Source organism: Anaeromassilibacillus sp. An250 (assembly GCF_002159845.1).
Taxonomy (GTDB): domain Bacteria; phylum Bacillota; class Clostridia; order Oscillospirales; family Acutalibacteraceae; genus Anaeromassilibacillus; species Anaeromassilibacillus stercoravium.
On sequence record NZ_NFJK01000010.1, the window covers coordinates 56,825 to 113,951 of the forward strand.

At 48.6% G+C, this 57,127-nt stretch carries 60 protein-coding genes and 3 pseudogenes (2 of these 63 cut by a window edge); 39 read left to right on the plus strand and 24 right to left on the minus strand.

The window, feature by feature from the left end; translation table 11 throughout:
• The 15 genes and pseudogenes from B5F54_RS10255 to B5F54_RS10325 form a co-directional block, all read left to right on the plus strand.
• On the plus strand, positions 1-140 hold the 3' end of the coding sequence (locus tag B5F54_RS10255; protein ID WP_002304315.1) for a hypothetical protein. The gene continues 388 nt to the left of window position 1, outside the view; 140 of the gene's 528 nt are visible here — the last part of the coding sequence; its start codon lies beyond the left edge, outside the window; it ends in the stop codon at positions 138-140.
• A 54-nt stretch (positions 141-194) separates the two neighbouring features.
• A complete protein-coding gene (locus B5F54_RS10260) occupies positions 195-836 on the plus strand; it encodes a DUF3846 domain-containing protein (RefSeq protein ID WP_002588969.1) in 642 nt (213 codons plus the stop codon).
• A gap of 10 nt (positions 837-846) precedes the next feature.
• Positions 847-1,158, plus strand: a complete 312-nt coding sequence (locus B5F54_RS10265; protein ID WP_002304317.1) for a DUF5720 family protein — start codon at positions 847-849, stop codon at positions 1,156-1,158.
• A gap of 36 nt (positions 1,159-1,194) precedes the next feature.
• Complete coding sequence (locus B5F54_RS10270; RefSeq protein WP_330396776.1) at positions 1,195-1,593, plus strand: PcfB family protein; 399 nt, start codon at positions 1,195-1,197, stop codon at positions 1,591-1,593.
• The gene (locus B5F54_RS10275; protein ID WP_172749686.1) at positions 1,535-2,890 is read left to right on the plus strand and encodes a C40 family peptidase; all 1,356 of its coding nucleotides are present in this window, start codon (positions 1,535-1,537) and stop codon (positions 2,888-2,890) included. The genes B5F54_RS10270 and B5F54_RS10275 overlap by 59 nt, the downstream gene beginning before the upstream one ends.
• 14 nt (positions 2,891-2,904) lie before the next feature.
• The gene (locus tag B5F54_RS10280; RefSeq protein WP_002304378.1) at positions 2,905-3,162 is read left to right on the plus strand and encodes a DUF4315 family protein; all 258 of its coding nucleotides are present in this window, start codon (positions 2,905-2,907) and stop codon (positions 3,160-3,162) included.
• Positions 3,152-3,835, plus strand: coding sequence for a DUF4366 domain-containing protein (locus B5F54_RS10285; protein WP_002578950.1), 684 nt, complete (start codon positions 3,152-3,154; stop codon positions 3,833-3,835). Before B5F54_RS10280 ends, B5F54_RS10285 begins: the two co-directional genes overlap by 11 nt.
• A 151-nt stretch (positions 3,836-3,986) precedes the next feature.
• Positions 3,987-5,219 carry an ATP-binding protein gene (locus B5F54_RS10290; RefSeq protein WP_002304383.1) on the plus strand — a complete coding sequence of 411 codons (1,233 nt, stop codon included), beginning with the start codon at positions 3,987-3,989 and terminating at the stop codon, positions 5,217-5,219.
• A 177-nt stretch (positions 5,220-5,396) separates the two neighbouring features.
• On the plus strand, positions 5,397-7,472 hold the full coding sequence (locus tag B5F54_RS10295; RefSeq protein WP_002578949.1) for a DNA topoisomerase 3: 2,076 nt from the start codon (positions 5,397-5,399) through the stop codon (positions 7,470-7,472).
• Positions 7,469-8,314: an LPD16 domain-containing protein gene (locus B5F54_RS10300; RefSeq protein ID WP_002304387.1), complete on the plus strand. Its 846-nt coding sequence runs from the start codon at positions 7,469-7,471 to the stop codon at positions 8,312-8,314. Before B5F54_RS10295 ends, B5F54_RS10300 begins: the two co-directional genes overlap by 4 nt.
• A gap of 13 nt (positions 8,315-8,327) precedes the next feature.
• A complete protein-coding gene (locus B5F54_RS10305) occupies positions 8,328-8,525 on the plus strand; it encodes a hypothetical protein (protein ID WP_087233936.1) in 198 nt (65 codons plus the stop codon).
• 143 nt (positions 8,526-8,668) lie between these two features.
• Positions 8,669-13,870 (plus strand): annotated as a pseudogene (locus tag B5F54_RS10310) (SNF2-related protein); the annotation flags it as partial.
• Positions 13,870-14,202 (plus strand): plasmid mobilization protein, encoded by a 333-nt coding sequence (locus B5F54_RS10315; protein ID WP_002578947.1) that lies wholly within the window; start codon positions 13,870-13,872, stop codon positions 14,200-14,202. The pseudogene B5F54_RS10310 and the gene B5F54_RS10315, both read left to right, overlap by 1 nt.
• Before the next feature lie 116 nt (positions 14,203-14,318).
• Positions 14,319-14,603, plus strand: a complete 285-nt coding sequence (locus B5F54_RS10320) for a hypothetical protein (RefSeq protein ID WP_002578946.1) — start codon at positions 14,319-14,321, stop codon at positions 14,601-14,603.
• A 62-nt stretch (positions 14,604-14,665) separates the two neighbouring features.
• On the plus strand, positions 14,666-16,078 hold the full coding sequence (locus B5F54_RS10325; RefSeq protein WP_002578945.1) for a relaxase/mobilization nuclease domain-containing protein: 1,413 nt from the start codon (positions 14,666-14,668) through the stop codon (positions 16,076-16,078).
• A gap of 392 nt (positions 16,079-16,470) precedes the next feature.
• Here the strand turns inward: B5F54_RS10325 and B5F54_RS10330 are convergent, their stop codons facing one another.
• The 12 genes and pseudogenes from B5F54_RS10330 to B5F54_RS10390 all read right to left on the minus strand — a co-directional run bounded on the left by B5F54_RS10330 (position 16,471) and on the right by B5F54_RS10390 (position 26,682).
• Positions 16,471-17,340: a hypothetical protein gene (locus B5F54_RS10330; protein WP_002578944.1), complete on the minus strand. Its 870-nt coding sequence runs from the start codon at positions 17,338-17,340 to the stop codon at positions 16,471-16,473.
• 144 nt (positions 17,341-17,484) lie between these two features.
• Entirely contained in the window at positions 17,485-18,078 is a 594-nt protein-coding gene (locus B5F54_RS10335; RefSeq protein WP_002578943.1) for a sigma-70 family RNA polymerase sigma factor, read from the minus strand.
• Between the two features lie 650 nt (positions 18,079-18,728).
• Positions 18,729-19,004, minus strand: a complete 276-nt coding sequence (locus tag B5F54_RS10340; RefSeq protein WP_002578942.1) for a CD3324 family protein — start codon at positions 19,002-19,004, stop codon at positions 18,729-18,731.
• 161 nt (positions 19,005-19,165) lie between these two features.
• The gene (locus B5F54_RS10345; protein WP_002578941.1) at positions 19,166-20,341 is read right to left on the minus strand and encodes an MFS transporter; all 1,176 of its coding nucleotides are present in this window, start codon (positions 20,339-20,341) and stop codon (positions 19,166-19,168) included.
• A 427-nt stretch (positions 20,342-20,768) separates the two neighbouring features.
• Complete coding sequence (locus B5F54_RS10350; RefSeq protein ID WP_002578778.1) at positions 20,769-21,038, minus strand: hypothetical protein; 270 nt, start codon at positions 21,036-21,038, stop codon at positions 20,769-20,771.
• Complete coding sequence (locus B5F54_RS10355; RefSeq protein ID WP_002578779.1) at positions 21,035-21,274, minus strand: hypothetical protein; 240 nt, start codon at positions 21,272-21,274, stop codon at positions 21,035-21,037. Before B5F54_RS10355 ends, B5F54_RS10350 begins: the two co-directional genes overlap by 4 nt.
• Positions 21,274-22,602, minus strand: a pseudogene (locus B5F54_RS10360) (IS1634 family transposase); the annotation flags it as partial. The pseudogene B5F54_RS10360 and the gene B5F54_RS10355, both read right to left, overlap by 1 nt.
• A gap of 43 nt (positions 22,603-22,645) precedes the next feature.
• Positions 22,646-24,268 (minus strand): recombinase family protein, encoded by a 1,623-nt coding sequence (locus B5F54_RS10365; protein ID WP_087233938.1) that lies wholly within the window; start codon positions 24,266-24,268, stop codon positions 22,646-22,648.
• 99 nt (positions 24,269-24,367) lie between these two features.
• A complete protein-coding gene (locus B5F54_RS10370) occupies positions 24,368-24,562 on the minus strand; it encodes a hypothetical protein (RefSeq protein WP_002334813.1) in 195 nt (64 codons plus the stop codon).
• Positions 24,563-24,634: 72 nt separating this feature from the next.
• A complete protein-coding gene (gene mobV, locus B5F54_RS10375; protein ID WP_002334814.1) occupies positions 24,635-25,579 on the minus strand; it encodes a MobV family relaxase in 945 nt (314 codons plus the stop codon).
• 182 nt (positions 25,580-25,761) lie between these two features.
• Positions 25,762-26,157: a replication initiator protein A gene (locus B5F54_RS10385; protein WP_087233940.1), complete on the minus strand. Its 396-nt coding sequence runs from the start codon at positions 26,155-26,157 to the stop codon at positions 25,762-25,764.
• Between the two features lie 111 nt (positions 26,158-26,268).
• Positions 26,269-26,682, minus strand: coding sequence for a cysteine-rich VLP domain-containing protein (locus B5F54_RS10390; RefSeq protein ID WP_087233942.1), 414 nt, complete (start codon positions 26,680-26,682; stop codon positions 26,269-26,271).
• A 335-nt stretch (positions 26,683-27,017) separates the two neighbouring features.
• On the opposite strand from B5F54_RS10390, the gene B5F54_RS10395 reads away from it, so the two are divergent.
• The 4 genes from B5F54_RS10395 to B5F54_RS10410 all read left to right on the plus strand — a co-directional run bounded on the left by B5F54_RS10395 (position 27,018) and on the right by B5F54_RS10410 (position 30,156).
• Positions 27,018-27,815: a helix-turn-helix domain-containing protein gene (locus tag B5F54_RS10395; RefSeq protein ID WP_002578724.1), complete on the plus strand. Its 798-nt coding sequence runs from the start codon at positions 27,018-27,020 to the stop codon at positions 27,813-27,815.
• Positions 27,816-27,839: 24 nt separating this feature from the next.
• Complete coding sequence (locus B5F54_RS10400) at positions 27,840-28,610, plus strand: nucleoside phosphorylase (protein WP_002578723.1); 771 nt, start codon at positions 27,840-27,842, stop codon at positions 28,608-28,610.
• A 24-nt stretch (positions 28,611-28,634) separates the two neighbouring features.
• Complete coding sequence (locus B5F54_RS10405) at positions 28,635-29,411, plus strand: ANT(9) family aminoglycoside nucleotidyltransferase (RefSeq protein WP_002578722.1); 777 nt, start codon at positions 28,635-28,637, stop codon at positions 29,409-29,411.
• Between the two features lie 199 nt (positions 29,412-29,610).
• Positions 29,611-30,156 carry an AAA family ATPase gene (locus B5F54_RS10410; RefSeq protein ID WP_002578721.1) on the plus strand — a complete coding sequence of 182 codons (546 nt, stop codon included), beginning with the start codon at positions 29,611-29,613 and terminating at the stop codon, positions 30,154-30,156.
• 739 nt (positions 30,157-30,895) lie between these two features.
• On the opposite strand, the pseudogene B5F54_RS10425 reads toward B5F54_RS10410, so the two are convergent.
• Positions 30,896-31,306: pseudogene (locus tag B5F54_RS10425) on the minus strand (IS1634 family transposase); the annotation flags it as partial.
• A 274-nt stretch (positions 31,307-31,580) separates the two neighbouring features.
• Between B5F54_RS10425 and B5F54_RS10430 the strand changes: the two are divergent.
• Positions 31,581-31,958 carry a helix-turn-helix domain-containing protein gene (locus B5F54_RS10430; protein ID WP_002578940.1) on the plus strand — a complete coding sequence of 126 codons (378 nt, stop codon included), beginning with the start codon at positions 31,581-31,583 and terminating at the stop codon, positions 31,956-31,958.
• Positions 31,959-32,120: 162 nt separating this feature from the next.
• Here the strand turns inward: B5F54_RS10430 and B5F54_RS10435 are convergent, their stop codons facing one another.
• The gene (locus tag B5F54_RS10435) at positions 32,121-32,675 is read right to left on the minus strand and encodes an ImmA/IrrE family metallo-endopeptidase (protein WP_002304410.1); all 555 of its coding nucleotides are present in this window, start codon (positions 32,673-32,675) and stop codon (positions 32,121-32,123) included.
• 51 nt (positions 32,676-32,726) lie between these two features.
• The gene (locus B5F54_RS10440; RefSeq protein ID WP_002304411.1) at positions 32,727-33,176 is read right to left on the minus strand and encodes a helix-turn-helix domain-containing protein; all 450 of its coding nucleotides are present in this window, start codon (positions 33,174-33,176) and stop codon (positions 32,727-32,729) included.
• Between the two features lie 286 nt (positions 33,177-33,462).
• Here B5F54_RS10440 and B5F54_RS10445 point away from each other — a divergent pair, with 286 nt between their 5' ends.
• The 7 genes from B5F54_RS10445 (at position 33,463) to B5F54_RS10475 (ending at position 38,269) form a co-directional block, all read left to right on the plus strand.
• Positions 33,463-34,026: a hypothetical protein gene (locus tag B5F54_RS10445; protein ID WP_002304412.1), complete on the plus strand. Its 564-nt coding sequence runs from the start codon at positions 33,463-33,465 to the stop codon at positions 34,024-34,026.
• A gap of 262 nt (positions 34,027-34,288) precedes the next feature.
• Complete coding sequence (locus B5F54_RS10450) at positions 34,289-34,594, plus strand: helix-turn-helix transcriptional regulator (protein ID WP_002304413.1); 306 nt, start codon at positions 34,289-34,291, stop codon at positions 34,592-34,594.
• Between the two features lie 517 nt (positions 34,595-35,111).
• The gene (locus tag B5F54_RS10455; protein WP_002304415.1) at positions 35,112-35,516 is read left to right on the plus strand and encodes a type II toxin-antitoxin system PemK/MazF family toxin; all 405 of its coding nucleotides are present in this window, start codon (positions 35,112-35,114) and stop codon (positions 35,514-35,516) included.
• A gap of 6 nt (positions 35,517-35,522) precedes the next feature.
• A complete protein-coding gene (locus B5F54_RS10460; RefSeq protein ID WP_002304418.1) occupies positions 35,523-35,759 on the plus strand; it encodes a helix-turn-helix domain-containing protein in 237 nt (78 codons plus the stop codon).
• 117 nt (positions 35,760-35,876) lie between these two features.
• A complete protein-coding gene (locus B5F54_RS10465; RefSeq protein ID WP_002304420.1) occupies positions 35,877-36,500 on the plus strand; it encodes a helix-turn-helix domain-containing protein in 624 nt (207 codons plus the stop codon).
• A gap of 4 nt (positions 36,501-36,504) precedes the next feature.
• Positions 36,505-37,878, plus strand: coding sequence for a site-specific integrase (locus B5F54_RS10470; protein WP_002304423.1), 1,374 nt, complete (start codon positions 36,505-36,507; stop codon positions 37,876-37,878).
• A gap of 85 nt (positions 37,879-37,963) precedes the next feature.
• Positions 37,964-38,269 carry a hypothetical protein gene (locus tag B5F54_RS10475; protein ID WP_002304425.1) on the plus strand — a complete coding sequence of 102 codons (306 nt, stop codon included), beginning with the start codon at positions 37,964-37,966 and terminating at the stop codon, positions 38,267-38,269.
• A 661-nt stretch (positions 38,270-38,930) separates the two neighbouring features.
• Here B5F54_RS10475 and ytaF read toward each other — a convergent pair.
• Positions 38,931-39,575 (minus strand): sporulation membrane protein YtaF, encoded by a 645-nt coding sequence (ytaF, locus tag B5F54_RS10480; RefSeq protein WP_242969679.1) that lies wholly within the window; start codon positions 39,573-39,575, stop codon positions 38,931-38,933.
• Positions 39,576-39,839: 264 nt separating this feature from the next.
• On the opposite strand from ytaF, the gene B5F54_RS10485 reads away from it, so the two are divergent.
• Positions 39,840-40,352: a ferritin gene (locus B5F54_RS10485; RefSeq protein WP_087233947.1), complete on the plus strand. Its 513-nt coding sequence runs from the start codon at positions 39,840-39,842 to the stop codon at positions 40,350-40,352.
• Between the two features lie 82 nt (positions 40,353-40,434).
• On the opposite strand, the gene B5F54_RS10490 is transcribed toward B5F54_RS10485, so the two are convergent.
• A complete protein-coding gene (locus tag B5F54_RS10490) occupies positions 40,435-41,223 on the minus strand; it encodes an HAD family hydrolase (RefSeq protein ID WP_237966672.1) in 789 nt (262 codons plus the stop codon).
• Positions 41,224-41,461: 238 nt separating this feature from the next.
• Between B5F54_RS10490 and B5F54_RS10495 the strand changes: the two genes are divergently transcribed.
• Positions 41,462-42,508 (plus strand): CPBP family intramembrane glutamic endopeptidase, encoded by a 1,047-nt coding sequence (locus tag B5F54_RS10495; RefSeq protein WP_087233951.1) that lies wholly within the window; start codon positions 41,462-41,464, stop codon positions 42,506-42,508.
• 19 nt (positions 42,509-42,527) lie between these two features.
• Complete coding sequence (gene tadA / locus B5F54_RS10500) at positions 42,528-43,007, plus strand: tRNA adenosine(34) deaminase TadA (protein WP_275532235.1); 480 nt, start codon at positions 42,528-42,530, stop codon at positions 43,005-43,007.
• A gap of 174 nt (positions 43,008-43,181) precedes the next feature.
• On the opposite strand, the gene B5F54_RS10505 is transcribed toward tadA, so the two are convergent.
• The 6 genes from B5F54_RS10505 to gpr all read right to left on the minus strand — a co-directional run bounded on the left by B5F54_RS10505 (position 43,182) and on the right by gpr (position 47,696).
• The gene (locus B5F54_RS10505) at positions 43,182-43,973 is read right to left on the minus strand and encodes a Cof-type HAD-IIB family hydrolase (RefSeq protein ID WP_087233955.1); all 792 of its coding nucleotides are present in this window, start codon (positions 43,971-43,973) and stop codon (positions 43,182-43,184) included.
• Positions 43,966-44,184: a helix-turn-helix domain-containing protein gene (locus B5F54_RS10510; RefSeq protein ID WP_087233957.1), complete on the minus strand. Its 219-nt coding sequence runs from the start codon at positions 44,182-44,184 to the stop codon at positions 43,966-43,968. The genes B5F54_RS10505 and B5F54_RS10510 overlap by 8 nt, the downstream gene beginning before the upstream one ends.
• A gap of 231 nt (positions 44,185-44,415) precedes the next feature.
• A complete protein-coding gene (locus B5F54_RS18275; RefSeq protein WP_087233959.1) occupies positions 44,416-45,225 on the minus strand; it encodes a hypothetical protein in 810 nt (269 codons plus the stop codon).
• A gap of 216 nt (positions 45,226-45,441) precedes the next feature.
• Positions 45,442-45,612, minus strand: coding sequence for a hypothetical protein (locus tag B5F54_RS17640; RefSeq protein ID WP_172749687.1), 171 nt, complete (start codon positions 45,610-45,612; stop codon positions 45,442-45,444).
• A 24-nt stretch (positions 45,613-45,636) separates the two neighbouring features.
• Entirely contained in the window at positions 45,637-46,695 is a 1,059-nt protein-coding gene (gene spoIIP / locus B5F54_RS10520; RefSeq protein ID WP_242969680.1) for a stage II sporulation protein P, read from the minus strand.
• A gap of 185 nt (positions 46,696-46,880) precedes the next feature.
• Entirely contained in the window at positions 46,881-47,696 is an 816-nt protein-coding gene (gpr, locus tag B5F54_RS10525) for a GPR endopeptidase (protein WP_087233963.1), read from the minus strand.
• 119 nt (positions 47,697-47,815) lie between these two features.
• Here gpr and rpsT point away from each other — a divergent pair, with 119 nt between their 5' ends.
• Entirely contained in the window at positions 47,816-48,079 is a 264-nt protein-coding gene (gene rpsT, locus B5F54_RS10530; RefSeq protein ID WP_087233965.1) for a 30S ribosomal protein S20, read from the plus strand.
• 209 nt (positions 48,080-48,288) lie between these two features.
• Positions 48,289-48,441 (plus strand): hypothetical protein, encoded by a 153-nt coding sequence (locus B5F54_RS17645; RefSeq protein WP_162838196.1) that lies wholly within the window; start codon positions 48,289-48,291, stop codon positions 48,439-48,441.
• 224 nt (positions 48,442-48,665) lie between these two features.
• Here the strand turns inward: B5F54_RS17645 and spoVAE are convergent, their stop codons facing one another.
• A complete protein-coding gene (gene spoVAE / locus B5F54_RS10535; RefSeq protein ID WP_087233967.1) occupies positions 48,666-49,022 on the minus strand; it encodes a stage V sporulation protein AE in 357 nt (118 codons plus the stop codon).
• 231 nt (positions 49,023-49,253) lie between these two features.
• Here spoVAE and B5F54_RS10540 point away from each other — a divergent pair, with 231 nt between their 5' ends.
• From B5F54_RS10540 to dnaJ, 7 genes are all read left to right on the plus strand, one after another.
• Positions 49,254-49,754 (plus strand): immunoglobulin-like domain-containing protein, encoded by a 501-nt coding sequence (locus B5F54_RS10540; RefSeq protein WP_087233969.1) that lies wholly within the window; start codon positions 49,254-49,256, stop codon positions 49,752-49,754.
• Between the two features lie 205 nt (positions 49,755-49,959).
• Positions 49,960-51,768, plus strand: coding sequence for a translation elongation factor 4 (lepA, locus tag B5F54_RS10545; protein ID WP_087233971.1), 1,809 nt, complete (start codon positions 49,960-49,962; stop codon positions 51,766-51,768).
• Positions 51,761-52,879: a radical SAM family heme chaperone HemW gene (hemW, locus tag B5F54_RS10550; RefSeq protein ID WP_087233973.1), complete on the plus strand. Its 1,119-nt coding sequence runs from the start codon at positions 51,761-51,763 to the stop codon at positions 52,877-52,879. Before lepA ends, hemW begins: the two co-directional genes overlap by 8 nt.
• A 295-nt stretch (positions 52,880-53,174) precedes the next feature.
• On the plus strand, positions 53,175-54,206 hold the full coding sequence (hrcA, locus tag B5F54_RS10555; RefSeq protein WP_087233975.1) for a heat-inducible transcriptional repressor HrcA: 1,032 nt from the start codon (positions 53,175-53,177) through the stop codon (positions 54,204-54,206).
• Between the two features lie 52 nt (positions 54,207-54,258).
• On the plus strand, positions 54,259-54,855 hold the full coding sequence (grpE, locus tag B5F54_RS10560; protein ID WP_087233977.1) for a nucleotide exchange factor GrpE: 597 nt from the start codon (positions 54,259-54,261) through the stop codon (positions 54,853-54,855).
• A 78-nt stretch (positions 54,856-54,933) separates the two neighbouring features.
• Positions 54,934-56,781, plus strand: coding sequence for a molecular chaperone DnaK (dnaK, locus tag B5F54_RS10565; protein ID WP_087233979.1), 1,848 nt, complete (start codon positions 54,934-54,936; stop codon positions 56,779-56,781).
• Positions 56,782-57,034: 253 nt separating this feature from the next.
• Positions 57,035-57,127: the beginning of a molecular chaperone DnaJ gene (gene dnaJ, locus B5F54_RS10570; RefSeq protein ID WP_087233981.1), read on the plus strand. It continues 1,062 nt past the right edge of the window; 93 of the gene's 1,155 nt are visible here — the first part of the coding sequence; the start codon lies at positions 57,035-57,037; its stop codon lies beyond the right edge, outside the window.

The window sequence follows — 57,127 nt, forward strand, 5'->3', positions numbered from 1 at the left end:
ACGAACACCGCAGCGTGGTTACTACGGTGGAATGCGAGGACGATATTTTCTTCGACATGGGTTCCCTGATTTGCGAACTGGACGATATTTGCTTGTTCGAGCTTTTAGCCGATGTGGATGCGACTATTTATGAACTGTAACAGGTTCATGGATGGTCGCTTTTCTTATTTCCAAAGAAACGGAGGTATCGAAACTTGAAAGAATACGATGTGAAGATCACCGAAACCTTGGAGAAAACGGTTACGGTGCAAGCAGAATCTCACGATGCGGCAGAGGAACAGGTTAGAGCCGCTTATTACAATTCGGAGTACATTCTGGACTCCGAAAACTTTACCGGTGTTGCGTTCGGCACGACCGAGGAACGGGAGGTTCAGAAAGAACAGGCAGATACCATGAATGTGTTGCTGGTAAAGCCGTTCATGTATCCGCAGGCTGTGCAGATCGGCTGTGAGCTGGAGGATTTGCAGAAAGCCGTAGGTGGCGATATTGAGGCAACTTATCCGTTCAATGAGCCGGTTGCACTGGTGATGCACGACGAAGGTAAACTCGTAGGCAAAGAACTGAACCGTGCGCTGCGTGATGATGACGGCGATATTTATGACATTATCGCCGGTGATTTTCTGGTTGTGGGATTGGGCGAGGATGATTTTTGTTCTCTGTCCCCGGAACTGATGAAGCAGTTTGAGGAACACTTTCATCAGCCTGAGACTTTTGTACGCATGGGGCGCAGCATTATGGCGCTTCCCCTGCCGGATGACATGGTGAAGAAAGAAGATGCACCTGTCAAAGCTGATTCGGTTCCCCACAAAAGTAACCCTGACCGAGATGTTCTGTAAGGAGGTTCTTATGCAAAGAAATTCGACGATTGGAGAGCTGATGGAGCGAAAGCGGATTCAGGATGGTGCCAAGGAGTACCAGGGACATACCTATATGGACTTGGCACGATTTGATGACGCCACCAAGCACATGATTATTTTCGATGTGCTGACCGATGAATCGCCTGTCGGTTGGAAAGGCGAAAGAAATCGCCTGTATTTGAGCGATGTGGGTTATCAGAAGGCTCTGGATAACCAGAAAGCTGGCAATATCAAGATTATCAGCCATGCCGCAGTTGCCAAGGGCAATCTGTATTACGACCACAGAGATATGGCACGATAATCTGTTCACTCTACTGCTTGCAGGAGGTGATGAATCATGCAGGAAGAAGTTGAAAACAGAACAGTAAACCTGGCGATCAGCACAACCAAGCTGACGGGGCGCACTATCATTGCCGGTATCCGCAAGTATTTGCAGCACCGGGAAAAAGTGAAGATGAAAAAGGCACGAGACCCTGCCGTTCATGGAAAGCAATCCGTGAAACAGCTTTTGGGACAGAATCAGGGTGCTACGAATGTTGAGATCGACAAAGAGAGTATCCGTGATTTTGAAAAGCTCGCCAAGAAGTATGGCGTGGACTTTGCCGTAAGAAAAGATAAGTCCGTTGATCCTCCCCGGTTTCTTGTTTTTGTCCGTTCTAAAGATGCAGATGCTTTGGATGCAATCTGCAAGGAACATCAGGCAAGGGCATTACGACAAGGCGGAAAAGCTGGTTGAGAAGTCAGATAAAGCAAATGTAAATGCCCTGTATGAGAAGTTCAAAAAGGACAACCCCGATGCCGGTTCCAATCCCTTTTCCCGTTGGCAACAGAAAAGGGCAATCAAGAAAGAATATGCTGCCGCCAAAGCCGGTAAGAATACCGCTTCGACAACGGCTTCTGCATCTAAGGGTGCAGGCAAGGCAACGGGCAAAGCAGCTCAGGGAGCCAAGAACATCACAGAAAGAGTAACGGAGTTCTGCACCACACACTCTAAAACGATTCTGTTTGTTTTGATTGCCGGACTGCTTTTTATGATACTCTCAGGGATGTTCTCGTCTTGTTCGGCTATGTTCCAAGGCGGCACACAGATCATTCTGGGAACTTCTTTTACTGCAAAAGAGGAAGATATTATTGGTGCGGACAATGATTACAAGGCTTTGGAAGCTGCGCTCCGCAATAAAATCAATAATATCGAGCGTACTCATAGCGGATATGACGAGTACCGGTATGACCTTGATGAAATCAACCACAATCCTTATGAGCTGGCGGCGTATTTGACGGTGAAGTTTGAGGATTACACCAGAGATGAGGTGCAGGCTACCCTGCAATGGCTATTTGAGCAACAATATGAGCTGACCCTGACGGAAGTAGTAGAGATTCGTACACGAACAACATCTTCTACTGATCCCGAAACGGGAGAGACAACAACAGAGGAAGAAGATTACGAATATTATATTCTGAATGTGAAGCTCAGAAATAAGGGCTTGAACAGTGTGATTTCAAATTCCGGCTTGTCGGAAGATGATATGGAGCGATATAGAATTTTGCTTCAGACAAGGGGCAACAGACCGGATATTTTCGGAAATGACATTTACGCCACCCCTGGCGGCGAGTACACCGATTATGATATTCCGGGCGAAGCGCTGACAGACACAAGATTTGCCAATATGATTCGGGAAGCTGAAAAATATCTGGGATACCCGTATGTGTGGGGCGGCAGCAGCCCGTCTACCTCCTTTGACTGCTCCGGATTTGTTTCCTATGTAATCAATCACTGCGGAAACGGTTGGAGTGTTGGTCGTTTGACCGCAAACGGTTTGATGGGCGTATGCGACATTATCCCGAAAAGCTCTGCCAAACCGGGAGATTTGATTTTCTTCCAAGGCACTTATGATACCTCCGGTGCATCACACGTTGGTATCTATGTTGGCAATGGTATGATGATCCACTGCGGAAACCCCATTTCCTACGCTTCTATCGAATCGAATTACTGGCAACAGCATTTTTACTGCTTCGGCAGAATCAGAAACTAAAGGAGGGATGGCGATTGAGTGCCAAGTTAGACAGAATAGGTGCAGACCTTGAAAAAGCCCGTAAGAAACGGGCAGAATGGGATGCTAAGGTGAAAGACCTGGAACGCAGATACCGTGAGGAGGAAAATTCCGAAATCCATGAGATGGTTCATGCTGCGAACCTGAATCCCGAACAGCTTTCCGAGCTGCTCCGTATGTTTGCTGCGGATATGGCTCCGAAGCCTGATACGATCAATACTATGAATGAGGAGGAAACGCAGAATGAGATTTAAGAAAATTGGAGCCGCATTGCTGGCGTGTGCAATGTGTTTTGGCGTGTTTTCTACAACGGCATTTGCCTATGTAGATGAAAGCGTAGCGACTGAAGAACCTGCGGTCGAAGAAAAAGTTCCCGAAACAGAGCCGGAGGAGCCGATGCTACCGCTTACTCCCGACGGCAATCTGACTTTGGTTGATGACGCTGGCTCGCCTACGAAAAGCGGAAAGCAGTTCATTACCGCTGTAACCAAAAACGGAAACTACTTCTATATCATCATTGACCGTGATGATAAGGGCGAGGAAACCGTGCATTTTCTGAATCAGGTGGATGAAGCCGACCTGCTCAAGCTGATGGACGAGGAAGAAGTTGCAGAGTTCACCAAGCCGGTTGAGGAAACAAAGCCGGAAGTAGTTGAAACAGTTCCTGAAATTACAGAACCGACACCGGAGGAAAAGCCGAAATCCACAAATATGCTCCCGGCGATTCTTACTCTGATTGTGCTTGCCTGTGGTGGTGGATTCTTCGTATTTAAGAAAGTCCAGGAAAAGAAGAAGGCACAGGAAGCGGCAAAGCCTGACCCAGATGCTGATTATGTGGACGATGACGAGGACTATGGGTACGATCCGGAGTTTGAGGACGACGATGAAGATAGCTCCGTCGATGAAGATGATAATGAACCTGTGTAAACAGGATAGGCTTGATGCCTGGGGCAGCCTTCGGGTTGCCTTTACATAGTTTCCGCTTTCAAAAAATAAAAAAATTTGCGTTTTTGAAAGTGACATCTTGCATATACTATTAGCAGACAGTATAATAAGTACAGCGAAGCGGTTTCGAGAAATGAAAAAACTTCAATTTTTGAAAGCGGGTGACTATATGAAAACAATCACGAGAGCAAAATATCTCGATAGAATCATTGAACTGAATGGTACTCCTGACATCAAGATCATCACGGGCATTCGTCGATCTGGTAAGTCCAAATTGATGCAGGCGTATATTGCGTATCTGAAAAGCAATTTTGAAAACATCAATATTATCTTCATCGACTTCATGGATTTGGCGTATGAAGAAATCAAGGAATACCATGCCTTACACGCCTATGTGGAAGAACATTATCAGGAAGGAAAAACGAACTACCTGTTTGTAGACGAGGTTCAGATGTGTCCCAAGTTTGAGTTGGCAATCAATAGCCTGTACTCTAAGGGAAAATACGACATCTATGTAACAGGCTCTAATGCTTTCCTGTTGAGTGCAGATCTGGCAACTCTGTTTACCGGACGCTATATTGAAATTCATGTGTTTCCTTTCAGCTTCCAGGAATATTGCCAGTATTATGATGATATTAGTGACAAAGATAAGCTCTTTGATGAGTACGCTATCAAGGGCGGTTTAGCAGGTTCCTATGCTTATAGAACCGAAAAAGACAGAACAAACTATATCAAAGAGGTCTACGAAACGATTGTTACAAGGGATTTGGTACAGAAATATACTCTCCCGGACACTTTGGTTTTACAACGTCTGAGCGAGTTCCTTATGGATAATATCAGCAACCTGACTTCTCCGAATAAGGTCAGTCAGCTACTGACAGCAAATGAGACTCCAACCAATCATGTAACCGTCGGCAAGTACATTAAGTATTTGTGCAATGCTTTTGTATTTTATGATATTAAGAGATATGACATCCGAGGTAAGAAATACCTTGAAAGCTCTGAAAAGTTCTATTTGTGTGACAGCGGTATTCGATATGCAATACTGGGAAGCAGAAATATAGACTATGGCAGAGTATATGAAAACGTTGTTTGTATCGAGCTTCTTCGCCGTGGATATGATGTCTATGTCGGCAAGCTCTATCAAAAGGAAATCGACTTTGTTGCTCAGAGAGGTAGCGAAAAGATTTATATTCAGGTCAGCGACAACATTTCCGGGCAGGAAACATTTGAGAGAGAATGCTCTCCTCTGCTTCAGATTCGAGACGCTTATCCGAAAATGATTATTGCCAGAACCAAACATCCCCAATATAGCTATGAAGGAATCGAAATTCACGATATAGCCGATTGGTTGCTACAAGAATAAGCAAGGTGAAATATCTCCGTCATTCTCTTTTGAAATGATGGAGATATTTTTATTATGACGGAGATTGTAGAACAGAAAATTGTATCAGGTTGCAAAAATCCTTTCCGAACTTTTTACATAGCAGTCATGCACTACGGTGTGTGGCTGCTTATTTTTTTGTGAAAGGAGCAGATGCAAATGAAATTAGTTTTGGCTGAAAAGCCTTCGGTTGCACAGAGTATTGCCAAAGTGTTAGGTGCTGCCAAGCGTGAGGATGGCTACTTAGAGGGAAACGGATATGTGGTCAGCTGGTGTGTAGGGCATTTGGTGGAGCTGGCACAGCCGGAAGTCTATGATGCGAAGTACAGCAAATGGGCTTATGCAGACCTTCCTATCTTCCCGATGGACTGGCAGTATGAGGTTTCTGCCGGTACGAAAAAACAGTTTGGGATTCTGAAAAAGCTCATGGCCAGAGAAGATGTTGCGAGTCTTGTGTGTGCAACAGATGCCGGTCGTGAGGGCGAGCTGATCTTTCGGTTGGTGTACCACAAAGCCGGGTGCAGAAAGCCGTTTGAGCGGCTTTGGATTTCCTCGATGGAAGATGTAGCAATCAAGGAGGGCTTTGAAAATCTCAGGTCTGGAACGGAATATGATGCTTTGTATGAAGCAGCACTGTGTCGAGAACGAGCCGACTGGATTGTTGGTATTAACGCTACTCGACTTTTTTCGACCCTTTACGGGCAGACCCTGAATGTTGGTCGTGTTATGACCCCTACCCTTGCTATGGCTGTTATGCGAGAAGCTGCCATTTCCGCATTCAAGCCTGAACTGTTCTACACAGTTCAGATTGGATTGGATGGTTTTACGGCTGCAAGCGAACGCTTCAAAACCAAGGCAGCAGCCGAAGCTGTCAAACAAAGCTGTTCGGTGGCAATCGTTCAGAAAGCTGAATGTAAGGAGAAAACAGAAAAGCCGCCTGCGCTCTATGACCTGACCAGTTTACAGAGAGAAGCCAACCGTGTGCTTGGCTACACGGCACAGCAGACCTTGGACTACACGCAGAACCTCTATGAAAAGAAACTGGTCACTTATCCCCGTACCGACAGCAGGTTTCTGACGGAAGATATGGCACATAGCCTGACCGACCTCGTAAAGCTGGCTTTCCACACATTCCCCGTGGAGGATGTGGATAACATACCAGTTCATGCAGAGCAGGTTGTGAATAACAAAAAGGTCACAGATCACCATGCCATCATTCCGACCAGAGAATTGCAGAAATGCAATCTGAGCGAACTTCCCAAGGGTGAACTTGCAATTTTGCAACTGATCTCGAATCGGTTGTGCGTAGCTGTTGGCGATCCGCACCGATACGCAGAGACAGTTATTGAGCTGGACTGTGGCGGTACCGTGTTTTCCACCAAAGGCAAAACTGTTGTGCAGGATGGATGGAAAGCTCTGGTTCAGAAAAATGATTCGACAAAATCCGACGAAAACGTGCAGACACTCCCTTCTGTTTCCGTTGGTGACGAAATGACCGTCAGCGGCACGGAAATCAAGGAAGGGAAAACATCTCCCCCTAAACACTTTACCGAGGATACTCTGCTTTCTGCTATGGAAACTGCCGGTGCGGACGAAATGCCTGATGAGGTGGAGCGCAAAGGTTTGGGAACGCCTGCGACCCGTGCCGGTATCATTGAGAAGCTGGTTCGCATCGGTTTTCTGGAGCGTAAGGGTGATAAGAAAACCAAACACCTGATTCCGACCCACAAGGGTACGGCTCTGGTAACAGTCATGCCGGAACAGATTCAGTCCCCATCCATGACGGCGGATTGGGAAGAAAAATTGTTGCTCATTGAGAAAGGCGAATATGCCAGCGAGGACTTTATGGACGAGATCAAAGATGTGATTGCCGGTCTGATTCAGAACTATGAAGTAATCCGTGATTCCGAGGTTATGATGTCGAAAGAAGCCAATTCTATCGGCAAATGCCCGCTCTGCGGCAGTGCTGTAGAGGACAAAGCCAAGGCATTTTTCTGTTCCAACAGAGCTTGCAAATTTGCCCTCTGGAAAAACAATCGCTACTTTGCGAGCATCGGCAAGAGCATGACTTCTGCCACGGCGCAGAAATTGCTTGGTTCCGGCAAGGTAAAGCTCAAGAATTGCAAGTCCGAAAGAACGGGCAACACCTTTGATGCCACCGTCTTTATGGAGGTATCAGATGATGGCAAAACGAAGTTCAGTATGGAATTTGAAAATGGAGGAAAGCGCAAATGACAAATGAGTACAACCCGGATGGTAAGGAAATCCGATTTATCGACAGCCATTATAAGGATTTGTTTCATATCCCCGATGGCAGCTGTGTGCAGATTCACTACCCGGATGAAATGGTTGTGAAGCCCTGCACCTTCATTGACGAGTATCATACGCAGATCGGATACAATGTGTTTCATATCTGCCAGTTTGCAGAAATTATGGAGCGCAACGGCGCAAGCTATATGCCGGAGCCTGAGATTATGGGCGATGAAGCCGCATGGAAGGTCGGAAAGGATAGAATCCTTGCGGTGCAGACCTGCGAAGATGGTTACGACTACACCCTGTTGGATGAAAACTACAACGAGATTGATGGCGGTCAGGTTGATAACCCTGAACTGTCCATGCTCGAAGTCCGCCGGGATATTCTGGAATCCTTCGGGCTGGAGCGCCGGGAACTGCGGGCAATGTTCTATGAGGATGTCATGGAGCAGGCTTTTGAAGTCGGCAGACAGGCGGTGGTGGTCAATGACCCTATCGCTGAGCTTGCTTTTAAGCTCGACCGTTTTGCAGAGAACTTCGACCCCTATGAATATATGGATCAGGTCGATGATGTGCAGGCGCATATCCAAGAAATCAAGGCAGATCTTGCCGCTGGTAATACGGCTCCGTATCGTGAGTTCCTGAATACAGCCATTGAAGAAGCCCGTGAGGAAACTGCGGTTGAGGTTGCCAAAGTGCTGAAAAGTCAGCTGGATAAGCTCGACTCTCCGAAGCGTGAGTCGGTCATGGAAAAACTGGCACAGGCCGCAGAAAAAGCTGCGCCTGCCAGTCCCTCTCCCAAACGCAAAGAGCCTGAACGATAAGGAGGACACGGATATGAAAAACGAAAAATGGGATGATGTTCACGGAAATACCACCCCGGATGACAGAATGGTTGCTTTTCTGGAAAGCCCCACGGATTCCTATGCGATTCTTCAGCTGCGGGAAGATGTAGACGATATGCTCAGCGCCCCAATGCGACCTTTTGCAAGCCCTATGAGGACTGGAACGCTGAAAATTACCGCAGATATGTAAAGCGTGGCTCTACCGGCATTGCTCTGTTTGTGATGAACAGGGATAAACCGTATCTGCGCTATGTGTTTGATGTGGCGGATACCGGCGTTCGCCGTTCTTCCCCGGAACTGAAACCGTGGGAGGTGACGCCTGAAAACCGCTCCTACCCTGACGAAAAGGCACACGCACAGGTCAGAGCCAGTGCGGAACCCGAACAGCAGGAACCGGAACACTTCATCGATCATTTTTATGTTGCCGAGGACATTCAGAAGCGGGGTGCGCTGGACATCAAGGAATACAGTTCCTTTGATGATGCCCTGCGAGCCTACTATGCACTTCCTGACACGCAGAGAAAAGCCCTGGGTGCAATGAATACCAGAGATCTGCCGGGTAGTCTGGACTTCGTACAGTGCGTAGATGGAAAGGACACCATCATTCAGGATTATGCCCAGGTGGACGGATGGCAGAATGCCGAAGTCATGGACATTATCGCTCAGCTTGAGCAGTCCATCACCACCAGAGAAATCCCACCTGTTCCTGCGGTGAACTTCCACATCACGGATGACAACATCGGTGAAGGTGGACCGAAGCAGAAATTCGCAAGAAACATCGCAGCCATTGAAACTCTGTTCAAACTGGAAAGCGAGAACAGGAACGCCACTACCGAAGAACAGGAGATTTTGTCGAATTATGTCGGTTGGGGCGGTCTGGCAGATGCCTTTGACCCGGACAAGGGAAATTGGGCGAAGGAGTATCAGACACTGAAAAACCTGCTTTCCGAAGATGAATATGCTGCGGCAAGAGCTTCCACCCTGAACGCACATTACACCAGCCCTACGGTCATTCGCTCCATCTACGATGCGGTCGGACAGATGGGCTTTGAAACAGGAAATATTCTGGAGCCTGCTATGGGTATCGGCAACTTCTTTGGTATGCTCCCTCCTGAAATGCAGAGCAGCCGTTTGTATGGTGTGGAACTGGATTCCATCACCGGCAGAATTGCTCAGAAGCTCTATCCCAACGCAGAAATCAAAGTAGCCGGTTTTGAAACGACAGACCGCCGAGACTTTTACGATCTGGCTGTGGGTAATGTCCCTTTCGGCAACTACAAAGTGTCCGACAAGCCGTATGACAAGCTGGGATTCTCCATTCACAACTATTTCTTTGCCAAGGCTTTGGATCAGGTTCGTCCCGGTGGTGTGGTCGCTTTTGTGACAAGCCGTTACACCATGGATTCCAAGAACTCTGACGCAAGGCGATATATGGCGCAGAGGGCGGAACTGCTTGGTGCAATCCGTCTGCCAAACGATGCCTTTAAGAAAAACGCAGGCACGGAAGTCGTGTCCGACATCCTGTTCCTGCAAAAGCGTGACCATCCGATTGACATTGTACCGGAATGGGTAAACCTTGACCGCACCGAAGAAGGACACACCATGAACAGCTACTTTGTCGCTCATCCTGAAATGGTTCTGGGCGATACGGTGGAAGAAAGTACCGCCTACGGCATGGACATTACAGTGCGTCCCATTGAGGGCATGGAACTGTCCGAACTTCTGAAAGAAGCAGTTTCCCACATCCAAGGAACCTATCAGGCTGTGGAGCTTCCCGAAGCTGACAAGGGTAAGGAAATCGAAACCATTCCTGCAACCCCGGATGTAAAGAATTTCTCTTATACCGTGGTGGATGGCAATGTGTACTTCCGTGAAAACTCCCTGATGCGCCGTGTAGACCTGAATGAGAAAGCAAAAGACCGTGTGATGGGCATGGTGGAACTTCGTGGTATCGTCAACGAGCTGATCGAATATCAGCTTGAGGATTACCCGGATGAAATGATTACTCAGAAACAGGCAGAACTGAATGATGCCTACGATGCGTTTGCCGCAAAGAACGGGCTTATCAATAATCGAGCCAATGGTCAGGCATTTGCTGACGATTCCTCCTACTATCTCCTGTGTTCTCTGGAAAATGTGGATGAGGACGGCAATCTGAAAAGCAAGGCGGATATGTTCACCAAGCGAACCATCAAGCCGGAACGCAGAGTGACGAGCGTGGATACGCCGTCCGAAGCTCTGGCAATCTCTATCGGTGAGCGTGGCAAGGTGGATTTGCCGTTTATGGCACAGCTGCTTGGAACACCTGGAGAATACGATGCGATTCAGGCAGAGCTTCGAGGGGTGATCTTCAAAGACCCGATGGCTCCCGATGCTGTGGAAGTTGGATGGCAGACTGCCGATGATTACCTTTCCGGTGATGTAAGAAGCAAGCTGCGTGTCGCACAGATGGCGGCAGACAGGGATTCTTCCTTCCACATCAATGTGGAAGCCTTGCAGAAAGCACAGCCGAAGGACTTGGATGCGTCCGAGATTGATGTGCGTTTGGGTGCAACATGGATTGATGCCGATTATATTCAGCAGTTCATGGAGGAAACCTTTGAAACGCCGTATTACTTGCGCCGTTCCATTGAGGTCAAGTTCTCCGAGCTGACCGCAGAGTGGCGCATCAACGGTAAGAGTTCTCCCAACTACAACGATGTGGCGGCGTATGTCACCTACGGTACAGAGCGAGCCAACGCATATCGGATTCTGGAGGAAACGCTGAATCTGAAGGATATTCGTATCTATGATACGATTGAAGATGCAGATGGTAAGCAGAAGCGTGTCCTCAATAAAAAAGAAACTACCCTGGCACAGCAGAAACAGCAGGCAATCAAGGATGCGTTCCGAGATTGGATTTGGAGAGATCCGCACAGACGAGAAACCCTTTCCACCAAGTACAACGAACTTTTTAACTCCACCAGACCTCGTGAGTATGATGGCTCTCATATCCGTTTCGGCGGCATGAACCCGGATATTACCCTCCGTGAACACCAGAGAAATGCTATCGCTCATGTGCTATATGGTGGAAATACGCTGCTTGCACACGAAGTTGGTGCGGGCAAGACCTTCGAGATGGCTGCATCGGCTATGGAGAGTAAACGGCTTGGATTGAGCCAGAAATCCCTGTTCGTTGTGCCGAATCACTTGACCTTACAGTGGGCAAACGAGTTCCTGCACCTCTATCCGAGTGCCAAGCTCCTTGTTGCCACCAAGAAGGATTTTGAAACAGCAAACCGTAAGAAGTTCTGCGCTCGTATCGCAACGGGTGACTATGATGCAGTCATCATCGGTCACAGCCAGTTTGAAAAAATCCCGCTTTCTGCCGAACGACAGGAACGGCAGCTGCGGGAGCAGATTGATGAGATCGAGGGTGCGATTGCGGAGCTGAAATGGCAGCGTGGCGAAAACTTCACGATCAAGCAGATGGAGAAAACACGAAAATCATTGGAAGCCAGACTGGACAAGCTCCTTGCCGCTGACAAGAAAGATGATGTCATTACCTTTGAGCAGTTGGGTGTAGACCGGCTGTTTGTGGACGAAAGCCATGCGTTCAAGAATTTGTTCCTCTACACAAAAATGCGAAATGTGGCAGGTCTGTCCACCTCCGAAGCCCAGAAATCTTCGGATATGTTTATGAAGTGCCGCTATATGGATGAGCTGACCGGCGGGCGTGGTGTGATCTTTGCAACCGGTACTCCAGTAAGTAACTCGATGACCGAGCTTTATACGGTCATGCGCTATCTCCAGTACAGTACGCTCCAGCAAAAGAACCTGACCCATTTTGATTCCTGGGCATCGACCTTCGGAGAAACAACAACTGCGATTGAGCTTGCACCGGAGGGAACCGGCTATCGTGCCAGAACCCGATTTGCGAAGTTCTTCAACCTGCCTGAACTGATGAATATGTTCAAGGAGGTTGCCGACATCAAGACCTCTGACCAGTTGCATCTCCCTGTTCCCGAAGCAAAGTTTGAAACGGTTGTGGTTCAGCCCTCTGAGTACCAGAAGGATATGGTGGCTTCCCTTTCAGAGAGAGCAGCAGATGTTCATGCCGGTATTGTAGACCCGTCCGTCGATAATATGCTCAAGATTACCAGCGACGGACGAAAATTGGGACTGGATCAGCGGCTAATGAACACCCTGTTACCCGATGACCCTGACAGCAAGCTCAATGCCTGCGTGGGAAATATCCTGCGTATCTGGCAGGACGGTCAGGCTGACAAATTGACCCAGTTGGTGTTCTGCGACCTTAGCACACCGAAAAATGATGGAACCTTCAATGTCTATGATGATGTCAAAACCAAGCTGATTGCAAACGGTGTGCCTGCGGAAGAAGTTGCCTTTATCCATGATGCAGATACCGAGGCAAAGAAAAAAGACCTCTTTGCCAAGGTTCGTACCGGGCAGGTGCGAGTGCTTCTTGGCAGTACGCAAAAGATGGGTGCAGGAACCAACGTCCAGGACAAATTGGTGGCAGTTCACCACTTGGATGTGGGTTGGCGTCCGTCTGATATGACCCAGAGAAACGGTCGTATCATCCGTCAGGGCAACCGGAACAAAGAGGTTCAGGTGTATCAGTATGTGACCGAGGGAACCTTCGATGCCTACCTGTATCAGACCTTGGAAAACAAGCAGAAGTTTATTTCTCAGATTATGACCTCCAAATCACCGGTTCGCTCCTGTGACGATGTGGATGAGCAGGCGCTGTCCTATGCGGAGATCAAGGCGCTGTGTGCCGGCAATCCGCTTATCAAGGAAAAGATGGACTTGGACATTGATGTGGCAAGGCTGAAGGTGCTGAAAGCTGACCACCAGAGCCAGCAGTACCGTATGGAAGATAAGCTTCTGAAATACTTCCCGGCTGAGATTGAAAAGCAGACAGGCTATATTCATGGCTTTGAAGCTGATATTAAAACCGTGGAAGCACACCCGCAGATTGCCGATGGCTTTTGCGGCATGGAAATCATGGGCAAAGCCTACACCGAAAAGGCAGATGCCGGTGAAATCCTCCTTGCGGCTTGTAAGGACACGAAAAGTGCCGATCCGGTTCCTCTTGGCAGTTACCGTGGCTTTCAGATGGAGCTTTCGTTTGACAGTTTCCGGAACGAGTTCGATGTGACCCTGAAGGGCGCTGTGAGCCACAGAGTAGCCCTTGGAACGGACGCACGAGGAAATATCACCCGACTGGACAATGCCCTTGCAGGCATCCTTGAGCGCTTAGAACGAGCCAATGAGCAGTTGAATAATCTCTACAATCAGCAGGAAGCAGCCAAGGCGGAGGTTGGAAAACCGTTCCCGCAGGAAGCAGAGCTGACAGCCAAAAGTCAGCGACTGGCAGAACTGGATGCAGCCCTGAATATGGAGGACTCTGTGGAAAATCGTGACGAAAGAAGCGAGTCAGAGCGTCCTTCTGTGTTGGCTGATCTGAAATCCAAAGCGGAGCATATCCCGCCTGCAAAATACTCTGAAACCCGTGAGGAGGTGTTGTAATGGCAAAGCGAGATCAGGATGTTCATTTCCTTGCATCCAAGGAGGAGGTCGAGCGAATCCATGAGAAGATGGACGAGCTTGGCATCCGCAGCATGGGAGCCTATCTGCGGAAAATGGCTCTGGATGGTTACTGTATCAGACTGGATTTGCAGGATGTGAAAGCCCTGGTTTCGCTCCTGCGAATCTGCTCCAACAACCTGAACCAGTACGCAAAGCGAGCGAACGAAACAGGCAGCATCTATCGTGCTGACATTGAGGATTTGCAAAAACGGCTGGAGGAGATCTGGACGGACATGAGAGAAGTTCTTGTTCGCCTGTCCTCAATCCAGTAATCCGACAACTTGTTGGGAAGTCGCAGTTTCGGCTGCGGCTTTTACATAAGGGTTGACATCATTGCGTTATGGCAGATACCCTTGTACAATATAATTAAAAGAAAGGGGTTGAGCCTATGAAGCTGGTATTGAAGATATTGGCACTGCCGGTGCTGTTCGTTGTAAAAGTGATTTGCATTCTTGGAAATCTGCTTACAAATGTTGTGTCCTATGTAATTGGTTTATTGCTCTTGGTCATTGGCGGATCTGCGATTTACTGCATTGTAAAGGCTTTGTGGCAGTCCCTGCTTATTCTTGTGGTTCTTGGAATTGCGACAATAGCAGCGGTGTTCTTGCTCGTCTGGGCTGTTATGAAAGTCGAGAATATTGGAGAAAGTCTGGGAGCATTTATCAGGTCATAAGATAATATCAGAGAAAAGTCACCGACCGGTGGCTTTTTCTTTTTGGGAAGGAAGTGATGGGAATGGCAGCGACAAGATTGATTGCACTCCATGTGAATAAGGGAAAGACGGTCGCTCAATGTTTGGCAGACAGAACCGACTACTCACAAAATGCCGCAAAAACCAATGATGGCGAATTTATCAGTTCCTATGAGTGTGATCCAAAGACAGCAGATGAGGAATTTCTGCTTTCCAAACGGCAGTATCAGCATATTACCGGCAGACAGCAGAAGAACAATATCATCGCATACCAGATACGCCAGTCCTTTAAGCCGGGAGAAATCACCCCGGAAGAAGCGAACCAAGTCGGCTATGAAACAGCGATGCGATGGACAAAGGGAAAACACGCTTTCATCGTTGCGACCCACATCGACAAATCCCACATTCACAATCATATCATTTATAATTCGACCTCGCTGGATGCCACACGGAAATTCAAAAACTTCTTTCTTTCCGGTCTGGCGGTGCAAAGACTCAGTGATATGGTTTGCCTGGAACACGGGCTGTCCATTATTACACCGAAGCCGTATCGGGAGCGCCAGAAAAGAACTGTTTATCCCAAGAAGCGTACCCAGCGTGACGAATTATGTGATGCGATTGATGCGGTGCTGAAGCAGAAACCAAAGAGCTTTGATGGCTTTGTTCAGGCTCTGGCTGACATGGGATTTGAGTTCAAGGATGGAAAGCAGCCTGCGTTCAAGGGCGAGAATCAGAAGCGTTTCATTCGGCTGCGTTCCCTGGGCGAAGGATATAGCAAAGAGGAAATTCAAGCGGTTATCTCCGGCAAGAACCTGCACAAATCAAAAGGCGGCTCTGCCAAGGCTCCTGCCCCGAAGCAGTTCCAGATGCTGATTGATATTCAGGCAAAGATGGCCGAGGGCAAGACGGTCGGTTATGAAAAGTGGGCGAAGAAGTTCAACCGAAAAGAAGCTGCCCGAACGGTAATCCTACTGAAAGAAAAAGGCTTGGGCAACTACGACGATCTGACTGCTCATATTGAAAATCTGTCTGCCCGGTTCGATGCGCTTTCTGATTCTATCAAGGTCGCAGAGAAACGTATGGTTGAGGTTCAGGCGTTGCAGCAGCACATCAAAAATTATCGCAACACAAGGCAAATTTATATCGAGTACCGCAAGTCTGGATATAGCAAAAAATTCTTTGAAGAACACCGTCAGGAAATCACAATTCATAAAGCGGCGAAGCAAGCCTTTGATGAATTGCAGATTACAAAGCTCCCGTCCATGCAATCATTGTATGAGGAGTTTCATCAGCTGGCAGTCCAGAAAAAGCAGGACTACGCTGAGTACCGTCAGATCAGAAAAGAGAAAGAAGAACTGCTGATTGCCAAACGGACGGTTGAAACGATTTTGAATATCGACAGGCAGAAAGAGCAGGAAAAAGAGAAAGAGAAAGAGGAAAAGAAGAACTTCCGTTAAAGCAAAAAGCCACGGTCTGCACTCCCCAAAGGGTGCGGATCGTGGCTGCTTTTTTGCTTTTCGATTTCGGTGCTTTCAACCATGGGCAAATTTTTATTCTACTGTTCTTTGAGAAACGATTGAAAATCGTGTAGCCATCATCGGCAGATGATGTTCAAAGGGGATTGGGGATGCTTCCCCAACAAGCAAATTTGCGAAGATTGCACCGAAGGGAAAATCGAGAAAATGAGTGAACCTGTACAGGTTTACACTGCTTGCCAATTTGTGAGATTATGAATTTAGTATCGAGAATAGTTTCGATAGAAGAAATGGAGGTCCGCATATTTTTCAGTATTGTCAGTAATTGAGTTGCATCAGCATTTACGTTGCTCAAACACTCACCTCCTCATTTGTTAATCATTTCGAGTGTAGCTACCTGTTACTAAAACCGGGATATATGTATCAAGCGATTGAGCTGCAAGTGTTCGATGTCGCCCATCACTCTGAAATACATAATAAGAACCTACCTGCGCAACCTGGACAGGATTATTGTAATAGCTACGAATGGTATCATCTAACACTGGGTTTTGTGAAAGCTCATCCAAAGACATTCCTGACTCAGTATTTTGACGAACATCTTGGATGTGCGAAGCTCGCCTTAGAATGTTTTCTCTCGACCATCCCTCTCGACCATTCCGTGTCCAAAATCCTTCCGGGTTCCCAAGTTCTCGGTCACTGAGATAAACTCCTTCAATATCCCTTGCTCTAACGTATACGAGTTCTGGATTTTCATTTCGAGAAAAGGTATAGTTCCCGTTCTCCCAATAATCTCGATATTCTTCATAGTGATTTCCACGGGAAAAATATCGTTCAGCTGATAGTCTGTCTTGAACAAATGCAAGATTAGAACCAAAGGTATTTGACTCAAAGGTGGTTGTATCTGCACTTGATGGTGTAACAGCAAAACTACTGGTCTGAGGTGTGCTTGCAGATATTCCATTTGTAGATCCTAGTTGAACACTTTCGTATTCACTAAGGCTCTTGGCGAGTAAAGCCACATATTTTTCTGCTTGAAGCATAATTACCAATATGTCATTGAGAGCCTTGTTGCAGTCTCTTACAACCACGCCCAACTCGTTGTATTTTTTATCTTGCCATCCAGCACCTAACTGTTCATATTTCATCTTTACAGATTTTTTGGTAGTTTCGATGGAGGAAATGGAATCCTGCATTTTTTTCAGCATTGCGAATAGCTGAACGGAGTCAGCATTTACCATACTCATTTCATCACCTCCTGGCAGCGGATTTTGTGAAGTGCAAAGCGGCGATGTGTCAGGAAAGTCTGACACATCACTGCTTCGGCAAGATTTAATTTAGAGAGGAAAGAAATTGTTCCAACTCAGCAGCGGTCGGTGCAATGTACGGTTTCATCTGGTAAGTATCCTTAACACCGTCTGTGAAGTATACGCTCCTTTCTTTTTTCGTTTTGTTGGTTCATTTTCGCCAGTGTGTTCGTGTCGTTTGCTGTGACGAGAACGCAACATAGACACAAAGAAAACACAAGGGCGAGCTTGCTCGTTTATATACCCTTGTGTTTTCGACTGGATATCTCCCTTCATAAAATTTTTTAGCTGTTGCAACGTGCTTGTTCTTTGGTACTGGACAGTAGAACGCAGCATATTCAGCTTGTCTCCGATTTCTCGGTCAGACAACTCAAGGAAATAGGAAAGCAAGATAATATCACGCTTGCGTTCCGGCAAACTTTGTAATGCCTCTGCAATCACATCATCAGTAACGATGACATTAAGACCTAAAACATTGAAAATCTGCTCGCTAACAAAGTATTTATCCTCTGTATAAAGCTGAGCCAATTCTTTTTCAGACAAATCGGAAAAGGACACTTCTCTATCACGCTGGCGTTTCAGCTCATCGTAATAATCCCTTGCCTCATGTTTCAGTACCTTTTTACAAAAACTATCAAAGGTGTGCCGCTTACTTTGCTCATGGCTGTTAGGTTTCACATTCTCACCCCCTCTCGGGCGGTGACTCCGCTGTTTCCCTTTCGCCACTACTACGGTGGGAATTGCAAAACTGCCAAACTTATAAGTGAATTTCGGAAAAAACTTTAAATAAAACCCAAAAATGCCCGACTGAAAGCACAGTCGGGCATAACATGAAATATTTACATTTATATAATGATGTGTATATTCATACTGATAGCCATAATATCCCGTTGGAGGATATAGACTTTTTTTAACAAGTTATAAATTATCAAGTTTTGTCGAAAAAAAATGAACACAGCGATACCTCCTTGATACCGCCGTGTCCTCAAAAAAAAGGGTGAATTTAATACACCCTCCGCTTATCTAATTTTTCAACAGGAAAACGGCAGCTTTGATTGTCAAGTCAAAACCGCCATTTGGCTCATTACAAAAATATTGCCATAACTACAGTTTTTATATAACCGTTGATATGTATACTTGACTCCATTTAATAACTACTTATATTTTACCAAGTTTTGTTTTATCATAGGGTTACACGTTTCTTTTATGATTAAAGATGTTCCAAAATATCTAAATGTGCTTTTAAAAATATATCAAAAATAGTGTAAATCTAACTTTTCTTTATAATAAAAATGCGCCATGATAACATGACGCATTTGGGGTGGAACTTATCTATTATTTTTTTCATATCTAATAATTCGTTGAATGCTTTTTTCAGCCAAAAAATATTTCTGAGCTAGTTGCTGTACAGATATGCCATCACAATAGTCATAATATATTTTTTTATTACGGAGTGACAGTATTTCTTTTGTATCTGTACAATCTCCCCAAGATTTTTTATTCTCACTGCGTTTGGGAATATATATTACTTCTCCTTCAATGTAATCTTGAATTTGCAGTATAATGTCTTTTGGTAAAACCTCATATATTTTTGGATAGCTCATCCTGCACCTCCTAAAAAATAAATCTTAGGATTAGCAAAAGCTGTTACAAAATAGTTTCTAAATATTTAGAGTGCAATAGCTTTTGCTATGCACCCAAAAAGTACCTGCCATACTACAATGCCCTCCTTTTTGTCATTTTATATCAATTTATTTTCTTAGCGTTATCTGCCATACAGCACACCGCAAATAACTAATAAAACACCGGATACAAACAACATAGATTGCACACTAACAATGTCTGCCAATGGTCCCAGAAATAGAATAGCTATTGGCAAAGCACTTGTTGATGCTATTTGAATAATTGAAAAAACTCGCCCTAATACATCTGGCTCTGTAATTTCCTGAACATATACGGTTTGTACAGTAGTGAGTATAGGCATAAAGAATCCTGCTATTAAGATAAATACGAGATACAATGCAAAATTTGTCGCAATACTCATAAACCCAAATGCTATTCCAAATGCAATAAAAACAGCAGCAATTGCAAATACCTTATTTTTAATTTGCTTTCTTAAAGCAATAAAAACGCCTCCAATAAGAGAACCAACAGTCCAAAGAATTTCATTTGCAGTCAATCGCCATACTTCATTTCCAAATGTACGTTCAATCATTAACGGCGATAATACCATTGCCGGGGTCAGCAAAATAAAGGCAATAGCATAGAAAGCAATTAGTTTCTTTAACTCGGAATGTTCAAATACATAATCTATTCCTGCACGAATATCTGAAATCATTGAGTTTGTATTTACTGTTGAATTTTGTTTTCCAACCTTGATCATGCTCATTATGGTAATAGCAATAACTGCTGTAACAACATCGACCATGAAAGCCCAAACAAGACCGATGGAACCAAGCAAAACTCCACCAATAGCAGGAGCAAGTAATAAACAAATTGCATTTACTGTTTGATTAATACCCTGAATTTTAGTCAAATTTTCTTTTGGCACTATTTGCGGATAAATAGCATTGACTGCCGGAGATTGAATGCCTGCCCCCGTCGAACGAATTGCTAAAACAACCAACAATAGAATTTTATCTTGAAAACCTGCCCAATACGATATTGCTAAACCCAATGTTGCCAACGCTATAAAACCGTCTGCCGCCATAATCATATATTTACGATTAAACCTATCTGCTAAGGCACCTCCCCATAAGGAGATTATTATTTGGGGCAGATTGCTAAATATAGTTGCCATCATCATCCAAAAGCCTGATGATGTTTCAAGGGTTATATGCCAGATTACAGCATAGCCAACAATTGACGAACCAAAAAGAGATATATTTTGGCTTAATAAAAATAATACAGCGGAAACTTTCCAGTTTTTATTTGATTTCATATATAGTATCCTTTCTTCTTCATAAACACAAGGACAACAAAAAAGCGACACGCTAAAACGCAACTGTCGCTTATATATCTATATATAAAATAGTTGTGTCTATGTGTTTTTAATTAAATTTATTTTGTTTATCCAAGATAATAAAATAATTAATAATAATTCCTGACATAAGAACGATGCTCCTTTCATATTTCATGATCGTTGAAATTGTATCTTAATGAGCCATGTAAGTTAAGCATCATGTAAATTCGGCCTAACAAAACTCCATACAATTAAGCAATATTATAATTCATTTTAACTCAGCAGTCAACATATAAAACGCAATAATTAGAGTTATTTTTATCAGCACTATGATTCTTAACTTCCAGAAATTTTTCCACTCAAATGTAAAGATTGGAGCCTACTTGTTGCAGCACTCCAATCTTCATTATTTTACGCCAGTATTCGTTTCAAAGATATCAATAAGAAATGGCAACATTGCTTCCTGTTCCCTAACATATGATTGATAGCTAAATATTGCACCTGGTGCATCCAAATCATTTGCATTGCCAACGCATACAAAACCGTTACCTTCAATCCCTATGTAAGTAGTTATATGGTGCATCTTACCGCTGTCATTTTTTTCAATTAAATTCATAAGCGTCAGACCATCACCGATATCATATAGGTCGATTCGTTTCTTTGATTCCTTTTTCATTCTGTCAGACCTTCCCCTTTCACAAATGCAAGAATCTCTTCATAGGATCTGCTGCTATTTATAACCGCATCCATTAATTCTTCCTTACGCAGTTCATTACGCATTTTTACAAGCTCTGCAAGAGCATCCTTTTCTGCTTCATATCTGGCTTTGGCCTTTTCCAATGTCTCTTTCTGCTGTTCGATTTTTGCATCAAGCTTTTCTGTAGTTACTCTGGATTTATATTTTCTTGCCACTATGATTTCCTCCCGTTAATCTTAACCTTAAGAACTTTTGGATTCAGTTCATTGCTGATTTGTTCCGCTTTTCTTTTGATATAATTCGCATCAATACCAAATGCTTTGAGTATTATTTTCTGGTTTGCTGTTACAGCATGATCCAGGCGATAAACGCCATCCGCCTGCCGTATCATCTCTATTTTCTCAAGTTCCCTGATTGCTGCAGGTACATTCATAAAGTTTGGAGAACTGAGCAGTTTTTCTTCTTCATCCTTGAGCTTTGTATACATGCGATTTCTGATAATCAGGGCAACAAATGCAATCAACATTTTCCCTTCCAGCGCATCACCGGTATACACCCTCATACTTCTGTTGCCTAAAAATGTCTTATCCGCTTTGAATAACTTTTCAGAAACATCCCTGCTCTTATACAGTTCAAGAGCCTCTTTCGCCTTCATATTTTCCGAAGTAATAATACAGAAATAACCACACATTTTCAGTTCTTCTTCAATAACAGAGCTCTTTTCTATAGCACACACAAAGCACTGGTCTTCCTGACCCTCGTGGTAGTATTCCAGGCTGAAATACTTTTCATATGATTTATCAAGTACTACAGGTTGCCCCTCCAGTTTCTTAAAATAAGCAGCGAGCTTGTCTATTTTTTGTTCCAGTTGTTCCCTTTCAGCAGCTGCCTTGCTATAGCTGTAATAAATGTGCAGATATCTGTTTCTTTCATCCGATGGAAAGACAGTTCTTTCCACAGTAGTTCCATTTACACCAAAGCGTCTTATTGTATACTGCCTGCTATCTTCAAATGTACCCTTAACTTCTTTGACAGCATCGTTAACAAGGGCTTTCATGCCTTTTATCATGATTACAAAATCATAACCACATTTATCCATATATTTGATATTTTCACGGCTGAAATAACCGCGGTCGAGAATAAATCCTGCGTTCTTATATCCGTAAGCCTTGGCTTTATCAAGCATGCACTGAAGCTGTGATACATCCACAATACTTCCGGGATAATCCTCATAGAAGAGAGGCTCTCTGTTATTACAGTCATAAGCAATGGAATAATTAAAAATTGGCAGTCCCTTATCGTCCTTAGCATGACCGTATTCAACAAGTTCAATATCTCCAGCCTGACAATTCTTATTGGTAGAATCGTAAGATATATATATCTTGTCCTTATTCTTCTTTAATGCATTCCATTCATTCTGAAATTCTACAGAATCATCAATAGAAATCTGCCCGATAAACTCAGATACCGTTGAATCACTGTATATTTTATAGCCTGGTGTAAAAAGCGGATGATTATAAGCATAATCCGGATAATACTGTCCCGTTTCCCTTAGTTAAAGATATTGTTGGGTATCTCAAGATGTGTCATTCGATTTTGCCGATAAAGCGGTAGAAGATTTCCACTTCCTGTTCCCGGCTTCCGTCCTCACTTTTGACCGCTTCATGGACAAGGATTTTTTCAATCAGCGTATTCAGAAGTTCAGCCGTCAATTCTGTGGGATTGACATACTGTTTCATCAGACCTATCCACTTTTCAGCGTCAACCGCTGTCTGGGCGGCGACCTCCATCGCTTCGTGAAGCCGTTCAATTTTTGCGTCCAATTCTCGCTGTTCGCCCTGATACTTTTCGGACAGCATATTGAAATTGTATTCTGTAATGCGTCCGGCAGACCAGTCCTCATACATTTTTGCAAACAGGGTGTCTACTTCTGCTTTGCGCTTTTCCGCCTTTTTCAGTTCGGCTGTCTGCCGCTTCCTTGCAGTATTGTGTTCCTTGTCGCTGGCGTTAAGTAGCCGTTTCAGAAGTTTGTCCCCATCCTGCTGTGCCAGCACAGACCAGTATTGCAGACGGGAAAGGACATAGGCGTAAAGCACATCATAGCGGATATAGTGCATGGAACACTGGTGCAATCCTTGCCCGTACTTGCTACAATGGTAGTGGGCATAGGGATTTTTGTTCTGGCTGTTCATACCATAGGCCAGCGACCAGCCGCAGTCCGCACATTTTACCAGCCCGGAAAATATCTGTGTTGTGCCGTTCTTCTGCCGTCTGCGCCTGTTGCAAATCTGCTCCTGTACTTGACGGAACACATCTTCGGAAATAATCGCTTCGTGGGTGTTCTCCACACGATACCATTCCTCTTTTGGCTTGCGTACTTTCTTCTTGTTTTTGAATGAAATGTTGGTCTGCTTATTGTGGACGCTGTGTCCGATATAGGTTTCCTCTTTCAGAATACTTTTCACCTGCGCTATCGTCCACGCATAGGCTTTTTCCTCCGGCGCTCCGGCATAGATATTTGCGAAAGTGCCGTATCTCTGGAAATTCAGCCAGCCGGGAGTAGGTACTTTTTCTTCGACCAAAATCCGTGTAATGCTGGCGGCTCCCCGGCCATGAACGGCAAGGTCAAAAATCTTTTCAATAATCCACCTTGTTTCCGGGTCAATCAGAAGATGGCCTTTCTTATCTGGGTCTTTGACATAGCCAAGCGGAGCATAGGCTCCATAGTGTGCGCCATTTGCGAACCGTGTCCGCATGGCCGCCTTTACCTTTTTGCTGGTCTGGCGGGCGTGCATTTCATTCAGAATGTTGAGGAATGGGGCAAGCTCATTCTCTCCGTTGATGGTGTCCACATTGTCATTGACAGCGATATAGCGGACGCCTTTGCTGGGAAAGTAGATTTCTGTGTACTGGCCGGTCAGAATGTAGTTTCTGCCTAAGCGGGATAAATCCTTCGTAACAACGCAGTTGATTTTCCCGTCCTCAATGTCATCAATCATTCTCTGAAAATCCGGCCTGTCAAAGTTCGTTCCAGACCATCCATCGTCGATATATTCATCTATGACATTCAGGCCATGCTCGGCGGCATATTGCCGGAGCATCATGCGTTGTGTCTGAATACTCCCGCTTTCTCCTTGCAGTTCATCGTCCCGGCTCAATCTCATATAAAGCGCCGTGTTGTAAATCGTAGTATTGTAAGGTTGTTTCACCGTAAAAATCCTCCTTCTAAAGAAACAACCCACGCTTACAATACTTTTGCTCTATGGCAATTATATCATAAGCGTGGGCGTGTTATCAATGATGGGCTATCAGGTTGAAGCGGCTTTTTCTGCGGTATGCCGCACCACATCTACAATCAGATCACCGAGGGGCTTCCCGCCTGCGGCGAAGTGTTCGGAGATTTTTATACGGTTGTTCCCACATACAAAATACTGCGTGCCGTTCTCTGCTTGTATAACCTGCCCTGTTCGGGGTGTAAAAATATCGCTTTCACTTTTTGCCATCCAGTGTCCTCCATATTCAGTTTTCAAGGTACAATGCCGCACAAAGGCGGCGAAAATTTCTGCTTATATCTATCACCTTTCCTTTACCGTGTGCCGCTGCTGACGTTTCAGTTCCGCCAGTATATCCGGCGGGATACGGTCAACCAGCCGCTGTAAATTGTCCAGTTCGCTTTTCAGCTTTGCCCGTTCCATCGTATCTTTCATCTTTCCTTTTTCGCTGGCCTTTGCCCTTGCTTCCAACTTCTCATTCTCCGCCAGCAGGTCATTGATTGTGACCTTGTACTTTTTCAACTGCCCGGAGAAATTCTCCATCTGCGGGAACCACTTTTTCAGCATGGAGAGGGCTTCCTCTTTTTTCTTTCCGGCGTTCAGCGGGTTAATGCCGTCCAGTGTGGCTTCAATGGCTCTTGCCTGCCGGGAGAGGGAAACCGCCTGTTTGAAAAGCCGGGTGGGGATATGCTTCCGGCCTGTCCTGCTGGCGCTCTCCCCACGCTCCAAGTCAGGATATTTCTCCACCATATAGGCGTGAAAATCGTCCTGCCACTTCGTCAGGTTTGCCCGGTTGCCGATAATCTCCTTTGCACACAGGCGGTTGTCCTTTGTCAGCGGAACAAAGGTCAAATGCAGGTGGGGCGTTTTCTCGTCCATGTGTACCACCGCCGACACGATATTTTCCCGTCCTACCCGGCCAATGAGGAAGTCCGCCGCCCTCTGGAAAAACGCCTGTATCTCCTTTGGGGATTTCCCCTTGAAAAACTCCGGGCTGGCAGTTACCAGCGTATCGACAAACCGTGTGCTGTCCTTGCGGGTTCGGCACCCGGCCTGTTCAATGCGGTTTTGAATGAAATGATAGTACCTGCCCTCCGGCTTGACGATATGGAAGTTGTACTTGCTCCGGCTTGTGTCAATGTCGGGGTTGCTGGCGTATTGTTCTTTCTGTCTTTCGTGATGGGCTTCCAGCGGCCTTGCCGGGTTGCCCTTGTGCTTCTCAAACCGCAAAATTGCGTGTTGTGCCATTCTGCTCCTTTCCCCATTCCTTTCCGACCCGGGGTTTTCCACAGGGAAAATCCCGCCGGAAATAGCTCGGATAGGATTGGAATGGATAGAATATAAATCAATCTTTTTATCTTTGTATTTCTATATACCGTCCGGTTTTCGTACTTCTCAGGAGTGATTTCCGTACTTCATGGGTACGGTTTTCAGCCCTCCGGCGTACCAGAACGGGATTTCTTGAAGTCGGTGTTTGGAACCGCTTCATAGGATTTTGGGAAAATGCGGTTGGGTTTTCCACAGCCCTGTTTCTGGATTTCCACCAGTCCGGCATATTGCAGTTCCCGCAGGGTGTTTACCGCTTTCTGCCGCCCACAGTGGAGTAGGTCAACCACCTCGCAGATGGGATAGTACAGATAAATCCGCCCGTACTCGTCCGCCCACCCATTCTTGCGGGATAACTCTGTCCGGCGCAGGATAAAGGCGTACAGAACCTTTGCCTCGCTGGACAGGGGCTTGAATGTAGGGGCTTCAAAGAGGAAATTCGGGAGCCGGGTGAAGCTGAACGCCTGTTCCGGCTGGTGAATGTAAATCGTATTTGTCATAGTTCGTTTTGTGGACGGTTAGAAGCCCGTTTTCCAGGGCGGGCGATATTTTATACCACCTGCCCCGGTTTGGGGCTTGCGAAGCCTGATAAATCAAGGCTTTTTCCGCTCCTAACTGTCCACAGCAGACCTCCTTTTCCGTTCACTTTCTGTTTTCTGCCGCCTGTGAACTCTGGCGGTGCAGTCCGGGCAGTATTTCCCCCGGTTGGAGCGTGGGACGAAAGCAGCCCCGCAGACCGCACAGCGTTTCATGTCCTTATCCCGGAAAATCTCCGCTTCCAGCGTCCCGTCCAGCGGCAAGACCGCCCAGCGGAACCACTTACAGCAGACCGAGAAAGAAACTGTCTGCGGGCAGGTGCAGGTGTCCCCATCGTCAAGGGCGATACAGTTACCACCCTCACAGTTGCAGCATTCCCGGCGAATGAGGGCAGTTGCCCGTTTCCTCTGCGCCGGGGTCATGCGGTAAAGGGAACCGTCCGGTCTGCGTTCCAGCGGCGGCAAGCGTTTGTATGGATTTTCTATCATGCGTCCCTCCATTTTTCGCTTTTGCCGTTCTTCCCGAAAAGGCTTCCTGCCCCATTTCTGCGGCGTGTTCCGGCATTGGCACGCTCCCCACAACTTCGGGACATTTTGTCCCGAAGTCCGGCTCCTTGCGGTGCTTCCCCGGCCGGGGTATTCCTTTTCGGACGGTCATTCTGTTTTCAAGGTGCTGTCCATCGATGAACTACCCTAAGTCTACACGAAAAAAATGCAATCCCCGGAATTTTGCGAGAATTGCATTTTGATGAAGTTTACACTTTGGAAATTGCATTTTTGTAATCATCCTGTATAATGGAAGTATGCGGAGGAGGTGCGTGTCTATGGCTTTACCCGGAACACCCGGACAGCGGATTTCCGATTTATGCAACGGAAACCATATCACACAAAAGGAACTTGCGGAGAAGATAGGCGTTTCCGCTTCCCAGTTGAGCCGCATTGTCAGCGGCGAAACGAGAACGGTCAGCAGTGATATTCTCATAGGTGTGGCAAAGGAATTTAAGGTATCGACAGACTACATACTGGGCTTGTCTACCGTGAGCGTCCGCAAAAGCTACGATATTTCTGAATTAGGCTTGTCCGAGGGAGCCGTGAGGGGGCTCGTGACGGGTGCTGTTGATGTGCAAATCCTCAACCGCCTGTTGGAACACAGGAATTTTCCTAAGCTGATAGATTTGATACGGATTTATTTTCAGGACACAGCGGCAAAAGGCATAACAGCAAGAAACCAGCTTATCGAGATAGCAACGGCTTCCCTGTCCGACCTGATGAAAGAACACCCGGAACACCGGGCGGAAGCAAAGCAGGATTTACAGCTTTTGAACGCCCAGAAGATGGGGGAACATGAGGCGGAGATTGAGAAAATCAAAAATGTGTTCCTTGCTATCCTGCGGGATATTAAGAAAGACATTGACAACGGGGAACAGCCGGGAGAAGCTGTGACCGCCGCGATGTTCCAAGCCATGCGGGACGCATTGGCGGAACAGAAGCAAAACCCGCTTTCCATTGACGATGTAGCGGCGATGGTTGCCGGACAGATCGGACAGCTTACGCCGATGGATGAAGAAACTGCCGACCTGTTCAAGCAGTTGGCAAAAAAGATGATGAAAGGAATAGAATAATAGCCTGTTATTCGAGATAATAATATGCCATTAGTAAAGCATGACTACCCTGTTTTAGAGTACGATACCGCATCAAAAGCTGTTTTTCAGCCGGGAAATGGGAAAAAATGTTTTCCTGCAAAAGCAGTGTTTGCTTTTTTAGGAGACGAGGTTGAAAATTATGCACATACCCATGATGGAATACAGATAGATGAATTTGAAAGTGCAACAAGACGATATCCTATTTATGAATGTCTTTATAATCAGGAGAAAATATGTCTATGTCCGGCTCCTGTGGGAAGTGCTGCTGCCGTCCAAGTTTTAGAATATTTAATTGCAGGGGGTGTAACAAAGATTATTTCCGTCGGCTCCTGCGGCGTATTGGAAGACATCCCGGAAAATAGATTTTTGATACCTGTTTCTGCATTGAGAGATGAGGGAACATCTTACCATTATCTTCCTCCCTCCCGAGAAGTAGAGATTTCAAAGGCTGGTATAAATGCGATTGAATCTGCTTTAAGCCAAAAGAATATACCATATTGGGAAGTTAAAACATGGACAACAGACGGTTTTTATCGAGAAACAGTAGAAATGGTTCAGTATCGGAAAGAAGAGGGATGTCAAGTAGTAGAAATGGAATGTTCCGCATTGGCGGCGTGTGCAAAATTTAGAAAAGTTACATGGGCTATGCTGCTTTTTTCAGCCGATACTCTTGCAGACCCTCATAAATACCAAGAAAGAGAATGGGGAAAAACAAGTATATCCATAGCCTTAGAATTAGCCTTAGACGCTGTTTTATCAGTTGTTGAGGAGTAAAAATAAATACATATAGGAGTTACAATGAATATAAATGAATTTCCACAACAAGTAAATCAAGTTATTTCAATAGCAGAAACCATATTACAAGGTCAAATATTGGGGATATATTTATATGGTTCAGCAACAATGAATGGGCTGCGTCCAGATAGTGATATAGATATACTGATAATTACTAAACAAGAATTGAGTAATTCAATCAGAGCAGATCTAACAAAGCAATTATTGAAAATTTCTGGCTCCGTAGGCTGTATTGAAAAAAGACCTTTAGAGGTAACTATTATCAATCAATCTGATATTGTTCCGTTGCAATTTCCGCCAAAATGTCAGTATATGTATGGTGAATGGCTAAGGGGAGAGATGGAAGCAGGAGAATATCCGCAAGCCTGCAATGACCCAGATATAATGATTTTATTATGGCAAGCAAGAAAAAATAGCATAACTTTGAAGGGGGCGGAAAGCAAAGAGCTTATTCCCGCTATCCCATTTCACGAAATTAAAAAAGCAATTCGGTTTTCTTTACCTGGTTTGATTTCCAGCTTTAAGGGTGATGAAAGAAATGTGTTATTAACCTTATCACGAATGTGGTTTACTTTAGTAACAGAAGAAATCACGACAAAAGATGTTGCCGCAAAATGGGTAATTTTAAAATTGCCGGAGAGATTTCCCCCCCTGCTAACAACGGCAAAGGAAGCTTATTTGGGAAATTTGTCTGATGAATGGGAGACAGTAGAAAAGGAAGCGATGGCACTTGTAGAATATATGAAAAAACAAATTGAGGAATTACTTAGAACAGAGTAGCAAAGTTAGCGGGGCCAATCAACGGTCAAGATGAACGGCGCATAAATGCGCCGCCGTTGACAGTCCCGCCCGTCTTTGCTGATGGGCAATCAAGGCGGGAAAGCCCTAAAATGGCTTCCCGCCCATTTCAATCTTGAGAGAAGAAACGCTCCAAAATCAGAAAGAGAGCGGTAAATCTGAATTGCGAGGGAGAATGTAGATGAATCAAGGAAGAATTATTGTGATTACAGGTTCGCCGGGAACAGGAAAGACAACAACTGCGTCGATTGTCGCAAAAGAATCGAACATGGATAAATCTGTGCATATGCACACAGACGACTTTTTTCATTATTTAAGCAAAGGAGCAATACCGCCGCATTTACCAGAGTCCAACGAACAAAATTTAGTTGTCATTGAAGCCTTTTTAGAAGCTGCAAAGCGCTATGCCCGCGGCGGATATGATGTAATTGTAGATGGAATTGTCGGGCCGTGGTTTTTAGAACCATGGAGAGCCCTTGTTCGAGAAGATTATGAAGTACACTATATTGTTTTAAGAGCCAGTAAAGAAGAAACTATGAAACGAGCTGTGGAACGTTCAAAATTAGACAGAAAAACAAATGTTGAATTAGTAGAAACAATGTGGGAGCAATTTTGTAATTTGGGGATATATGAATCGAATGTTATAGAAACGACAACCTATTCTATCCAAGAGGCTGTTTTTGCAGTAAAAGAAAAAATTTCAAGTGGAGCCGCATTGCTATCTTAAACGATTTCTAAAAATCGAAATTTCATTTATCAGAGAAATAGCAAAGCCAGTCAACGGTCAAGATGAACGGCGCATTTCATGCGCCGCCGTTGACCGTCCCGTCTGGCTTTGCTGATGGGCAATCAAGGCGGGAAAGCCCTAAAATGGCTTCCCGCCCATTTCAATTATGAGAAAAGAAACACTCCAAAATCAGAAAGAGAGCGGCCAAGCACTTTGAGGGATTGGTCGCCTTGTTCACCCATTCAGTGGGACGGCGGGTGGCGGTCAAGGCCGGGTGTAAGCCCGTTCATTTCAGCCTTGACGGTTGCCCGCTGTCCTGTTACTTTTCCGGGAGTGTAGCCACAACTTCGGGACACTTTGTCCACAAGTCGGAGCATAGGACGAGGGACGGGGGCTTTCATATACGCCCAGTCTGCTGTTGAAACCAGACCTGTGCTTACGGCTCTACGCCACGCAAGCACAGCCCTGTTTTCCTGCCGCTCCAAATGCCCTTGCCCTCCCCGGCGGCAACGGCATTTTCACGGCAACGCCGACAGAGCGTATAACACACTACACTTTGCTTCGCAAAGTCGTGTGCCAAATGGGGGCGTTGCCCCCTTTGGAAACCCCCACAAGAAAAGGCGGTACGCTACCCCTCCACGGGGCGCATACCGCCTTTTCTTGTTATCCAGCCCTCCGGCTGTATCGGTTGAGCAAAAGTCAGCGTGGGATTGATGTGGTATCTTTATCTAAGTGAACCCCCGGCATTATTCTCTGTTGTCAGATAGTAGCTTGCCAGGTCAAGAAATAAACCTGTCCCTTTGTCATTGTTATAAATGGAGGACACGATGTTTTCCACCATGCTTTCCATCATCAGTTTTTCTATAACCATAAAGGTTCCAATTCTTAGGCAGCTGCTCCGCTCATCCCGTCCCTCATCCGCAGGAAGCTGTGCGTCAGGAAAATATTTCATAAAGTTCGGATTAGGATACATCATGGTATCATCATCTTCACACTTTTTTCCTATCGTGGTTCTCTTGGGAATGTTATATTTCTTGTCCGGCTTATATACCCTGTCATACTCATAGTTAATGTATGTTACACCCTTTATGGTACGCTCAAAAATCTTTCCTTTTTTCGCAGGAATTTTAACCAAAAAATCATAATACATAATCGTTTCTCACTCAAATATTGAGTATGTATACCTACTCAATTATTATAACAAGAAATGGGCAGGAAATCAAGAAATTTCTTGATTTCCTGCCCGTTTTGAGCATTTATTTTTCGATTGAGTGTCAACTTCTACTGGAAGTTAAGATTCTATCATTTAATGCAATCTGCCTATAAAATTTTATCATATTGCATTTATAAATGCAACTTGCACCCGATGTTGGTTGTTGAGATTTTTGGTACATTTTATAATGTATAGCAGAATCATACACAGCATGGAGGTGATTGAAACGCAACCGGAAATTGATTACGTTAAGATTGGTCAGCGCATTAGAGCTGCCCGACTGGAAAAGGGTTATAGTCAGGCTGATTTGGGTGCGTTGGTTGGTTGCTCGAACAATCATATGAGCCATGTTGAAGTTGGACAGACGAAAGTTTCTTTGGCAATGCTTCTAAAACTGGCATTCGTCTTGGAAAAGAACTTTGACTATTTTTTACTGGATACCCCATATGCAAAATGCGACAGCATCATTGATAATGAGATTGCTGCAAAACTGAAAAAGTGTAATGTAACAACATTGATAACCGTAGGAAAGTTGATTGATGTCTTGATTGACCAGCAAGAGATGATAAAAAAAGCGGAGCTTGATTGATATAATGAAAAAGAAGCCCATTGACGGTACAGAGTGAACTGCTATGGGGTTCTTTTTTGCAGCACAATATACTGATTCTTTAAGAAGCAAAAAGTCCACCAGTCATGATGCACTACGCATCGTACTGGTGGACTTTTTCTGTAAAGATATAAAAATAGATATTCATATATCGCCATAACCAATGTCGTTATCGTAGGCATGAAGATCTTCTTTCAGGAAATCTGCTTTACGAATATACATCGAATTTACCAGCTCTCCTTTTTCGTGGAGCAGGCTGAATTTGTAGTCTAATAATGCTGCCGGTACATAGAGCATTTTAGCCGTTTCAAAAAATGTGTGTTCCGAAAGGCATTCCAGGACTTTCCCATCTTCTAACAGAAGCTCCGCCGCAAAGAAGTTTGCTTCATTTTCTTCGATTGATCTATCATCAAAAACTTCCATTTCTTGAAAGCCGTGCATCATAGCGATTTTTGTATGCAGGACAGCGTGTCCTAATTCATGTGCGACTAATATACGCTCCAGGATACCGTTCACATTGTGATCTATCACGATATTCTTTTGTCTGGACTGGTAATAGAAGAAGCCCTTCAATTTCTTCTGTAAATCGTAATAGTGGATTTTGATACCTAACAGCTGACATAGCTCGTAAGGGTCTCTGGTGTGATATTTTCGCACAAGCTTATCGACAGTTTCAATGATATGCTCTGCCGTTTTCATTTGCTTCACCTCCGAATCGCACACAGAAAACATATTCTGTGCTTGAGGATTTTACTCTTTATCTTTATGCTTTCTGTATTTCTTCGGAGTGTACTTTTCCCGTGCTGTTTTCTTAGAGTCCATATAAACTGACATAATCGCCTGGAAGAATACATCTTTTGCGTCCTCGTCCAATTCTCCACCGGCAAACAGAGAATTTACACGACCCAACACTTCCTGAGCTTCTTTTGCTCCTTTTGAACCGAAGTTTTCCTTTGCCTCTAAAATAAACATATCCTGATCTATATGGCTCTGGCTATCCGTTTCAGATTCGTCCAAAAGATAGGACACAGAGATATGCAGTGCTTCAGCAAGTTTTCTGATGTTGCTTTTTCTGGGGAGTGTTCCGAGCTGCTCATAGGTGTAAAGGGATCTTTCGGAAATGCCGGTCATCTGGGCAAGCTCCGTTTGAGATAGGTTCATAGCCAAACGAGCTTCTTTAATTTTTTCTCCAAATGTCATGGTAGTATCCTTCCTTTCAAAAAATATTTATTCGTAACTTCCGATTATTTGTTGACAAACTTCTGGAAAATGCTATAATAAGAATCATAACAGAAGTTTTAATTCCACTTAATTATATATCGGAACTTTTATAAAGTCAAGAACTTCCGATTTCACTTCTGTTATTTTAATCAAATATCGGAAGTTATAGTCATTCTTGTCCCATGGTATTTGTTTCCCTTTAGCCAAGTGACAGGAGTTAGAAAGGAATTCTTATTTTATGGATTAGGCTGAAAGGAGATTCTGAATGAGCAGATATAATACACAGGTATTAAGCAGTATTCGAATGCTTTGCCGGATGCAGAACATTGACGAGAAGGTTCTGTATGAAAGAGCAAAGCTGATTTTATCCATATATCGAGAGGTGTGCTGGTCTACCATTGATCGTGCGAATGATGTATGTGATACCCTTATTTGTACTTACGGTGACAGCTTAGATGGTGCATTGATTTATCTGGAGAACTTTGCTCCGGATGAAGCGAGAGAACGATTTGAAGAACGCATTCGCAGCTTATTTGAGACAAAGTGGATCATTGAACTGGTAGATATGGCTATGTTGAAAATCAGAGAATATCCAGATAAAGGCGCTCTGTACTGTGAGATTATCTCAAAGGCATATCTCAACCGCTTCAAGTACAGGGAATCAGAAATGCTGGAGGTTTTGAATATGGAACGCAGCACCTACTATGACCGAAAGAAAGAAGCGATACTGTTATTTGGTCTGTCACTTTGGGGAACAGCCATTCCTAAATTGAAAGATTTCCTGGAAAGTGCCCGGGAGGAAGAAGCATTGTGTTATTGTGAATGCTAAGACAGGATTTTAGTCCGACTAAAATCCGATGAAAATACGACGGTTCCCCTACTGAAAGTCCGACTTGTCCAGTGTTAAAATGGCTATGCTGGGAGATAGCGGCATAAAATTGAATAGAGAGAGTTACGCCTCGTGCCTGTAATGGGTACGGGGCTTTTTTTATACCTGCCTATTTTCCCCCATAATTAACACAAAGGCATGAACGAGAGCTTGGAGTAATTTACTCCGGCTCTTTTTTTATGCCTGCAAGGAGGACAGGCAGATGGCAAAGGGTATTGAGAATCGGGCACGATCTCCTCCCGCTGTTTTTGATTTTGCAACTTCACAAATTCAAAAACACGGAGGAACGAAAATGTATTACGACTTGGTTGAAAGCGGAAAAAGAATTAAAGCCTTGAGAAAGGAACATGGGCTTACACAGGAACAGCTTGCGGAGCAGTTAGGTGTTGCCGCAAACACCATTGCACGAATTGAAACCGGCAACAGAGGTATCTCTATTGATTTGGCAATCGAACTGGTTGTGCGCTTTGAGACAACCCTTGATTACATATTTTTAGGTCGTGAATAACCTCAAAACTATACCTACGAGGCAATAAAAACTTGCATGAGGAACAGGTACAATTTAGATACAGCCAAAGAAAATCGGCTGCTTGATCCTTGAAAACTGAATACACAGTCATCGAATACGTTCCTGTTGCCGGTGCGAGAGCATCAGCCACATCAGCGGTACGCCGAGACGTATCGGATAGAGAAACAGAACGACTTTCTTCTATAAATTAAGCGCTTGTCTCTCTCCCGATGCCAGCGATCAATACTGGCTTGTAAATATTGGGTTGCTCCCAATACGGCCATGAAAGCAACAGGATTAAAGATACTTCTCTACGGAGCTGGCGGAGAACCCGGCAGAGGTTAGATTCCTATGGAACTGATTCGCAATCAGTCGTTCGGTGATTCCCTGAGGGCGTAAGCCCTCTTTCCCAGGGGTGCGTGGCAAATATGGGACACATAGACTTTTGGACTGACTGCCTGATTCCTTTCTGGCAGTCAGTTATTACATAGCCAACGAAAGGAGGTCATGGCACATGATGAAAGAAAATTGGGTATATTGCCGTGGTGATATTTATTGCGCCAAGCTGGACCCGGTAGTTGGGTCGGAACAAGGCGGCATCCGTCCGGTTATCGTCATTCAGAACGATACCGGTAATAAACACGCTCCCACATTGATTGTGGCAACGGTCACCACCAGAATCCATAAGAAAGCGAATATGCCGACGCACTTTGTTATTTACGACAATCCTGCATTCAAAGAAGCGTCCGTTGTTCAGCTGGAACAGATTCGTACCATTGATAAAAGCAGGATTGATAATTACTTAGGTAAGGTAACGCCCCGTGAAATGGTAGCGATTGAGAAAGCCTTATCTGTCAGCCTGGCAATGGAACAGCTGAAAAAGCGTTCCCCAAAACATAAAGCAAAGAGAGCGAAGGAGTGAACATAAATGTTTGAAGAAAGAATCGCTGCCATGAATCAGCGCACCGAAGAAGCGATGGCTGCTAACGCAGTTCAGTTTGATAAGAGAACCTATACGGTTGATGAGATTCAGGATATTCTGGGCATCAGCAGAACCAGCGCATACAACCTTGTGAAAAAGAAAGTTTTCCATAGCGTCCGCATCGGTGGCAGTATCAGAATCTCCAAAAAGAGTTTTGATGAGTGGTTGGATCATCAAATGTAAGATTTGTCAAGGGCGTCGTACAACCCGGCGACAAACTTCAAAACATATTGAGAGTTCGATAAAATGTAGCCATGACAAGAAACACATGGCTACATTTTTTACATAGGAGGTTGTACGATGGCGGAAATGAGAAAACGCACGAGTATGTCTGTTCTGGAAATGGGCAGGATGCTCGGTCTTGGTAAAACGGAGTCATACTGGCTCATTAAGAAGAATTACTTCAAAACCATTCTTGTCGGCAACACCATGAGGGTGATGATCGACAGCTTTGAAGAATGGTATGCCAATCAGTTCAAATACCAGAAGGTCGATGGAACCCCTCCCGGCGAGGAATTGAAGAAAACTACATATTCAATGGAGGAGCTTGGACAGCGCCTTGGGCTGAAAGAAGCGACTGCTTACGAACTGGTTGCCAAAGGGCATTTTGATGTGGTCGATGTCCTGGGCAAGCGCAGAGTGACAAAGGAGAGCTTTGAAAGATGGTATGCTTCTCAAACCGATTACCGCACGGTAGAGGATCAGGAACTGGATGCAGATATTATGGCATCCACCTACGGTCTGCCGGAAATGGCAAGAATGCTTGGGGTACATCGTCAGACCATTTACTATATCGTTGCCAATGAAGATTTTGAGCTTATCAAGGTTGGCAGGTATAAGCGAGCTACCAAAGAGAGCTTTGAAAAATGGTATCACAATCAGACCCGCTACCAGTTAGCGGAAGATAGACAGGAAAGGAGCTGATTACATGGCATCTATCGTTAAGAGAAAAAAGAAGTATTCTGTGGTTTATACATACACCGATGAGAACGGCAACAAGCGTCAGAAGTGGGAAACCTTTGAAACGAATGCCGAAGCAAAGAAAAGGAAGTTGCAGGTTGAATATGAGCAGGAGTCCGGAACCTTTATTCCCCCTTCTGCTAAAACCGTCAATGATCTTTTGGATGAGTATATGTCAATCTATGGTGTGAACACCTGGGCGATGTCTACCTATGAAAGCAGAAAGAGCCTGATTGCAAACTATATTCGTCCCCTCATCGGTGATATGAAGCTGGAGGATGTCACGCCGAGAATCATGGACAAGTATTACCGAGATTTGCTTTCTGTCAAAGCGGTTTCTTCTAAGTATGTAAAAGCCCGTACAGAATATCTGACTCCGCATACTGTCCGAGAGGTTCACAAGACATTGCGAAATGCTTTCAATCAAGCGGTCAAGTGGGAATTGATGACCAGAAACCCTGTGGAGCACGCTACGCTGCCGAAAGAAGAACACAAGACCAGGGATATCTGGACAGCAGAAGTGCTCCAGAAGGCTCTGGAAGCCTGTGACGATGATATTCTTCGTCTGGCTATTAACCTTGCCTTCTCCTGTTCCCTGCGAATGGGCGAGCTTCTGGGGCTTACCTGGGACTGTATTGACATTTCCCCCACCAGTATTGAACTTGGTCAGGCAAGCATCTTCGTTGAAAAGGAGTTGCAGAGAGTAAATCGTGAAGCGATGGCAGATCTGGACGGTAAGGACATCATGTTCAAGTTCCCACCGACCTTCGCCAGTACGCATACCGCATTGGTTCTCAAAACTCCTAAGACCAAAACAAGTGTCCGCAAGGTGTTCTTACCGAAAACCGTAGCGGAAATGTTGGTACAGCGAAAGGCTGACATCGAAGAACTGAAAGACCTTTTCGGTGACGAGTTCGTAGACTTCAATCTGGTTTTCTGTTCTTCCAATGGCAAGCCGATTGAGGGGCAGGTTATCAACCGTGCTTTCAATAAGCTGATTGAGGAGAAGGGACTGCCGAAAGTGGTTTTCCATAGTCTCCGACATTCCAGTATCACTTACAAGCTGAAGCTGAACGGCGGCGATATGAAATCCGTTCAAGGCGATTCCGGTCATGCACAGGTCAAGATGGTAGCGGATGTTTACTCCCATATCATCGACGATGACCGCAGACTGAACGCTGAAAGAATGGAAGCTGCGTTCTACTCAGGCAGACAGGCAACGCCTGAGCCGGTTCAACCAGCCGCAACGGAAAGCTCCGCTGATGATAAAGAACTTCTTCTGAAGCTTCTGCAAAATCCGGAAATGGCAGCACTCCTGAAGTCGCTGGCAAAAACATTATAGTAACTGCAAGGGCAGATCCTTTTACATAGCTACAATAGCTGTAAAAGGGTCTGCCCTTATTTTTTTGTTATGGAGGTCAACGAGTATGGATAGAATCTTTATGGACGAGTATTACGAGCATCTGAGAGCTGACAATATCGAGGCATTTTCCAAGGAAAGGAACGACGAATATGTTGGCAGAGCTGAGGAATACAAAGCAGCAAAGTCGGCATTGCTTGAAGGATTGGGACTTGAGCATTTGTTTGACCATAGCCATGAACTGACTCCGAAAGAGAAAGAAATATGGATGCTGTTCGATAGGGTTGATGTAGCAGAGCTTCTTGCAAGGGATGCTTTTGCCAAGGGTGCTTATATGCTCGGCGCTGAGGATAGAGAGATTATGCTGAAATAAAAAAAGACCTGCTTCGGCGGGTCTAAATTACATAGAATCATTGAGTCTGAAAAACCTTTGAAATTCTTAATAATTCTGGTTGAAAAATTCATTTTGAAATGATATATAAAACAGACTGAAATCTGTGTCTAAGGACACCCGCACCCTCACACGAGAATGAATAGGATTTCCTATCATTTCGCATCACGAGAAGTTACATAGTGACATTTACTTGCACTTGCAACGTCCACCAAAAATCGAAAGACTTGCTAATTTCGAGCCAATCGGACGGTGTAAAATCCCTCTGAATTAGCTATCACAGCGTAGTATCAGATGGGATTTGAAATGCTGAAAAACCTTGTATTTCCAAGCATTTTTAAGCATTAGATGCCACTTCCCGATGTCGTATCGGGTCTACTCCTAAGGGCTAATTGTAGGTTCGATTCCTACTGGGGGTGCCATCCGGCCAGGGCCTGGAGCCAATTCGCGCTCCAGGCTTTTGTTTTGCCGAAAACTTCGTATCCGCGCCGAACAGATCGATTTTTACTGCCCCTTCCAAAAGGCCGCACAGTGCATGCACTGCGCGGCTTTTTTAGGTTTTACGAATGGAAAAGAGGTCCCGCCTTGTAGGAAACCCTTTCGAGAGAAGGGTTCGTCGATCGAAAGGGCGGACGCAGCTGGCCTATGTAAGCTTTAAAAAGGCCAGTACTATCAGGAGAAGGCCGCTGACCCACGAGAGGTCCAGAGGAATTTTTTCCGCAACCTTGTTGCCGGTCAAGCACCCTGCGCATACGGCGATGACATTCGCCACTAAGGAGAAAAGAACCGCGCGGAGGGGGGCGGCCTCCGAGAGGGCCGCGCCAAACCCGACCGCTAAACCATCCAGGGAGAGCGCGATGGCCAGGGGTGCGGCTTCCACGGCGGAAAGGCTTTTGGAACAATCGCTGTCCGCGTTCTCTGGGTTGGCGTACACATCCAGGATAAAGCGCAGATGCATGGCCGAGAAGGAAATCTTTTTGTGGATTCCCTGTGAGCGGCGGATCAACGATTTGATGGCGCTGTCGCACAGTTTGGCGATGCCGAGCAGAAACAGGATGGAAAAACAGAGCACCCCGGCCAGATGCTCCGGCATGAACGGACGCACCAGAGAACCAAGAAACAACGAAACCCCCAGGATGGCGCTGCAAATCCCACTGATGACCGCAACGGAGCGGAAGGGAATTTTGATTTGATTGGTCCCATAGGCAAAGCTGGCGACAAAGGCGTCCACCGAGAGCGCGGTGACGAGCACGAGCGGCTCAAGGATTGCAAATACCGGATTGTCCAAGCAATCACCGCCTTCAGGCTTTTTCTCCATTCTATTCCAAAGGGGAAAAAACGTGATAGGAGGCTTTTCAGGAGGCTTCCCGCGTTGCGCGCAACCGTTTCCTGGTGAAGCTGAGAGCGGAGAACCGCTGGGGCCTCCCAGAGAAAAGCCAGGCAGAGAAATCGCTGGGACCCGGACCGGCCACTCCGCTCCCAAAATTCGGCGGGATTCTGCCTTGCAGAGGGATTTATGTTGTACTATAATAGCGGTGGAGGTGATTGGTTTATGTTGAATGAAAAAGTAAAGGACCTATTAAACCAACAGATCAATAAAGAGTTTTATTCGGCCTACCTGTATCTGGCGTTTTCTAATTATTTTGCGGACCGGAATTTGGATGGGTTTGCAAATTGGTATCAGGTTCAGGCGCAGGAAGAGCGCGACCATGCCATGTTGTTCTTGCAGTATGTGAAGAACAACAGCGAGAAGGTTACGCTGGAAGCCATTGAATGCCCGGAGCAGGATTTTGATAAGGATATGACCGTGCTTGAAAAAGGATTGCAGCACGAGCGGTATGTCACTGGTTTGATCAACGCCATCTACGACGCGGCCTACTCGGTCAAGGATTTCCGGACCATGCAGTTCCTCGACTGGTTTGTCAAGGAGCAGGGCGAGGAAGAGAAGAACGCGGAAGACCTCCTGAAAAAGATGGAGCTCTTTGGCAGTGATCCAAAATCCCTGTATTTGTTGGATCAGGAGTTGGCAGCGCGCACCTATGCAGCGCCTTCGTTGGTCCTTTAATGTGCAAGAAAGCCCCTGGAATCCAGGGGCTTCTTTTTGTCATGGGAAAAAGCGGCTATCCCTACCGGACAGCCGCTTTCTGTTAGATGAGATGCAATTCTTTCAGCGCTGTAGCAATACCTTCCTGTTGGACCGTCCCTGTGACCATGCGGGACACCTGCCCCAGCTTGGGGGTATGCCGGCCCATAGCGATGCCGGTCCCGACGGCGCGGAACATTTCATAGTCGTTGTCCGCGTCCCCGAATGCATAGGCATTTTCTTTTGGAATTTGGAAATGCTCCAGGACCTTCTGAACGCCCAGTCCCTTTGAGACGCCGCGCTGTCCGACGTCGCAGGCTTGGTTGCCAGGCTGGTCGGTGATGTCGTACCGGTCGCCAAAGTCGCGCATAAAGCGGTCGCGCTTGTCCATCCGGTCGTAGGTGACCATCAGCTTGTTGATGCGCAGGCCCTCCAGCGATTGCAGGGGGAGGAAGCGGTCGATGGGGAACGCATATTTTTGCATCATCCCCTGGAAATACTCCTCGGAGAGATCCCGGCAATAGCAATAGTCGGGTTCTTCTAGGACGGAGTTGATCCCCGCCGCATCGAGGTATGCCACGAGGGTGCGCAGCGCCTCCGGCGCAAGGACCTGGTTGTGGATCACTGTCCCATTTGCTTCGGACCGCGCGCCGTTTGCCGTGATGTAACAGTCAAACAGGAGCAGGCTGGGGAGCACATAACATTTCGAACGGCCGGTGGCGAGCACGGTGAGAATGTTTCGTTCACGTAAACGCACGATGGCCTCTTTTGTCTTTTCAGTGGGGGCAATGATGCCGGACGGCCCATCGATCAATGTCCCGTCCGCATCAAAAAATACAGCGCCCTGGTACATGGGAATCAACTACCTTTCCTCCATGTGGTTCTGTGGGGGCCGGTTAAAAACGGCCGTTCCGATTGTACCATCGAATGGCGAGCCGGGTCAAGGCCGCCTTCTGTTCCTGAAACAGGCGCGGTATATTTGCCCTGATGAAAAGAATTGGAGCCGGCCCGCGTCTTGCGGGATAGCTCCGAGTGTGCTATAATACCTTTTATTTAAACATAAACTGTTTTGTCAAAAAGGGGGGCTGAAATTGGCCAATTACGATCATCCATATGTACCGCAACAAAATCCCATGTACACGCCCTATTCGCAGGTTGAGATGGACCCGTTTTATGAGCAGAGGCGTGAGGAGAAACACCGTCTGGGAAAAACGGCCAGCGGCTTGAGCTGGATGCTGCTGTTGGTGGTTTTGCTGATGGCGGCGCTGCCGTCCGTGGAGAGCAGCTTCCTGCGCATGATCGGATACCGTTGGCAGGGCGAATTGCAGTTTAGCGGATATACGCCCCTGCTGTATTATCTGGTCAATGGGGTGACGTATCTTTTGGCGTTTGCACTGCCGCCCCTCCTGTATATGGCCGTCAAACGGCTGCCGCTGCAGCAGGTGCTGCCGTTCCAAAAGACACGGTTCAGCACGGCGCTGGCGTGCGTCTTTTTGGGGATGGGCGTGTGTATGCTGGCCAACTTCCCGGCTAACTGGATGATGGACTTCCTGGAATGGGCGGGCTACAACGGCACCGTGCCGGACTCCCCGCTCACGGGTGAACCGTCCATCCAGGCGCTGTATGTTATTTCGTTGGCAGTAATCCCGGCGCTGGTGGAAGAGCTGGTGTTTCGCGGTGCCGTTCTGCATGGACTGCGCCGGTTCGGGGATGGGTTTGCCATTGTTGGTTCCGCGTTCCTGTTCGGTATGTTTCACGGAAATCTGGTCCAGCTGCCGTTCGCCTTTTTCTGTGGGCTGGCGTTGGCCTTTGTGGTTGTCAAGACTGGAAACCTCTGGGTGTCTGTTGCCATCCATTTCCTGAACAACGGCCTTTCGGCTGCCATTACACTGCTGCAATGGTACCAGGGCGACGTGCTGGCAAACGCCGTGTACCTGATCGCCTTTTCCGCCTGGGTGCTTTTGGGGATTGCCTCGGTTGTATTCCTGGCCCTGCGCAGAAAGGGGTTCTTTCACCTGCACAAGCCCAATAGCCTTCTGACAGCCGGGCAAAAGTTTGTCAAGTTGGTCGTCAACCCGGGCGGGCTGGTGCTGTTCGGCTATTGCGTGTTGTCCTGTGTGATGATGATGTATTTATAACCCTGAAGGAGGGCTTGTTCTGGAAAACAGGGATGAAGCGTTTATGCGCGAGGCGTTGGAGCTCGCACGGGAGGCTGCCGCGGAGGGGGAGGTTCCCGTGGGCGCGGTGGTGGTCTATCAAGACCGTGTGATTGCACGGGGGAGAAACCGGCGGGAGACTGGCAAAAATGCGCTTTGCCATGCGGAACTGGAGGCCATCGACGGCGCGTGCCGCGCTTTGGGGGGCTGGCGGCTGTGGCAATGTACGCTTTATGTGACCTTGGAACCCTGCCCCATGTGCGCTGGGGCGATCATCAATGCGCGCATCCCCCGGCTGGTGTTCGGCGCCAGGGACCGGAAGGCCGGTTCGTGCGGGTCGGTTGTCAACCTGTTTGCGCTTCCGTACAACCATGCGCCGGGGGTGACCAGCGGCGTGCTGGAGGAGGAATGCGCGGGGGTGCTGACCGCCTTTTTCAAAGAATTGCGCGCCCGGCGCCAAAAAGGTGCGCAGGGGAAATAAACAACATAAAAGGGCGCCAAAAACGCAGCTACAAGCGTTTTTGGCGCCCTTTTTGTGTGGGTGTCTGAAAAGTGTGTGGGAAGCCCTGCTGTAGCAGGGCTTCCATGGCCTGTGCAACCCCCGGAAAGGTTTAAGAGGCCCGTTTTGTTTCCTGAGGTTCAAACAAAGGGATGATCAAAGTAAATCGTAGTGTTCAAAAGCCTTGTAAAGGCCGTCGTCGAGGATGTCCGCGGTGACGTAATCCGCGACCTCCTTCAGCTCGTCTACAGCGTTCCCCATCGCGATGGAATGCCCGACCACCTTCATCATGGTGATGTCGTTGTATCCGTCGCCGATCGCATAAGCGTCCTCCGGGGCGATGCCCGCCTGCTGCAGGAACATCTTGACCCCGCGGGATTTATCCTTGCCCTTGAAGGAGAGGTCTGCCGCCAGACTGCCCGGGTGCTTGTTGAGCACCATCGGTTCCTGAAAGGCGGGCTTGCACTGCTCATAGTGCGCATCGTCCCGGAATACAAAGTCGATGATGCTGGCATGGACGTCCTCCGGTTCCCACTCGGTTTGCAGGTATCCGGGCATGCCGTAGCTCTCGTTCAGCGGTTCGATCTGCTCCGGTGGGACATGGCGGGCCCATCCCCGGCTGTTCCCAACAAAATTGTACCAGCATCCATACTGGTCGAAATACTGCATAAATTCCCGAACCTCGGTGGGGGAAAAGAATTCTTCGAAGACGGTTTTCCCATCCACAACAACGTGCGCCCCGTTCATGGCAACATAATTTGAGAAGATCCCTGGGAAATATTTATGAATAAACCGCTCCGGCCTTCCAGAAGAAATGGCGACAATGTGCCCCTTTTGCTTTAATTGTTCAAGCGCCTTCCATGTGCTAGGTTGAACAAAAAAGTGCCGCTCATTCTTTGAGGAGAGCAGGGTGCCGTCAATATCAAAGAAGATTGCCTTCCTACTCATATGCCCCTCCTTTTTGATCGCTTAATCCCAGAATATAATCGGTTGAAACGTGGTAATATGTAGCAAGCTTGAGGACCGCCCAGACCGGGATTTCCCGGATCCCCTTTTCGTAACGGCGATAGACCTCCCGTTTACAGCTCAACACGTCCGCAATCTCCTGCTGTGTCTTGTCGTGGTCGATCCGCAAGTCTTCGATGCGTTGGAAAAACATGGTTCCACCTCTTTACTCTATGCTACTATTTTGTAGTACCAAAAACACGAAAATGCAACCAAACGGTGGCTAAATGAACATAGAATTAAACTGGAATAATTAGCGGAGTTGTGTGAAATGTAAAATTGCATTTTAAAATTCTATCCAGAATTTATAGAAAAATGATTGGTATAGCGATGTTTTTATAGAAAAAACAGGCCCCCACGCCAATCATAGGGGCCTGCAAACGGTTTAATATTTTAAATTGCGATAATATTTATCATTCAATAAATGCTTTTTACGGCGTTTCGGCCTGCGGTAACGCTTGCGCCCGCTTCCGCCGCGCGGCGGCCTACGGTTGCTCAAGATGACAATCACCACGACAATCACGCCCAGGCCGATGCAGACCCACGCAATGATGCCAATCCAATTGAGCGTCCGGTTGGAAGTCGGGGCCATGCTGGAAGAGGGGAGCAGGCTGCTGTCGTCCGGCACACTGACGGAGGGAAGGGAGACGGAGCTGGAGGATTCCTCCGGCTCGGAAGGAGTCTCTGACGAGGATTCCTCCTCTTCTTCCTCTTCGGGATCTTCACGGGAAGTGGTAGGACGACGGTTTTGATTGGTGGTAGACGGCGTCTGCGAAGGCTGCTGCGTATCCGTATTCTCGGAGTTCTGTGCCGGCTGTGCCGGCGGCTCCGAAGAAGGGGTTGTCGCAGGCGGCTCCGTAACGGGCGGCGTTGTCTGCTCGGGCGTGGACGGCTCCGTGGGGGTGGTGGGCGTCTCCGAAGACGGTGCGGTGGGGTCCGGCGTGGGTTCTACGACCGGCGCAGTGGGATCTCCCGTCGGGACAGTGGGGTCCCCGGTGGGGGTAGTGGGGTCGGTAACTGGTGTGGTGGGGTCAGCCGCGGGCGGTTCAGATACCGGCGTGCGGCCGATGACCTGCTGCGTATTGGTTGACGGATCGACAGGCGTTTCGGTCGCAAACGAAACGGTCCCAAACGTGGAAACCATGCCAAACAGTATCGTAAAAACGAGCAAAAAAGCTCTGTTATGTTTTTTCAAATTTGAAACCTCCTGAGATAACCAGCAGGGCGCGTCGGCATAAGGCCGCAGGGTCCCACCGTGGGAATGGACGGCGAATCTCTTCGAATGGGGGATTTTGCCGGATCGCGTGCATCCGACACGTTACAAGTTATTATAGCATATTTCGAACAGAAAGCAACCAAACCAACCCCGGCGAAGCCGCGCCCAGAGGTGAATTTTTTATGAACAATCCGGTTAGAGGTGCAAATCCCATCCGGTCAGCGCATGGATCAAGGTCTGATCGTCGCCAAATCCGGTTTGACGGGAGTAGTAGTCCACTTCTAAGATACCGATCGCCAGGACCAACACACAGAGCGTTGTGTAAAACGATACGGCAAAGATGCGCGCGTTTGTATTCCGTTTCATGATACGTCCTATCCTTTCAAAGGCTTATGTGAGTTGTTCCAGGGTTTCCGCCAGCGCTTTCCCAAAGAGCTGGCCAGAGTATTTGACCTCCTCCAAGGTGTTGACCTCCGTGCCGAACTCGACCAGCAGGGAGCCCTTTGTCATGTGCTCGTTGTATTTTTTGGGGCAAAAACTGAGCGGCCGCGCCAGACCGGGATAGAGGTCAGAGAGGCTTTTTTGGATGCGGACGCCGAGGCGGAGGTTGTATTCCCAGTTTGGAAACCCCAGGGTGCCGTCGTCGTCGCAGCCGGAGATAATCATGACCTGGGCGGCTTTTTTCCCATTGATCAGGGCGGTCGGCTTGATGCGCATGCCGTCCTGCGTGCCCATGGCGTCGCGGTGGACGTCCAAGGTGACCTGGATGTCGGGATATTTCTCCAGATTGCGTTGGATGGTTTCGCCGGAGCGGTCATAAGAGCCATTGTAGCTGGGGTAGTCGTGGCAGGTGGTGTCGTGTACCACGCCGAACCCGGCGGCTTCGAGCTGCTTTTTGATTTCCTCCCCGACCGCCACCACGTTTTGGGAATTGTCCTGTGTGCGGGAGGAACCGGCAAACGCTTCCGTGGTGTGCGTGTGGTAGATCAAAATCTGTTTGGTGCCGTCCTTTTTCATTTTGACCGCCGGTTGCTTGGCCAATTCCGCAGCAATGTCGATATCGTGGTATTGGTTTGTGTTTTTGACCCACATATTCTCATACTGTATGCCGGAATTGCTGATGCTCATCTCCCGGACTGTCCCGGTGACCGTTTCGCTGACGGTCCCCGACGACGCGGAGGAGGAGACCGGCTTGCTGGACGAGCTGGCGGCCGGTTTGCTGGAGGAGCTCGGCGCCTGTGAGGAGGATTCCGGAGCGCTGGCGGCAACGTCTTCGGAGAGCTCTGTGCGAAATGCTTCCGCCGCGCCGCCCGGAAGGATGAACCCCGCCGCTGCGAGCGCCGCATCGCCTGCGTGCAGTTCCGGCAGGCGGGTAGCCGTACAGAACACCGCTACAGCGGCGAGCACCGCAGAGCAAAACATCAGTCCATATTGTCGCCAATTTCTCATATTTTGCATTCCCCCGCCATTCAACCGATTTGCCACAGCTTTTGAAGCGCAAAACCATAGCCGTGCTTCTTAATGTGTATGCAGGGCCATGGGAATCCAGACCTTGCGGGGGATGCTTTGAAAAAATGTCAAATGCAAAGGGAAGGGACAGACGAGCCCTATGGCCGAAAGGCGGTTTTTCCCGCTCAGCTTGCGAGGATGGAAAACTCCTCTACGGAAAGGGTGGGGTTGAGCGCGGTGTTGATCGCCATGGCGACCATGCGGGCGGCGCGGGTGATGAGCAGGTCGATTTCCCGCGGGGTGACGACCATGCTTGCGCCGCGCGGCGAAACCTTGTCTTTGGGGGCGGCGCGTCCCAATAGGTCGGCGGCGAGCGTGCCTGCGTCCACGACGGTCGGGACGCCGATCCCGATGACCGGCACGCCCAATGTCTCACGGCTGAGCTGCGGCCGGGCGTTGTTGACGCCGGAGCCGGGGGAAATCCCCCCGGTGCTCAGCTGGATGGTGCACCCCAAGCGCCCCAGGCTGCGCGCGGCGAGGGCGTCCACCGCGATCACCGCGGAGGGCCGGAATTCCCGCGCCAATGCGGTCAGGAGTTCCCTGGTTTCTACGCCGGTGCATCCCAACACGCCGGTGCTGACCACCGCCACCGGGCGCAGGCCGTCCAATCCGGTGATGCGTGCGATTTCCCCGTGGATGTGCCGCGTTGCCAATACCTGCTCGGCGGTCTGTGGGCCCAGGGCGTCCGGGGTGATCGCCCGGTTCCCGAGGCCCGCCACGAGCACTAGCCCCGTTTCCGGGAGCAGGGCGCTAAGCTCATCCCGCAGCTGGTGCAGCAGCTCGTCCCCGCTGTCGATGTGGTCGGAAATGGCCGGGACTTCCAACGTGATGTAGTCCGCTCCGTTTTCCCGGATGCGCGTGATGGTGCAGTTTTTCCGTTTCTCAACGCGCTGGCTCGTTGGCTCCGTGTATTCCAGCGCAAGGTCGGTGCGGTATTCCATATACATTTCTCCTTTTTTTAATTTTCGGTAGCCGTGCAGGTTTTTGAGAAAAAGCTTGATTTTTTAGAACCTTGATGGTAGAATAAAAACTACATGACAGCACCAAAGGAGGTGGAACCATGCCGAATATTAAATCTGCTAAGAAGCGCGTGAAGGTGACTGCTACAAAGACGCTTATCAATAAAGCATTCAACTCCAGCCTGAAGACGGAGATCAAGAAGGCGAACCATGCGGTGGAGACCGGTGCGGAGAACAAGGCGGAGGCCGTCCGTGTTGCGGTGAAGAAGATCGATCAGGCGGCTGCAAAGGGCATCCTGCATAAGAACGCTGCCGCGAGAAAGAAGTCCGCTCTCGTCCGCAAGCTGAATGCTGCACAGGCATAAGTCGAATAGGCGAGGAAAAGCTGAAAGCAGAGCATATGCTCTGCTTTTTCTCATTTTTACGGGAAATCATTTCCAAAAGCAATTTCATTTGACTTTTTGTAGGAAAACGGTTATCATATAGATAACAATTTGGTTGTATCAACAAGTCCCTCGCTGCGGTGGAACCCCTCGTCCCGCCGGGCTTGTATTTACAAATGGAGGTGCTCACATTGAAAAAAGGAAATAATTTTGCTGTTTTTATCACGATCGTTTCTGCTCTTGCGGCTGTTGCTGCTGCAGCTGTGGCCGTCGTCCTCTTTTTTGAAAAAAAGCGCAAGGACGAAGAGGAGCTTGAGCACTATCTGGATTGCTCGATTCAATAAGGGACGGGCTATCCATTCCTGGCTTCATTGGGAAAGGATACGGGCAGGTGGATTACCTGCCCGTTTTATTTTTGCGCTTTTTCCGGAATTCGCGCCAACGCTCGATGTCGCGGCGCGTCTTTTCATAGATGTGTTTCATCAGCTTGTAAAGCAGCATGCCGATCACGCGCCCCTGCAGGATACGCAGGCCGCGGTAGGCAAACTTCCCGTACCGGACGTACCGGTTAGCTCTTATCTCCGGGTTTTGAAAATATGGCGGCTAAATAGCCGAAGAACACCGCCGCGGCAATCCCTGCGGCGCCCGCTGTTACGCCGCCGGTGAACACCCCCAGAAGCCCCTGCTCCTGGATGGCTTCCCGCGTCCCTTTCGCCATATTATAGCCAAATCCCGTCAATGGGACGGTTGCGCCCGCGCCTGCGAATTCCACCAGCGGTTCGTAAATGCCGAGAGCGCCCAGCACCACGCCCAATGTGACAAATAAAACCAGGATGCGGGCTGGCGTCAGTTTGGTGTAATCGATCAACAGCTGTCCGACGACGCAAATCGCTCCGCCGACGACAAATGCCCAAACGTATTCCATATGTTTCACCTCATGGTTAGTATGAGGAAAGGGCTGCCATTTTATACAGTTTGGGGGAGGATTGCGGCCCGGCAAAAGGAGGAAGGGAAATGGGCCCGTTTGCAGGCCGGGTACACGTTTGCGGGCAAAACGAATTTGCGGTTGGTTCTCCACAAAATGGTAAGGTTCGGTGGAAAATTTGAAAAAATTTCTTTTCTCGGGCGGTATTCTGAATAGAAGGAGGAATGCCAAATGAAAAGAATGCTTTGCACAATGGTATGGTTGGGAATCTGTGCGGCGCTTGTGGGCTGTACAACAAGCGCCATCGAAGGGCCGGAGACGGTTTCCCACCATGTGGACCCGTCTTCCTCCGTGTCGGACCCGGCGTCTTCCGAGGACCCCGGCGCATACGACGGGGAATTTTCCCTCTCCGTTGGGGAAGGCGCTCTTCCGGCTGCCCCGGAAGAGATCGTCATTCAGATTCACAACGGAACGGACGAGGAATTCAGCTATGGGGAAGCGTATTGGCTGGAGCGCCTCTCGGACAACGGCAAATGGGAGATGCTCGAATATCTCCCGGATACGGCGTGGCACGACATCGGGATCCTCGCGGCCCCGCACTCCCAGAGCGAGCACCGCATCCACCCGGTCAATTATTATGGGAAGGAAGCACTCACGCAAGGCCACTACCGTTATGGGAATACGTTTAATGGGGAGACGTACTATGCGGAGTTTGATCTTGGGGAGGTTTGAGGGGGAACGTTCCCGTTTGTTTTACAAATAATCGGTTTCGATCTGCCCTAAAAGGATAGAAACACCGGCTTTCCGGCAACACCGGTTTATAAGTCTGGAAGAGGAATCCATTCTGTGGTATAATACATTATTATGGCCGATTTTATAGCTTTCTCCACAGGGTTAGGCTGTATGGAACTTTTTGAGATAAGAGACGGTGATTCATTTGGCAATACCACGCGAACGGATCCGGAATTTCAGCATCATTGCCCACATTGACCACGGCAAGAGCACGCTGGCGGACCGCATATTGGAACAGACGAAATCGGTCGCGCTGCGCGACATGGAAGACCAGATCCTGGACGACATGGACCTGGAGCGCGAGCGCGGCATTACCATCAAGGCCCATGCGGTGACATTGGTCTATCACGCGAAGGACGATCAAGATTATGTGTTCAACCTGATCGACACGCCCGGCCACGTGGACTTTAACTATGAAGTATCGCGCTCGCTCGCCGCATGTGAGGGCGCGGTGCTGGTGGTGGACGCCTCCCAGGGCATCGAGGCGCAGACATTGGCCAACACGTATTTGGCCGTGGACGCAGGGTTGGAGATTGTGCCGGTCATCAACAAGATCGACCTGCCGAGCGCCCAGCCGGAGCATGTGCGGCAGGAGATCGAGGACGTGATCGGCATCCCGGCGGACGAGGCCCCCTGCATTTCCGCCAAGATGGGCATCAACATCGACGCGGTGATGGAGCAGATCGTCAAGCAGGTGCCGCCGCCGGAGGGCGACGAGGATGCCCCCTTGCGCGCGTTGATTTTTGATTCCTACTACGACGCCTATAAGGGCGTCATCGCCCATGTGCGCATCAAGGACGGGACCGTCCATCCGGGCGATACGATCCGGATGATGAGCGTGGGGAGCGAATTTACCGTGGTGGAATGCGGCTATATGCGCGCCACCAGCTTCGAGCCGATGGACTGCCTGCGGGCGGGCGAGGTCGGTTATATCGCGGCGTCGATCAAGGCGGTCCGCGAAGCGCGGGTCGGCGATACGATCACGCGCGTGGACAACCCCGCGAAGGAGCCGCTGCCGGGCTACCGCGCGGTACAGCCCATGGTGTTCTGCGGCATCTACCCCGCGGACGGCGCGAAATACCCGGACCTGCGGGACGCGCTGGAGAAATTGCAGCTCAACGATGCGGCACTCTCCTTTGAGCCGGAGACCTCCGTCGCATTGGGCTTCGGTTTCCGCTGCGGCTTCCTGGGGCTTTTGCATATGGAGATCATCCAGGAGCGCCTGGAGCGCGAATACAATTTGGACATCGTCACAACCGCGCCGAGCGTCGTCTACCATATCACGAAGACCGACGGCGAGATGATCGCCATCGACAACCCGACCAACTATCCCGACCCGTCGCTGATCGCGCAGGCCGAAGAACCCATTACGAACGCCCATATCTACACCCCAAAGGAATATGTGGGCAATATTATGGACCTTTGCCAGGAGCGCCGCGGCGTATTTAAGGATATGAATTACATCGACACGGACCGCGTCGATATCCATTATGAGCTGCCGCTCAATGAGATCATCTACGACTTTTTCGATGCGCTGAAATCGCGCACCCGCGGTTATGCCAGCTTCGATTATGAGCTGGCGGGCTACCAGAAGAGCAACCTGGTCAAGCTGGACATCATGCTCAACGGTGAGGTCGTGGACGCGCTCTCGTTTATCATCCACGCGGACAAGGCGTACCCGCGTGCCCGCAAGATGGCGGAAAAGCTGCGCGAGAAGATCCCGCGCCAGCTCTTCGAGGTGCCGATCCAGGCGTGCGTGGGCGGCCGGATCATCGCGCGCGAAACCGTCAAAGCGCTGCGCAAGGATGTTCTGGCGAAGTGCTACGGCGGCGACATCACCCGAAAGAAGAAGCTGCTGGAAAAGCAGAAGGAAGGCAAGAAGCGCATGCGCCAGCTGGGCACGGTCGAGGTGCCGCAGGAGGCGTTTATGAGCGTGCTGAAGCTGGATGAATAAGATCGGTTTATACCTGCATGTGCCGTTTTGCGAGAAAAAGTGCCCCTATTGCGATTTCTATTCCGTCCATGCCTCGGAGGATTCCCTTAATTTATATACAGATTGTATGATTGATAGATTAAAATACAATTCGGATAAAACCAAACGCCCGGCGGATACCCTGTACTTTGGCGGAGGGACGCCCGGGCTGTTGGGCGGCGAACGGGTGGCGCGCCTCATCGGGCAGGCGATGGCCTGCTTTGGACTGGATGGGGCGGAGATCACCGCGGAAGTCAACCCCGGCGTGGATTTAACGGGCTTTTTGCAGGGGTTCCGGGCAGCGGGCGGCAACCGCCTGTCCATCGGGATGCAGTCGGCGGACGACCGGGAGTTGGAACGCTTGGGCCGCCGCCATACGGTGGCGCAGGCGGCCGAAGCGGTGGCGGCGGCGCGCAAAGCGGGGATCGAAAACATCTCGCTCGATTTGATGCTCGGCATCGAGGGGCAGACGGTGGAAAGCGCCCGGCGTTCCGCAGCGTTTTGCGCGGAACTGGGGGTGCCGCATGTGTCCGCCTATCTGTTGAAGATCGAACCGCGCACGGCCTTTTACCAGCGCAGGGAGCAGCTGCAATTGCCGGACGAGGACGAGACCTGTTCCCTCTACGAAGCAGCCTGCGAGGAATTGGAGCGGCACGGCCTGATGCAGTATGAGATTTCCAACTTTGCCCGGCCGGGCTTTGAGAGCCGGCACAATTTGAAGTATTGGCACTGCGAGGAATATCTCGGTCTTGGCCCGGCCGCGCATTCCTTTTTGAACGGGAAGCGCTTCTATGAGGCGCGCGACCTGCGCGCGTTTTTGGCAGGGCAAGCGCCGGAGGAGGACGCCGACCCGGAGATTCCCGCCGGTGGGCCGGAGGAATATGCGATGTTGGCACTCCGGTTGGCAGAGGGCTTACAGGAGGCGCGCTACCGGGACCGCTTTGGCGAGCCCATTCCGGAGCGATGGAAACGTGCGGCGCAGCGGTATGCCCGCGTTGGCCTGACGGAGTGTTGGCCGGAGGGTTTCCGGTTTACCCGGAAGGGGTTTTTGGTTTCCAACGCACTTTTGGCGGAGATTTTATACGAAACGTAATAAGTGAAAAATAATATACAAAAGGTTGTGTAGATTTGGCGGTTTGGCCGGTCTGTGCGGCCTTTTTTCTATTTATTAGCATGGCGGTGGGCGCGAGGACCGGTTCAGGGAAGGGAAACCTTGTTGCCATATTCGTCCTTTTGGCAAATTGCTAAGTTTCTCTATTGCAGATTCATAATTAATTTACATTTATCTTATTGACAACCGGGCAAAGTAATGATAAATTAATAACTAGAGTTAGCACTCGATATAAAAGAGTGCTAAACCCAGAATCCAAACAAGAGAGGTGGGAAGGTTGGAACTCAGCGAACGCAAGAAAAAAATTCTGGCGGCGGTCGTCGAACTGTATGTCGCCACCGGCGAGCCGGTCGGCTCGAAGGCGCTTTGTGACAACCTCGACTTTGCAGTCTCTTCCGCCACCGTGCGCAATGAAATGAGCGATTTGGCGGAGATGGGGCTTCTGGACCAGCCGCACACATCGGCGGGCAGGGTTCCCACCCAAATGGGGTACCGGGTGTACATCGATTCATTGATGAAGAAAAAGCCCGTGACCCGTGAAGAAAAACGCTATCTGGACAGCCAGCTGCTCTCCAGCGCCTATGACCCGGAAAAACTGCTGGACGGTGTTTCTAGGGTGATGGCAGCCGCCACCCGGTTTGCGGCGGTATCCACAACGCCGAGCGGCCGCGGGGCGAATATCCGCGCGATCCAATTCGTGCAGACCAGCCGCCGCACCGCGATGGTCATCTTGATGACCTCCGCCGGGACCATGAAGACGCGCGTGTTCCACTGCGACTTTGACCTGTCGCAGGAGATCTTGCGGGTGTTCTTCCGGGTGTTCAACGAGAAATTGGCAGGGATGCCGGTTTCGGAAGTGACGCCCGCCTTTATCCAGAACATGGCGGCCTCGATGGGGGAGATGGCGATCCTGATGTCGTCCGCGTTTATGGCGGTGCTCGACGTGGCGCGGGATTCCATGCAGGCGGAAATCTGCATGGAAGGGCAGACGAACCTGCTCTTCTATCCGGAGCTCTCGCTGACCGCGCGCCGGATGATGGATTTCCTGGCGCATGCGGACGAGTTGAACCGCTTGTTGGAGCAGCGCAGCAAAAACGTGAAGGTGCTCATCGGCGACGAGACGGGCCGCCTGGAACTCAAGGATTCCAGCGTGGTGATTTCCCGCTACACCGTCGGCGGCAAGGACGCCGGCGCGTTGGCGATCATCGGCCCGATGCGCATGAATTACGCGAAGGTGATCGCCCATATGGAATATCTTTCCGACGCGGTTGGGAAGATGCTCACCGAATTGATGGACTATGACTTTTAGTGTTTGATAGAGCGCAAATGGCGCAATTTAAAACGAAGGAGGGTCCGGACAGTTGAATACGGAGGAAAAGAATCCGCAGACAGAAGCCGGAACAGACCCGCAGACCGACGCGGAGCCGGAGGCTTCCCAGGAAACGGAAAAGGCCGAAAAAAAGGATAAAGGAGGCTTTGGCGGGAAAAAGGCCAAGGCAGAGAAAGAAGCGATGCAGAAAAAGCTTGAAGAAGCAGAAGAGGCCCTGAAAAAACAGAAAGACCAGTTCCTGCGCACCGCAGCGGAATACGACAATTACCGCAAGCGCACGGAGCGCGAGAAAGCAGCGATTTATTCCGATGCGACAGCGGCCGCTGTGCTGGAGTTCCTGCCGGTGGCAGACAATCTGGAGCGCGCGCTGGAGCAGCAGGAGTGCAGTGTCGAAGACCTGCGCAAGGGCGTGGAAATGGTCCAGGCGCAGCTGAAAAAAGCGCTGGAGAAGCTGGGCGTGTCCGAGATGGGCGCCGCAGGGGAGGCGTTCAACCCGGAACTGCACAACGCCGTATCCCATATTGACGACGAAAACGCAGCCGAAAACGTGGTTGCGCAGGTTTATCAAAAGGGATACAAGATCGGCGACAAAGTCGTCCGGCATGCAACGGTGGTCGTTGCAAACTAACCGTCCACTGTCCCGCAATCCCCTTTCTAATATATAGATTCAACTGAAAAAACAGAATGAAAACTGGAGGTATAGATTATGAGCAAGACAATTGGTATTGACCTTGGTACAACGAATTCCTGTGTAGCCGTGATTGAAGGCGGCGAGCCGGTTGTAATTCCAAACGCAGAAGGCGCGCGCACAACGCCGTCCGTGGTCGCGTTCTCCAAGACCGGCGAGCGTATGGTGGGCCAGGTGGCAAAGCGCCAGGCCATCACCAACCCGGACCGCACCATTTCTTCCATCAAGAGAGAGATGGGTTCCAATTATAAAGTAACGATTGACGATAAGAGCTACACCCCGCAGGAGATTTCCGCAATGATCCTGCAAAAGCTCAAGGCGGACGCAGAAGCCTATCTGGGCGAAACCGTCAGCTCCGCGGTCATCACCGTCCCGGCATACTTCACCGACGCACAGCGCCAGGCGACCAAGGACGCCGGCAAGATCGCGGGCCTGGATGTAAAGCGTATCATCAACGAGCCGACGGCCGCGGCTCTGTCCTATGGCATCGACAAGGGCGAAGAGCAGAAGATCATGGTGTATGACCTCGGCGGCGGTACGTTCGATGTCTCCATCATCGAGATGGGCGACGGCGTGCAGGAAGTGCTTGCAACCGCTGGCAACAACCGCTTGGGCGGCGACGACTTCGATAAGCGCATCATCGATTGGATGGTTACCTCCTTCAAGCAGGAGAACGGCATCGACCTCTCCGGCGACAAGATGGCCATGCAGAGACTGAAGGAAGCCGCAGAAAAGGCAAAGATCGAGCTGTCCGGCATGACGTCCAGCCAGATCAACCTGCCGTTCATCACGGCGGACGCCACCGGCCCGAAGCACCTCGACATGACCCTGACCCGCGCAAAGTTCAACGAGCTGACCGCAGACCTCGTCGAAAAGACCATCGGCCCGGTCCGCCAGGCCATGCAGGATGCTGGCTTGCAGTTCAGCCAGATCAGCAAGGTCCTGCTCGTCGGCGGTTCTTCCAGAATCCCGGCTGTCCAGGAAGAAGTCAAGAAGTTGACCGGCAAGGAGCCCTTCAAGGGCATCAACCCGGATGAATGCGTCGCCATCGGCGCGGCATTGCAGGCCGGTGTGCTCGGCGGCGAGGTCGAAGGCCTGCTGCTGCTGGACGTTACGCCGCTGTCCCTGGGCGTTGAAACCATGGGCGGCGTGATGACCAAGGTCATCGAGCGCAACACCACCATCCCGACCAAGAAGAGCCAGATCTTCTCCACGGCTGCGGACGGCCAGACGCAGGTAGAGGTCAACGTCCTGCAGGGCGAACGTGAATTTGCCCGCGACAACAAGCAGCTCGGCCTGTTCAAGCTGGACGGCATCGCACCCGCGCCGCGCGGCATCCCCCAGATCGAGGTTACGTTCGACATCGATGCGAACGGCATCGTAAACGTCTCCGCAAAGGACCTTGCAACCGGCAAGGAACAGCACATCACGATTTCCTCCAGCTCCAACATGAGCAAGGAAGACATCGACAAGGCCGTCAAGGACGCAGAGAAGTATGCGGCTGAGGATAAGAAGCGCCGTGAAGAGGTTGATACGAAGAACGAGGCGGAGAACCTCTGCTACTCGGTCGAAAAGCTCATCAAAGACAGCGGCGACAAGATGGACGGTTCCGATAAGACCGACCTGGAGGCAAAGTCCAATTCTTTGAAGCAGGCGATCTCCGGCAACGACACGGCATCCATCAAGAGCCAGATGGAGGATTTGCAGAAGGCGCTGTATGCGGTATCCGAGAAGCTGTATAAGGCAGCAGCTCCGCAGGGCGGCCAGCCGGCCGGCGGCGCAGGCGCACCGGCGCAGGATGCAAACGGCAACCCGGTCTATGACGCCGAGTACAAGGACGTAGACGACAACAACAATAACAAATAAAAATCGGGGCGTTGTGCAGCGGCACGGCGTTCTGTGCGAGGTGGAGGCTGTTGTGGGTACGGGATGTACCTGCAACAGCTTTAGCCCGTAAAATGGCGCATCTCGATTTTTTATAAAGTGATTTACAACAGGCGAAAAACCTGATAGGATAGAGGACGCGGCATTGCCGCGCAGAAATTGAGAGTTGGCGCAAAGCAGGGGCAGCGGTAGGGCTTGTTCCCGGTTGCGATGCGCTTTTGTAGGAGTGATTGGTGTGGCCGATAAAAGGGATTTTTATGAAGTGATGGGTGTGCCGAAGAACGCCACCGAAGACGAAATTAAAAAAGCCTACCGCAAATTGGCGAAA

Coding starts and splice junctions, on each gene's coding strand:
- B5F54_RS10405 (WP_002578722.1), top strand. CDS start 28,635: ATGAATATAAATGAATTTCCACAACAAGTAAATCAAGTTATTTCAATA.
- B5F54_RS10390 (WP_087233942.1), bottom strand. CDS start 26,682: ATGATAGAAAATCCATACAAACGCTTGCCGCCGCTGGAACGCAGACCG.
- B5F54_RS10370 (WP_002334813.1), bottom strand. CDS start 24,562: ATGGCAAAAAGTGAAAGCGATATTTTTACACCCCGAACAGGGCAGGTT.
- mobV (WP_002334814.1), bottom strand. CDS start 25,579: ATGGCACAACACGCAATTTTGCGGTTTGAGAAGCACAAGGGCAACCCG.
- B5F54_RS10275 (WP_172749686.1), top strand. CDS start 1,535: ATGCAATCTGCAAGGAACATCAGGCAAGGGCATTACGACAAGGCGGAA.
- B5F54_RS10340 (WP_002578942.1), bottom strand. CDS start 19,004: ATGAGCTATCCAAAAATATATGAGGTTTTACCAAAAGACATTATACTG.
- B5F54_RS10305 (WP_087233936.1), top strand. CDS start 8,328: ATGAAAAACGAAAAATGGGATGATGTTCACGGAAATACCACCCCGGAT.
- B5F54_RS10490 (WP_237966672.1), bottom strand. CDS start 41,223: ATGTACCAGGGCGCTGTATTTTTTGATGCGGACGGGACATTGATCGAT.
- B5F54_RS10455 (WP_002304415.1), top strand. CDS start 35,112: ATGAAAGAAAATTGGGTATATTGCCGTGGTGATATTTATTGCGCCAAG.
- B5F54_RS10300 (WP_002304387.1), top strand. CDS start 7,469: ATGACAAATGAGTACAACCCGGATGGTAAGGAAATCCGATTTATCGAC.
- B5F54_RS10410 (WP_002578721.1), top strand. CDS start 29,611: ATGAATCAAGGAAGAATTATTGTGATTACAGGTTCGCCGGGAACAGGA.
- B5F54_RS10400 (WP_002578723.1), top strand. CDS start 27,840: ATGCCATTAGTAAAGCATGACTACCCTGTTTTAGAGTACGATACCGCA.
- hemW (WP_087233973.1), top strand. CDS start 51,761: ATGAATAAGATCGGTTTATACCTGCATGTGCCGTTTTGCGAGAAAAAG.
- B5F54_RS10460 (WP_002304418.1), top strand. CDS start 35,523: ATGTTTGAAGAAAGAATCGCTGCCATGAATCAGCGCACCGAAGAAGCG.
- B5F54_RS10540 (WP_087233969.1), top strand. CDS start 49,254: ATGAAAAGAATGCTTTGCACAATGGTATGGTTGGGAATCTGTGCGGCG.
- B5F54_RS10290 (WP_002304383.1), top strand. CDS start 3,987: ATGAAAAAACTTCAATTTTTGAAAGCGGGTGACTATATGAAAACAATC.
- B5F54_RS10510 (WP_087233957.1), bottom strand. CDS start 44,184: ATGTTTTTCCAACGCATCGAAGACTTGCGGATCGACCACGACAAGACA.
- B5F54_RS10450 (WP_002304413.1), top strand. CDS start 34,289: ATGGCAAAGGGTATTGAGAATCGGGCACGATCTCCTCCCGCTGTTTTT.
- gpr (WP_087233963.1), bottom strand. CDS start 47,696: ATGGAATACCGCACCGACCTTGCGCTGGAATACACGGAGCCAACGAGC.
- B5F54_RS10265 (WP_002304317.1), top strand. CDS start 847: ATGCAAAGAAATTCGACGATTGGAGAGCTGATGGAGCGAAAGCGGATT.
- B5F54_RS17640 (WP_172749687.1), bottom strand. CDS start 45,612: ATGAAACGGAATACAAACGCGCGCATCTTTGCCGTATCGTTTTACACA.
- B5F54_RS10430 (WP_002578940.1), top strand. CDS start 31,581: ATGGAGGTGATTGAAACGCAACCGGAAATTGATTACGTTAAGATTGGT.
- B5F54_RS10315 (WP_002578947.1), top strand. CDS start 13,870: ATGGCAAAGCGAGATCAGGATGTTCATTTCCTTGCATCCAAGGAGGAG.
- B5F54_RS10385 (WP_087233940.1), bottom strand. CDS start 26,157: ATGACAAATACGATTTACATTCACCAGCCGGAACAGGCGTTCAGCTTC.
- B5F54_RS10270 (WP_330396776.1), top strand. CDS start 1,195: ATGCAGGAAGAAGTTGAAAACAGAACAGTAAACCTGGCGATCAGCACA.
- B5F54_RS10435 (WP_002304410.1), bottom strand. CDS start 32,675: ATGAAAACGGCAGAGCATATCATTGAAACTGTCGATAAGCTTGTGCGA.
- B5F54_RS10440 (WP_002304411.1), bottom strand. CDS start 33,176: ATGACATTTGGAGAAAAAATTAAAGAAGCTCGTTTGGCTATGAACCTA.
- B5F54_RS10475 (WP_002304425.1), top strand. CDS start 37,964: ATGGATAGAATCTTTATGGACGAGTATTACGAGCATCTGAGAGCTGAC.
- B5F54_RS10285 (WP_002578950.1), top strand. CDS start 3,152: ATGAGATTTAAGAAAATTGGAGCCGCATTGCTGGCGTGTGCAATGTGT.
- spoIIP (WP_242969680.1), bottom strand. CDS start 46,695: ATGAGAAATTGGCGACAATATGGACTGATGTTTTGCTCTGCGGTGCTC.
- spoVAE (WP_087233967.1), bottom strand. CDS start 49,022: ATGGAATACGTTTGGGCATTTGTCGTCGGCGGAGCGATTTGCGTCGTC.
- B5F54_RS10465 (WP_002304420.1), top strand. CDS start 35,877: ATGGCGGAAATGAGAAAACGCACGAGTATGTCTGTTCTGGAAATGGGC.
- B5F54_RS10485 (WP_087233947.1), top strand. CDS start 39,840: ATGTTGAATGAAAAAGTAAAGGACCTATTAAACCAACAGATCAATAAA.
- B5F54_RS10345 (WP_002578941.1), bottom strand. CDS start 20,341: ATGAAATCAAATAAAAACTGGAAAGTTTCCGCTGTATTATTTTTATTA.
- B5F54_RS10320 (WP_002578946.1), top strand. CDS start 14,319: ATGAAGCTGGTATTGAAGATATTGGCACTGCCGGTGCTGTTCGTTGTA.
- B5F54_RS10395 (WP_002578724.1), top strand. CDS start 27,018: ATGGCTTTACCCGGAACACCCGGACAGCGGATTTCCGATTTATGCAAC.
- B5F54_RS10445 (WP_002304412.1), top strand. CDS start 33,463: ATGAGCAGATATAATACACAGGTATTAAGCAGTATTCGAATGCTTTGC.
- B5F54_RS10295 (WP_002578949.1), top strand. CDS start 5,397: ATGAAATTAGTTTTGGCTGAAAAGCCTTCGGTTGCACAGAGTATTGCC.
- B5F54_RS10330 (WP_002578944.1), bottom strand. CDS start 17,340: ATGAGTATGGTAAATGCTGACTCCGTTCAGCTATTCGCAATGCTGAAA.
- B5F54_RS10325 (WP_002578945.1), top strand. CDS start 14,666: ATGGCAGCGACAAGATTGATTGCACTCCATGTGAATAAGGGAAAGACG.
- B5F54_RS10505 (WP_087233955.1), bottom strand. CDS start 43,973: ATGAGTAGGAAGGCAATCTTCTTTGATATTGACGGCACCCTGCTCTCC.
- B5F54_RS10470 (WP_002304423.1), top strand. CDS start 36,505: ATGGCATCTATCGTTAAGAGAAAAAAGAAGTATTCTGTGGTTTATACA.
- B5F54_RS10350 (WP_002578778.1), bottom strand. CDS start 21,038: ATGAAAAAGGAATCAAAGAAACGAATCGACCTATATGATATCGGTGAT.
- rpsT (WP_087233965.1), top strand. CDS start 47,816: ATGCCGAATATTAAATCTGCTAAGAAGCGCGTGAAGGTGACTGCTACA.
- dnaK (WP_087233979.1), top strand. CDS start 54,934: ATGAGCAAGACAATTGGTATTGACCTTGGTACAACGAATTCCTGTGTA.